The following is a 57,671-nucleotide window of genomic DNA, read 5'->3' as shown; positions in this document are numbered from 1 at the left end:
GGCGTAGGTTGCCACCCACGGAGAAAGGTAAGGGCAGGTGGTAGACGTTTACCCCCGCGTGGGTGAACGGAAGATGAACACCGCGCTGGAAATGTCCGTTTACGGGGTGCGCGCGTACGCGACGTCGACGTGGTAATTCACGAACCCGAGCTTGGTGTACGTGTGCACGGCGGCGGTGTTGTCCGCCTCGACGTACAGCATGATCTGGCTCAGTTCGCGGCTGCGCAGGTAATGCAGGCCCGCCAGGGTCAGCACTCGGCCGAGACCACGGCCCTGGGACTCCGGATCGATGCCGACGACGTACACCTCACCGATGGCCGGCTCGCTCGCTTCGGCGGCGTGCACTTTCGTCCAGTGAAATCCCAGCAGGTGGTCGCTGCCCTCCTCGAACGCCAGGAAGAGACCCGCCGGATCGAACCACGGTTCGTCGCGGCGCGAGGCGATGTCGCGATCGGTCCAGCCACCCTGCTCGGGATGCCATGAGAACGCCGCATTGTTCACTCGCAGCAGCTCGGCGTCGTCCTGATGGCCTCGGTAGGTCCGCAACGTAATACCATCCGGCACAACAACATCGGGGAGATCAGGAGTGGCCGATGCCCGACGCATCTGCAGCAACTCCCGAACCACCGTCAGCTCGAGACGAGCTGCAACGGACTGCGCCGCGGCGATGTTGCCGTGCGCCCAGATTCGCGCCTCGGACCCGATATCGAGTGCGCGAGAAACCAATTCGCGACCGATGCCGAGACCGCGGGAAGCCGGATCGACCACCGCCTCGGCCATCCCGTCGGCGATTCCGGCGTAGCCGACGACTCGATCACCTTCGGTGGCGACGAGCCGAACGACGTTCTCGCCCGCGTCGACCGCCTTCACTGCCTGCTCCGACAGGGGCGCGGTACCGTCGGCTTCCGTTGCGCGAGAAAGGATCCCATGAATCTCGCCGGAAACGCGAGGAGACGGTGCGTCGCCGTCGATGGGATGGACGCCGAACGCAGTATCCGAACTCATCTACGAGAGAGTACTCTCCTGCTCGAACTCGAAATCCGCATCGCCGGAATCCCCGCCCGCGCCGTCCGATGCCGCTGGGCCGCCTTTGCTGTTCCGCGCGGGCCGGACCGCCTTGTATCCGACGTTGCGCACGGTGCCGATCAGCGATTCGTACTCGGTACCGAGCTTGGCACGCAGGCGTCGAACATGGACGTCCACGGTGCGTGTGCCACCGAAGAAGTCGTAGCCCCACACTTCCTGCAGCAGTTGGGCGCGAGTGAACACGCGGCCCGCGTGCTGAGCCAGATACTTCAGCAGCTCGAATTCCTTGTAGGTCAGGTCGAGCGGACGACCACGCAGGCGCGCGGTGTAGGTGCCCTCGTCGATGATCAGCTCGCCGAGCGTGATCTTGCCCGAAGTCTCCGGGCTCGCGACGCCGCCGCTACGCCCGACGAGCAGCCGCAGGCGCGCGTCCAGTTCTGCCGGCCCGGTACCGGGAAGCAGGATGTCGTCCAGGCCCCAATCGGAGTTGACGGCTACCAGCCCGCCCTCGGTGAGGACTGCGACGACGGGGATGGCCGAGCCGGTACTTCCCAACAGTCGACACAACCCGCGTGCTGCAGCCAGATCGGTGCGGGCGTCCACGAGAGCGATATCGGCCGAACCCGCTTCGAGTAGCGAGGAGACCTCGGTGGGCACCGGGCGCACGTGATGCGCCAGAAGAGCAAGGGATGGAAGAACGCCCTCCGGATTGGGGTCGGAGGTCAGTAGTAGGAGCTCCACTGCGTCTCCGTTCTTGCTGCTGGCCGGTCCAGCCCGAGCTGGATTGGAGTGTTCGTCAAGGACACAGACTAGCTTGTCCGTACAACTGGCCGAAGCGGGCAGTGCGGCACCCGTCGGTCACAATGGACGCGTGCGCACACTTCTCATCGGACTCGTCAGCCTGCTGGCCCTTGCGCTCGTCGTGGATTTCGGCGCGGCGGCGTACTCCGAGTACCGGGTCTCACGCGCGATTCGTGCGGGTGGCGAACTCAATTCGGACCCCCAGGTGATCGTGCACGGCTTCCCGTTCTTGACGCAGGCAGCGGACGGCCGCTACCAGAACATCGAGATCAGGGCTCAGGACGTCCCCACCGAGTACGTCGGCTCGACGACGATCGAGGCCAACCTCCGCGGCGTACACATCGCCCTGTCCGACCTGATCGACAACAACGTTCGGGCCATTCCGGTCGACGAACTCGACGGCCGTGTCCGCATCGAGGCGACGGACCTCGGGCGGTTCCTCGGCATCGTCGACCTGCAGGTTTCTGCGCCGCCGGCCGACAAGTCCGACGGCACGGGCGGCTCCGGCGGCTCGGGCAAGACGACCACCGGAGGCGTCGTGCTGACCGGAACGGTGCCGGTCGGCCCACTGCAAACGACGGTGAGCGTCGAAGCCGATCTGCTGCTCGAGGGAGACAGCGTCGCCATCGTGGCATCGGACTTCTACTTCGGTCCGGAGGGTCGGGCGGATTTCACGATTCCCGACTTCGCCAAGCCGACGGTGCTCGGGTTGTTCACCAAGACCATCGAGAGTCAGAACCTGCCCTTCGGACTGCTGCCGACCGACGTGTACGCGGAAGGGTCGCAGATCGTCATCGAGGGTTCGGGCGACAACGTGACGATCGACCTGAACGAGATCGAGAAGCCGTGATTGGAATCACAGTTCTGGTGGTCGTGGCGGTCCTTGCCGTGGCTACCGGTTTCTACCTCCGGAGCCGATCCGGCACCGTGCGCGCGGTACGAGAGACCGACTCCGACTCCGACGCTGTACGTCCTCTCCTGCTGGAGGCAGGCGTCACGACCGACACCGCGACCGTGCTGCACTTCTCGGCGGACTGGTGCGGACCCTGTGCCGCCGTCCGTCGCGTCGTAGGCCAAGTACTCGACGACCGCGGTGGGGCCCGCGAAGTAGAGCTCGACATCGATGCCCATCCGGTCCTCGCTCGCGAGCTGGGGGTGCTGTCGCTGCCCACCACGTTCGTGCTCGACACCGACTTGCGTCGGCGCTCGAGAATCGCGGGGGTTCCCTCCGCGGCGGCTCTGCGGTCGGCGCTCGACGCCCTGTGACCACCTACGCTCGGGTGGGCGGTTCGATGCGCCGCTGGTAGCAGGTAGGATGCTCTTCGTGTTCTCCCGCCACGAGCTGATGCTCACCAGTCGACGCACGGTTGATCTGTGCCGACTGGGCGGTTGTTGCTGTCGCTGCTGCTGATTTCCTTCTGCCGCCACGCCCATGCGTGATGTCGGCCCCTCGACAGGAATCCACGTCCGAGCACTGCCCATGTAGCGTGCCCCGGCCCCGCACAGGAGTACTTCTCGATGTCGACACCCGACACCCACACCGTCTCCCCCACGCTCGACCAGGTCGACGTCCGTGGCCCCCGCTTCGCAGCGTGGATCACCACCGCCGTTCTGGTCGTCGTGATTCTCCTGACCACGTTCTCGGTCCCCGCAGCGGCAATCCTGCTCGGGCTACAGGCGATCGTGTTCGGAATCGGAGCCGTCCGCGGACCCAAGCACAGTCCCTACGGCACGATCTACGCGACGTTCGTCGCTCCGCGGCTCTCCCCGACCAGCGAACGCGAGCCGGTGGCTCCGTTGAAGTTCGCTCAGTTGGTGGGATTCGTGTTCGCCGCCGTCGGAGTTCTCGGCTTCGCCCTCGGCGCTCCCGTCGTCGGCACCGTGGCCGCAGGCTTCGCCCTGTTCGCGGCGTTTCTCAACGCCGCGTTCGCGGTCTGCCTCGGGTGCATGATCTACCCGCTCGCGGCGCGAGTGCGCAGCACCTCCTGAACTGGGTCGTTTCGCAGGCTCCACACCTGTCCTGACACCCCTTCTTCCGATCCGTACAAGAAAGACCGAAAGGAACACCATGGCTCGCTCCGACGTCCTGGTCTCTGCCGACTGGGCCGAGCAGAACCTGAACGCACCGAAGATCGTCTTCGTCGAGGTCGACGAAGACGCCAGCGCCTACGACGGCGGACACATCGAAGGTGCAGTCAAGCTCGACTGGCGCAAGGACCTGCAGGACCCGGTTCGCCGCGACTTCCTGGGCCAGGAGCAGTTCTCGGACCTGTTGTCGGCGAAGGGCATCAGCAACGACGACACCGTCGTCCTGTACGGCGGAAACAACAACTGGTTCGCCGCCTACGCCTACTGGTACTTCAAGCTCTACGGCCACAAGGACGTCAAGCTCATCGACGGCGGACGCAAGAAGTGGGAACTCGACGGACGCGCGCTGTCGAAGGACGTCGTCAGCCGGGAAACCACTCAGTACCGAGCCGAGGCTCCCGACCTGTCGATTCGTGCATTCCGCGACGAGGTCATCGACGCCATCGGCAACAAGAACCTGATCGACGTGCGCTCGCCCGACGAGTTCTCGGGCAAGATCCTCGCCCCGGCTCACCTGCCGCAGGAACAGGCTCAGCAGCGTGGCCACGTTCCGTCCGCGATCAACATTCCGTGGAGCACCACCGCCAACGAGGACGGCACATTCAAGTCCGACGATGCGCTCGAAGAGCTGTACAAGGCCAAGGGCTACGACGACGAGAAGGCCACCATCGCCTACTGCCGCATCGGTGAGCGTTCGAGCCACACCTGGTTCGTCCTCAAGGAGCTTCTGGGCAAGGAAGACGTCAAGAACTACGACGGCAGCTGGGTCGAGTACGGCTCCCTCGTCGGAGCACCCATCGAGTTGGAGGTTCACTGATATGTGTGGAGCACCCGTACAGGGCCAGACCATCCCCGCAGGCGTCGACGTCGAAAAGGAAACGGTCATCACCGGCCGCGTTCTCGCCGGCGACGGTGAGCCGGTAGCGGGAGCGTTCGTGCGTCTGCTCGACGGCACCGGCGAATTCACCGCCGAGGTCGTCGCGTCGGGCACCGGGGACTTCCGCTTCTTCGCCGCTCCCGGCCAGTGGACGCTGCGTGCACTGTCGGCATCGGGCAACGGCGACACCGTCATCGCTCCCGAAGGCGCAGGCGTGCACTCTGCCGACGTCACCGTCGGAGTCTGACTTCGCAGCACCGCCAGAAACGAAGAACCCCGCACCTGCTCGGCAGGTGCGGGGTTCTTTTTCGTCCTCTAGCCGGTCGCGGGCACCGGCTCCGGAACCGTGGAGTACTGCGGCGGGAACAATCCCTCCGGGACCGGAATGCCCTGGGACTCGAGGAAGGCACCGAGGTCACTGACTCGGGTCTGCGTACCCGGCTCGGGCAGCAGCCGCGGCTCCGGCGCAGGCGCGGGCGTCTCGGTCATGGGAGCCTCGGGCGTGGCCGGATCGACCGGAGCGGGTGCGTTGTTCTTCTCGCGTTCGGTACGAGCGAGATCGGTCACCCACGCGACCATCTTCTCGCTTTCCCACTCGACACCGTCGTTGGGGTCGTTGTACCAGTAGGACAGGTGCTGCAGGAAGCCGAGCGCCAGGTAGGGGCCCAGGACCACGTCGACGATGCCCTTGTTGTTGTCCACCAGACCTTCGCCTTCGGCGCGCAACTTCGCCTCCACGGTCTCCGCGCCCGGTCCGAGTGCCCAGTTCAGATCGGCGAAAAGCTGGTCGGGGGACAGCGCTGCGACAGCCTCTGCGTCGTTCACCTGGTATCGCCGGTCGGACACCTTGACCAGAACCTGCAACAAAGTCTCGTCCGATTCGAGCCAGGACTTGTTAGTGGCGATGTCGATGATCGCGCGGGTGGCGATGGTAGCGACCGTCCGGCCGAAATCGGACACGGTCTGCACCGGATTCAGCAGCGTCAACCGCATCTGTCCCAGTACGCCGAGCGCCAATTGCAGCAGCTCGATCTTGTCCGGTGCATCGCACGCCAGATCCCAGGGCCGACACGACCAGGTGACCTTGTCGGTCATGGTGCCGTAGTCGCGGGGCGACTGATCCATGAAACCGCCGAGAGACTCACCGACCTCGTCGCCGAAGTTCGGCACCCCGGCCGGGCGGTACGGCGACCCGACCATGATGACGCCGACGACGTCGTCGGACGTGACGAGCGCGTTGGGATCACGGTGTCCGAGGTCGACCGAGATCCGATCGAGAACTTCCCCGCCGACGCTGTACCCGAGCAGCGCGAACTTGGTCTTCTCGCCGCACTTGGTCTTGTACTCGTTCATCAACCGGTTGGTCGACGCGATGCCGTCGTCGATCGATTCCTGGTACGTCGCCACGTCGTCGAGCACGTCGAAGCCGTAGGTGGAGGTGTACGGAACGTAGAGCCAGCCGACGGTCCCGGGGCTGTCCGCGTTCGCCTCACCGACCGGAACCGTGACGTTGCCGACCCAATTCGACGCGATCGTCTGCGCCTCTTCGTTCAGCGGATTGCGATCTGCGGCGGAGTCGGTGGCTCCGGACACCGCCAACAGCAGTACATCCGGGCAGTCCTGCGCGTAGTTGTTCGGATCGATGTTCGGGCCCTGAGACGAACCGAAGTCGGCAGACCCGGAATCCGACGAACCGGAATCGGACGAGCCCGAATCCGGGGCGGCCAGCGCGGCGGCGGGTGCTGCGAGCGCCAGCGTCAGTGCGACGACCGCCGATCGAAGCACCACGGAACCGAACGACGATGTCAGGACACGCTTACGACGCAGCATTTCTGCAGAGACCTCCCCAGCCTTCACGACAACACAGTGAACAACGTCGGAAATTCGCCCACGGGCGTCCGACGTCCCCCGAAGAAGGTACCTGTTGTTCGGGATTTCTCCACCAGTACGAGTGACCCAGCGCACTTTCCGAGCCGAAGTCGGTTAGATGTCACCAAAGACACACGTCGGATTCGGGCCACTGTTCTCAGTGGGAAACCATGCGGGTTAAACTCGCACTCGTGGTCATCTTCTTCGAGTTGTTGCTGGTGCTTGCGGCAATAGCCATCATCGCGTTCTCGCTCTACGTCGTCTACCGACTGGTCAACGACGAGTCGTGACGGATCCGGTTGCGGGGCAACCCGGCAGTGCTGACGAGGGCAGGGCCGACGAGAGACGCGACGTCCCCGCCACCAGTGGTGACGAAGCGATAGCAGCGGCCGAACAGAAGTTCGCCGAGGCATCGTCTCGGAACATCCCGGTACTGCCCGATATCCCTCATCCCGACGACACCGCCAACCTGCGGCTCGGTCCCGACCTGGATCCGTCGATGCTGGCGCTGTTGCCTCTCGTCGGCGTCTGGCGCGGTGAAGGCGAAGGGCACGACCCCGAACTGGGAACCGACTACCCCTTCGGACAGCAGATCGTCATCACCCACGACGGCGGCAGCTACTTGAGCTGGGAATCGCGCTCGTGGCGGCTCGACTCCGATGGCAACTACGCTCACCCCGACCTCCGCGAAACCGGATTCTGGCGCGTCAGCGGTGGCCACGGACTCAAAGGTTCCGAGAACGAAGAGGTCATCGAACTTCTGTTGACCCACAGCACCGGTGTGGTCGAACTCTATTACGGACACGCACTCACCAAGTCCTCGTGGGAACTCGCCACCGACGTCGTCATCCGCAGCACCTCGGGTGCGCTGGTCGGCGGAGCGCGCCGCCTGTACGGAATCGTCGAGGGCGGAGATCTGGCGTACGTCGAGGAACGCGTTGTCGCCGACGGCCCACTCGCACCGCGGTTGTCCGCACGGTTGTCGCGCTACATCGGCTGATTTCATTTCTTCTCGTTGCATGCGAACGGCCCTCGAGCCATACCTGATTTCAGGTCCCGACCGGACAGGTCGGGGGCTCGAGGGCCGGGTAGCTGCCTGGGATTCGCTTGCCGCTCGCGCGGTCTTCGCAGTGAATCCGTCAGCGATAGCGGCTAGCTGACAGCCACCTCACGCGTCCTAGAGTTCATCAACTTCAGACCACCTCCTCTCTCGTGTACTTCCAACGTACGCCCGAGATTCCGAGTCGGCAAAGTGTTTTTTCTTCGTGTCTGCGCCGAGGTCGATCACCTGGTCGGCGTCGGTGTTCTCCGGCAGTTGATGGGTGACGACCACCACGGTTCGGTCGGCACCGAACAGGCCGCAGTCGGTGGTGAGCAGCTCCCGCAGTATCCGCATCCCGGAGACTCTGTCGAGATGTTCGGTCGGCTCGTCGAGCAGCACGATCGGTGCACTGCTGAGCAGAGCGCGCGCGAGCAGCAGCCTGCGTCGCTCTCCCCCGGACACCGCGTGTGCGCCGCCCACGAGGGGCGTGTGGACACCGAGGGGCAGCGCGTCGAGCCACGATCCGAGGCCCACTTTCCGCAGTGCCTCCGACGCTTCCTGCTCGTTCACGTCCCCGCGTACCACCCGCAGATTCTCCAGAATCGACGTATCGAACAGATGCGCATCCTCGGCGAACAGTGCTGCGTCCGAGCCGTATTCCTCGGCAAGTGCGCGCAACATCGTCGATTTTCCCGATCCACTGGGGCCGATGAGAGCGCTTCGCGCATGTGCACGGAAGTTCGTAGCAGGGGTCGAAGTTCTGCTCACATGCAGCGGCGGAGCCTCCAACATCGCCATGATTCGAGTGGCTGCGATTCTGCCGCGCATCAGGGCGATTGCCGCTCCGGGGAGTGCCGCGGTCGCCTCGAAGGCAGCCAGCGGAACCAACACGATGATCGCCAGTGCCATCGGCGTCATACCGCCGGCGGTACCTCCGTCCGGTCCGTACAGCCCGATCCCGACGAGCAACGACCCGATCACCGACGCTCCGATCGACAGCGGCCCAGCGGCATCGGCAAGGGCCGACGGACGGGCGGCGCGATCCCGGGCAACCACCGAATCCTCTGCTGCGCTTCGCGCTTCGGCCAGTGTTGCGTCGAGTCGCCCGGCGACCCGTAGTTCCGCAGCGTGGTCGAGTGCCCGGACGGCCGACTCCGCGAACCGTGCGTCGGCGTCGGCACCGGACTCTTCCGCGATCCTTGCCGACCGCGCCGCCAGCACCGGTGCCCCCACTCCGGCGGTCAGCAACGCCACCGCCAGGATCGACGCGGCAGCAGGCGAGATGCCGGCGAGAAGGCCCACCGCCGCGAACATCATCACGACGCTGACGCAGATGGGCACGACGGCCCGCACGACGACGTCTCCGAGCACGTCCACGTCCGCTCCGGTGCGAGCGAGAACGTCACCGCGCCGAAGATGAAGCGCCCCGTTTCCGTTCGCCAACCTCTCGTAGATTCCGGTGCGAGCTGCCGTCGTACCACGCAGTGCCGCATCGTGAGTGGACAGTCGTTCCAGATATCGGAACACGCCCCGCGAAATGCCCAGCGCCCGCACGGCTACCACTGCGACGGACAGATCCAGTACTGGTGGCATCTGCCAAGCTCGGGTGATCAGCCAGGCCGACAACGCGGCCAGGGCCAGCGCACTCCCGAGCGTTGCTACTCCGGCAGCCACAGCCACCGCCACCCGTCGCGGAGAGAGCTCCAACAACGCCAGCGCCCGACGCAGATCAGACATGATCGACCCTCGAGTGCAGGGTCGCCTTGCTGCGTACCTCCACGACACGGTCGGCGGCCTGCAACACCGACCGACGATGACCGACCATCACGACGGTCACTCCGCGGTCGGCCGCGGCTCGAACAGCCTGCAGCACCGTCGTTTCGCGCGCCGAATCGAGGTGTGCGGTCGGCTCGTCCAGCACCATGACCGGCGCACTGGAGACGAAAGTCCTGGCGAGCGCGAGGCGCTGCAGTTCGCCGAGCGACAGCCCTACGCCGCCCTGACCGACGCGGGTGTCCCAGCCGGCCGGATGATCTCGAAGCACCTCGTCGAATCCGGCCGAACGGCACGCCGCGTCCAAGGCAGCCGGCTCGGGCACTCCGTGCAGGGTGACGTTCTCGTACAGCGTGCCGGGCAACAACACCGGCCGCTGCGGGAGCCAGGCAACCTGCGCCCACCACTGGTCGAGGTCGAGGTCGGTCACCGGAACTCCCCCTATTCTCACCGCGCCGCTCGACGGCGTTGTCAGACCCAGAATTGCCTGCAGCGCAGTCGATTTACCCGCTCCGTTCGCTCCGGTCAACACCGTGACGGTGCCCGCTCGACACACTGCACTGAGCTCTGCCGGAGCCTTGCCGTCTCTACTCGTGACGGTGAGCCCGTCGAGTTCTATGTCCGACGCCGAGGCGTCGACCGTTCGACCACCACTCGGCCGAACCGTCTGGCGATCCAACACTCGGAATGCTCGGCTCGCGGCCTCGACGCCGTCCTCGGCCGCGTGGAACTGGGTGCCCACGGACCGCAGTGGGAAGTACACCTCGGGTGCCAGGATCAATGCGACGATGCCTGCCTCGAGTGTCATCTCCCCGAATACCAGCCGCAGTCCGATGCCGACGGCCACCAATGCGACACACAGGGTCGCGAGCAGTTCGAGAACCATCGACGACAGGAAGGCAACCTTCAACGCGCGCATCGTCGTTCGCCGATGCGCATCACCCAGTGCTCGGATACGGGCTGCGGGCCCGTGTTCGCGCCCCAGCGCCCGCAGTGTCGGCAGACCGGCCAACAGGTCGAGCAACTGTGTCGACAGCCGGGTCATCGTGGTGAGCGTCGCAGCTGCTCGACCCTTGGTCAGCAGTCCGATCAGGATCATGAACACCGGGATCAGCGGCAGGGTCACCGCGATGATCACCGCCGACGTTACGTCCTCGGTGAGGATGACGATCAGGACCAGCGGGGTGACGACGACGGCCAGCACCAGCGCCGGTACGTAACTGATCAGGTATGCCCGCAATCCGCCGATGGCGCGAGTCACGACTACGGCCAGCTCTTCACGTTCGGCGTCGAGCTCGCGAGGCTCGAAACTGGTTGCCGTAGTGAGCACTTCGAGCTCCAGCTCGGCCACTACCCGCGATGCCGACCGGTGCGCGTATCGAGACTGAGCTCCGGTCGCCAGCACGCGGATTACCGTCGCACCTGCCAGCACCATCAGTTCCGTCGTCCAGGCGGACAACGACCTGGCCGTCGGGTCGGTGATCACACCGGCCAGAACGCGGCCGATGGCAAGTGCACTCACGATGATGCACAGGGTGACGACGGTAGATAGCCCGACCGTCGCAACGAGGTAACCGCGCGCGGAGCGCGAGTACTTCCACAGTCTGGGATCGACCGGTGCCCGTGAGCGAGCGGGTGCGCTCACCGTTTCACCGTCAGTCCGATCGAGTCCGGTATCTGGGCGCTCGAAATGCGTTGCCGGAAGACCCAGTACGTCCAGGCCTGGTAGCCGATGACGACGGGAGCAGCGAAGGCCGCGGCCCACGTCATCACCTTCAGCGTGTACGGACTGGACGACGCGTTCGCGATGGTGAGATCGAAGGCGGCGTCCGTGCTGGAGGGCATGACATTGGGGAACAGGGAGGCGAACAGCAGCACAACGACGGCGACGATGGCGATGCTGGTGAAGACGAAGGCCCAGCCTTCGCGTACTTTCGCCGTCAGCGCGACGACGAGCAGCAGCGCCACTGCGGCCACCGCGACGAGTGCCCAGGTCCAGGTCTTCCCGTACGCGAGTTGTGTCCACAGTGCGAAGGCTCCACCGACGAGCACGGCCGGAACCGAAAGCCACGTCGCCATTTTCACCGAGTCCTCGTGTACATCGCCGGAGGTCTTGAGCGCGATGAACACGGCACCGTGCAGTGCGAACACCACGGCCATCGTTACTCCGCCGAGCAGTGCGTACGGGTTGAGGAGGTCGAAGAACCCTGCGGTGACCTTCTTGTTCTCGTCGATCGCGACTCCGCGCACGATGTTGGCGAATGCGACGCCCCACAGCACCGCCGGAACCCACGAACCGATGCCGATTCCGATGTCGCAGCGTCGACGCCACACCGGGTCGTCGATCTTTCCGCGCCACTCGATGGCGCAGATACGCAGGATCAGTGCCACCAGGATCAACAGCAGCGGCAGGTAGAAGCCCGAGAACAGCGTCGCGTACCACTCCGGAAACGCTGCGAACAAGGCACCGCCCGCGGTGATGAGCCAGACTTCGTTGCCGTCCCAGACCGGACCGATCGTGTTCAGGACGGCCCGCCTGCGCTTCTCCCCCGTTGCTGCGTCCGGGTGCCTACCGAGGATGGGCATGAGCATGCCGACACCGAAGTCGAAGCCTTCGAGCACGAAGTAGCCGACGAAGAAGAAGGCAATGATGAGGAACCAGAATTCGGGCAGTGACATAGCTATCCCCTAGTACGCGAACGAGAGCTGTTTCGGCTCTTCGTCTTCCGAATCCGGCGGGTCGACGTGCGGGTGCGCGTCGTGGTCGAGAGGTCCTTCGATGACGTAGCGCCGAAGCAGGTAGAACCAGACAGCTCCGAGAGCGGCGTACAGCAGCGTGAACGTCACCAGCGACGCGAGAACGAGCCCGACGGGATGGTCGGAGACGCCCTGGTCGACGGTGAGGCGGATCTGGTCGACTCCGGAGAGATTGGGCGCGACAACCCATGGCTGACGGCCCATTTCGGTGAAGATCCAACCGGCACTGTTGGCCAGGAACGGCGTCGGAATGGCCAGCAGAGACAGCCACGAGAACCACTTCTGGTCGGGAATCCGGCCACCTCGGGTGACCCACAATCCCGCGATGGCGAGCAGGGCCGAGCCTGCAGCCAGACCGATCATCATCCGGAATGCCCAGTACGTGACGAACAGGTTGGGCTTGTAGTTGCCTGGGCCGAACTGCTGCTCGTACTGATCCTGGAGTTGGTTGACGCCCTGCACGGTGGCACCGAAGTCGTTCTCCGCCAGGAACGACGTGAGGCCGGGAATCGAGATGAGGTGCACCACGGATTCGCAGTTGTTGTGGGTACCCACGGTCAGGAGCGAGAAGCTGGCTCCGGTTTCCGTGTCACACAACGATTCTGCAGATGCCATCTTCATCGGCTGCTGCTCGAACATGAGCTTGCCCTGAATGTCCCCGGTGATGGCGAGCGCGCCGCCTGCGACGATCATGACGATGAAGGACATGCGCGCGGCCGATCGGAACATCGAGCGCGAATCGGTGGCCGGGAGCGCAGCCTGCGGAGTGACCCCATTATCGGAGAGCGCAGCCTGCGGAGTGACCCCAGTAGCCGGTTTGTCCAGCTTGTTCTTTCGCGCCTCGCGCACCATCCACCAACCGGAGATGCCGGCGACGAAGGTTGCGGCGGTGAGGAATGCACCTGCTACGGCGTGCGGGAATGCCGCCAGCGCAGTGTTGTTGGTGAGCAGAGCCCAGATATCGGTGAGCTCGGCGCGGCCGGTCTCCTCGTTGTAGATCGCGCCGACGGGATGCTGCATCCAGGAGTTGGCTGCGATGATGAAGAAGGCAGAGGCGTTCACGCCGATGGCGACGAGCCAAATAGTCGCCAGGTGAACGAGTTTGGGGAGCCGACTCCAACCGAAGATCCACAGCCCGAGGAACGTGGACTCGAGGAAGAAGGCCAGCAATCCCTCGAGCGCGAGTGGCGCGCCGAACACGTCACCGACGAAGCGCGAGTACTCGCTCCAGTTCATCCCGAACTGGAATTCCTGGACGATTCCGGTCGCGACGCCGAGCGCGAAGTTGATGAGGAACAGCTTGCCGAAGAACTTGGTCAGCCGATACCAGGAGTCCTTGCCGGTGATCACCCACATGGTCTGCATGGCGGCCACCAGCGGCGCGAGGCCGATGGTGAGAGGTACGAGAATGAAGTGGTAAACGGTGGTGATACCGAACTGCCACCGCGAGACATCCAACGCGTCCATCGATACTCCGAACTCTTCCACCCGAGCTGTGACGGGCAACACCGCAGGTCAGGGCATTGGCCCGCGACTGATTCGAATGTACTACTACGAGTAGTAGTAGGGAAGAGTCTTTCGGCAGGGTCGTTCGGCACCTATGGCGTAGCGGCGACGTCCACGGCTCGATCGACCATCTCGGACACCTGTTCGCCGCTGCCGGGACGGCCGAGAACGACACCGTTCATCTTCGTGACCCGCGCCGCGAGGGTCACACTGGAGACCAGCCAAACGCTGTCTGCCGCAATGAGATCCGCCGGGTAAAGATGTCCACGTTCGCAGGTCCACCCGGAGGCCTCGGCCACCTCGAACAGACCCGCGACGGTGGTTCCGGCCAGGATGCCCTGCTCCACCGACGGTGTGACCAGTGTCTTACCGCGCGCAAGCACCACCGTCGAACGGGGTCCTTCCAGTACCCGCCCCTCGCTGCTCAAGTAGATGACGTCGTCGGCCCCCTGGGCGGACGCGTGCCGCAGCGCCGCCATGTTCGTTGCGTACGACAGCGTTTTCGCTCCGGCGAGCTGCCAGGGCGCTGTCGACGAAAATTCGACCGAATAACCTCGATCGAGCGTGATCACCGACACCCCGTTCGCACGTGCTGTCCGCACCCGCTCGGGAAGGGGCCCCACCGTCACGAACGCCGTCGGCTCCCCGCCGCTCTCGCGTCCCCTACTGAGCACCAACCGGAGAACGGCCTCGTTCGCCGAGTCCTCGGACCACAGACCGACGGACGTGTCGATCACCGTTCGCCACTCGTTCAGATCGGGAGCAGGCAAGTCCAGTGCCGCCGCCGACGCCGCCAGACGAGCCAGGTGCAACTCCACTGCGCAGGCTGCGCCGCCCCGTACGAGCAATGTCTCGAACACACCGTCGCCGCGTACGGCAGCCAGGTCGTCGGCGAACAACAACGGCTGTCCGGCGTCGTGCACTCGGCCGTCCAACGTCACCACTACCGAATCGGCCATGGCCGTCACTGTAGAGCCAGCCGGTCAGTCGGCTCGATCTGCCTGCGCCATCACGTCGCGGTACTCGTCGAGGTCGATGTCCTCGGCGACTACCGTCTTGGTTCCGTTGTAGACGTCACGGTCGATCTCGTCGTCGGCGTTGGCCACCAACATCGCGACGAACGTGTCTCCGTTGACGTTGAGGAAGGTGCGGAAGATTCCGGCGAACCAGTCGACGGCGATCAACAGGCCGACTGCCTCGAACGGCAGGTCCAAGGACGTTGCGAGGAACATCGCGATCACCGGGAACCCACCCGGCACCGTGATCGTGCCCATGTTCAGCAGGATCGCCAGTCCCATCCCGAGGGCAATCTGGCCGACAGTGAGTTCGACATCGCCGGCCTGCGCGAGAAACATCACGACGATCATGTAGTTCAGGACGGCACCGTACGAGCCCATGGTCAGCCCGATCGAGAGCGTGAAGTTCGCGACCTTCTGACTGACGCCCACCTTCTCCACGGTGTTCTTCAGAACGGTCGGGAACGTGACGGCAGAACTCGTGGTCGTGACCGCAATCGCCGTCTGCTCGGTGAGCTTGTTCGGCAGGCTCCTGGGATCCAGTCGGGTTCGTACGGTCACCACGACCACGAACAGCGCAAAGAGAATCAGGACGCCGAGCAGGGTGGTGCCCAAATAACTCAAGGCCGTCGAGACGACGGAGAACCCGACATCCCCGGCGAGAGCTGCGAGCAGACAGAAGACACCGACCGGAGCGATGGTCATGACCAGGCGAATCATGGTCAGAACGATCTGCTGAATCTGGTCCATGAACGTCAGCACTCGGTCGTCGCCGGTCTTGGTGATGTGGCTGCGCAACGCGATCCCGAACAGCAACGAGAACACGATGATCGGCACCATCGTCGCTGTGGACATCGCGCTGAAGACATTGGTCGAGACGAAATTCAGCAGGGTGTCCTGCCAGCCGAGCGCCTCGCTCGCGCTTTCCTCGAGGCTCGGGTCCAGTTGTTGGGTGAACTCCATGCCCGCACCGGGACGGATGAGAGTACTGAGCACCCACGCCAGTACTGCTGCCACGAACGAGAAACCGATCATCCACTTGAACGTGCGCACCGCGATCTTGCCGGTGCCGGTTCCGGACATGGACCCCGTTGCCACGATCACCGACGCCATGACCAGCGGCACGATCGACATCTGAATCAGGCGGATGAACAGATCGCCGACGAACTTCAGGTTCGCGGCCCAGTCACCGACGATCAGTCCGAACACGATTCCGCCGATTGCGGCCAAGCCGATCTGCGCTGCGGGGTGTCTCAAAGCTTTCACGGATCGAAACCTAGACAGGGCACGGCGCCCCCTGATATCGGACGCGTTGCGCGTAGGTAAAACGTCAGGCTCCTACTATGGACTGGTGTCCGATTCCGTGACGATCAGTCCAAGTCCTCTTCTCACTCTTCCCGGTGCGGTTCCATCCCCGGACGACAGCGTCGACACCGGGGTGGCCTGGCACTACGGCAATCCGTTCGGCGAACAACGCGACGCCGTCAGCGGGGCCGCCGTCATCGATCGATCCCATCGCTTCGTTCTCGCCATCAGCGGAGACGAACGCCTGAGCTGGTTGAACACGATCTCGAGCCAGCTCGTCTCGAACCTGTCCGATGGCAGCTCGGCCGAGAATTTGAGCCTGGACGTCAACGGCCGCATCGAGCACCACTTCGTTCAGACCGACTTGGACGGCGTCACCTACATCGATACCGAACGCACCGCAGGCCCCGATCTGCTGTCGTTTCTGAAGAAGATGGTGTTCTGGGCGAAGGCCGAACCCCGCGAGGCCGACGAATTGGCCGTTCTCACCGTCCTCGGGACCGACGCGGCCTCGGTGCTCGGCAAGGCCGGCGTGCCGGTACCGAGCGAGATCTACGGTGCGACGGCGATCGACGGCAGCGGCTTCTGCAGGCGAATGCCGTGGCCCGGCCAGAACTCGTACGACGTGGTGATCCCCCGCGCACAGCTCACCGAGTGGTTCCTCCGACTCCGCGACGCGGGTGCCGCGCCGGCCGGAACCTGGACGTTCGACGCGTTGCGGGTGGAATCGCTGCGTCCGCGGGTGGGCGTCGACACGGACGAGAAGACCATTCCGCACGAGGTTCGCTGGATCGGCAGTGCCGCCGAGTTCGGTGCCGTGCACCTGGAGAAGGGCTGCTACCGCGGCCAGGAAACCGTCTCGCGTGTCCACAACCTGGGTCGACCACCGCGGCACCTGGTGCTGCTGCACCTGGACGGGTCCGCGGACGGTCGGCCCAGCACCGGTGATCCGGTCACCGCAGGCGGACGATCGGTGGGCCGTCTGGGCACCGTCATCGATCACTTCGAGCTCGGCCCGATCGCGCTGGGTCTGCTCAAGAGAACGATTCCGGTGGACACTGCCCTCGAAGCGGGTCCGTGTGCGGCGTCGATCGATCCCGATTCGATCCCGTCGTACGACGACGTTCAGGCCGGCCGCGCGGCCGTCGACCGCCTTCGCGGCCGGTGACCGGGACCGTTCTCGCGGTCTGCGTCGTGCATGCCGATGTTCCGTTCGGACGTCGCGGCGTCGTGGACAGCGGCATCGACAAGCGGCCGGTCGACGGTCCGGTGGATGTGCACGAGCTGGGTATCGGCGGGGACCACTGCCGGGACACCAAGTTCCACGGCGGTCTCGATCAGGCCGTGTACGCCTACGACGAGGCCGAGGCGCAGTACTGGGCCGACGAGCTGGGAGTGCCGGTTCCGCCGGGTCGATTCGGCGAGAACCTCCGCACCGACGGTGTCCCGGTGACCGACGCGGTGATCGGGTCCAGGTGGCGCGTCGGAACGGTCACCTTGGAGGTGACGATCGCCCGTAAGCCCTGTGCGACGTTCGCGCGGTGGATGGACGAGCCCAGATGGATTCGTCGCTTCGCGGATCGCGGTGATGTGGGCGCGTACTTCCGGGTCGTCGAGCCAGGCGTGTTCCGCAGCGGTGACGCCGTGGCCGTGGAGTCGGTCCCGCGGCACGGGGTGACGGTTCGCGACCTGTTCCGAGGTACCGACGCGACCGCGATGGCCACTCTGCTCGACGAGCCCGATTTGGCACCGAAGGTGTACCGCGACGCGGCCGCGGCGTTGAAATCCTCGCGAAGGCCATGACGCGCAGCACGTAGTTCTCGTGTCGCAACACGAAGATAGTTTGCCTGTGCACGGATATCTGCAGGTACAGGCAGCGCGGACCCGTGCCCCGGGCGTGTCGCGCCGGAGTGCCCACCACCGACACGTGGCACCGTATGCGCATCGCGGCGATTCGCGCGCTAGAGTGTGTGCCAGGAAGAAATACCAACTCTAACGGGGCCGCCAAATTTCCCCAGGCCGCCCCGCAAGTCCGCGAGGGGGCACCGCCATGGGCCGAGGCAGGGCTAAGGCAAAGCAGACAAAGGTCGCTCGTGAGCTCAAGTACAGCTCGCCGACAACGGACTTGGAGAGTCTGCAGAAAGAACTCTCCGGTGGTTCGTCCAACTCCCATCGTGGCATCCACTCTGACTCGGATGTGCATTCCCGAGTCGAGGAAGACGAGTACGAGGACTGGCGACGCTAGTACTGTGCACTGAACGACTGAGGGGGAGCCGCTGAGCGGCTCCCCCTCACTTGTTCGTCCGGTGCTCGGGCGATCAGAACCCTGCCGTTCAGAACCGCGGGTGGTTGCCCAGCAGCATTGCACGCTCGGCAGCGATGTCCTTACCGGTGGCCTTCTTCACCGTGCCCAGAGTCCAGCAGTCGATGTGACGTGCGGTCAGCACGGCCAGCGCGCGGTCGACATCCTCGGGAGCGACGATCGCGACCATGCCGACGCCCATGTTGAACGTCTGCTCCATCTCGGCTCGCTCGACGCGTCCGCGCTGAGCGATGAGCGAGAAGATCGGGGCCGGACTCCACGTGGTGCGGTCGAGTTCGGCCACCAGTCCCTCTGGCATGACGCGGGAGAGGTTGTTGGCGAGTCCGCCGCCGGTGACGTGGCAGAACGTGCGCACGTCGGTCTCGGCTGCGAGCGCGAGGCAGTCCTTGGCGTAGATCTTGGTCGGCTCGAGCAATTCCTCGCCCAGAGTGCGACCGAACTCCTCGACGTGGCCGCCGAGGTCCATGTGATTGATCTCGAGCAGCACCTTGCGAGCCAACGAGTAGCCGTTGGAGTGCAGACCGGACGATCCCATGCCGATGACGACGTCACCGGGACGCACCCGCTCGGGTCCCAGGATCGAATCCGCTTCCACGACGCCGATGCCCGTGGCCGAGAGGTCGTAGTCGCCGTCGGCCATCAACCCCGGGTGTTCGGCCGTCTCGCCGCCGAGCAACGCACAGCCGGCGATGATGCAGCCCTCGGCGATGCCCTTGACCAGCTCTGCGACCTGCTCGGGAACGACACGGCCCACGGCGATGTAGTCCTGCAGGAACAGCGGCTCGGCTCCACAGACGACGAGATCGTCGACGACCATCGCCACCAGGTCGAGGCCGAGCGTGTCGTGCTTACCGAGGGCCTGCGCCACGGCCACCTTGGTGCCGACGCCGTCGGTCGAGGCGGCCAGGACCGGCTCACGGTAGTCGCCCTTGAGCGCGAAGAGACCGGCGAAACCGCCGAGACCGCCCATCACCTCGGGCCTACTGGCCTTCTTGGCGAGCGGCGCGAACAGCTGCACTGCTCGGTCTCCTGCGGCGATGTCGACCCCGGCCGCCGCGTAGGAGGCACCGCCCGAGTGAGTTGCGCTCGTGGGTTGGGATTCCTCGGTCATTCGGCTCCAGCCTGTGTACTAGTTCATGTCGGCGCCCGGTTCGGCGCGGCCCCAACGGTACCGGAGTGCCCGGTCAGGAGAAGAACTCACGTGTGCAGGCGCTTGCCCGGAATCGCGGCCAACAGCTTCTTCGTGTAGTCCGCCTCCGGGGATCGCAGAATCTTCCACGGGGTTCCCTCTTCGACGATTCCCCCGTTGCGCAGCACCACCACACGATGCGCGACGCGGTCCACCACGGCGAGATCGTGGCTGATGAACAGGCACGCGAAGCCGAATTCCTGCTGTAGCGCCTCGAACAGGTCCAACACTGCTGCCTGCACCGACACGTCGAGCGCACTGGTCGGCTCGTCCGCCACCACCAGATCCGGACCCAGCACCAGTGCGCGCGCCAGGCTGACGCGCTGCCGCTGTCCACCGGACAACTCGTGCGGGTACCGCTTGTCGGTGCCGGACGGCAGTTGCACGGCGTCGAGAAGCTCGGTCGTTCTGGCTGCGATCGCGTCCTTGGACCCGTACTTGTGCACGATCATCGGCTCGGCGATGCACTGTCCGACGGTCAGTCGCGGGTTCAGCGACGCCGACGGATCCTGGAATACGAAGCCGAAGCGCTTACGCAGGGGCTTGAGCTTGCGTTCGCTGACCCCGGCAATGTTCTGTCCCATCACCGTCACGCTGCCGCTGGTGGGCTTCTGCAATGCCGCAACACATCTACCGATGGTCGACTTGCCCGAGCCGGATTCACCCACCAGACCCAGGGTTTCGCCCCGGTGGATGGTGAGTGAGACGTCGTCGACCGCACGGAACGCCGGGGAGCCGACCCCACCGGAGAACTGCACCATCAGCCGGGACACGTCGAGTACCGGTTCGCCCGAGGTGTCGACGGTCTTGTCCGACTCCACCGCAGCAAGAGTCGGCACGGCGGCCAGTAGCTTCTTGGTGTAGTCGTCGGCGGGGGCGTCGAACAGCTGCGCCACCGGCGCTTCCTCGACGACGCGACCGTTCTGCATGACGACGACGCGGTCAGCCAGATCGGATACGACGCCCATGCTGTGAGTGATCAGCACGATGGCGCAGCCCAACCGATCCTTGAGATCGCGGAGCAGTTCGAGGATCTCGGCCTGCACCGTGACGTCGAGGGCCGTTGTCGGCTCGTCGGCGATGATGACCTTCGCCTCGCACGAGATGGCGATCGCGATCATGACGCGTTGCTTCTGCCCACCCGAGAGCTCGTGCGGGTAGTACGAGAAGCGCTGCTCGGGATTGGGCAGACCCACCATCGTCAGCAACTCGACGGCCCGCGCCTCGGCGTCCTTCGCCGACATCCGTTTACCGTCGTCCGGAGTGTGGGCCCGGAGTGCTTCGACGATCTGATACCCGATGGTGAACAGCGGATCGAGAGCGCTGCCCGGTTCCTGGAACACCATCGAGATCTTGTTGCCGCGCAACTGCGCCCACGCCTTGTTGCTCAGCGTGGTCACGTCCTGGCCGCCGAGCACCACGTGTCCTTCGACGCGTGCGGTGTCGGGCAGCAGACCGATGGCGGATCGGACGCTGACGGATTTGCCCGAGCCGGACTCCCCCACCACAGCCAGTACCTCGCCGGGATACACCTCGAACGAGACCTCGGTGACGGCGTCGACTTCGCCGGCATCGGTCAGAAATGTGACGGACAACGACTGCACCGACAGTGCGGACTCTCGTGGAGTCACAACGCTCGATGTCATACCTTCACCGCCTTCTTCAACTTCTTGCGGGTGCGCAGCAGCGGATTGAGTGTCTCGCTTGCACTTTCACCCACCATGGTCAGACCGAGTACCACCAGCACGATGCCGAGGCCCGGGAACACCGACGTCCACCAGATGCCGTTGGAGATGTCGGGCAGGGCCTTGTTGATGTCGTAGCCCCATTCCGAGGCGGAGGTGGGTTCGATGCCGAACCCGAGGAAACCGAGTCCGGCAAGGGTCAGGATGGCCTCGGCCCCGTTGAGGGTGATGATGACCGGCAGCGTCTGCACCACGTTGGCGAGGATGTGCCGGAACAGGATTCGCGGTGTGCCGGCCCCGGTGACCCGTGCGGCATCGACGTACGGTTCGGTTTTGACCGCCACCGTGGCGTTGCGGACCACCCGGAAGTACTGCGGTACGAAGATGGCCGTGATGGCGATGGCTGCGGACGCGATGCCACCGAAGCTCGACGACTGTCCACCCGCCACGACGATCGAGATGACCACCGCGAGAAGCAGAGACGGGAATGCGTACATCGCGTCCATGAACAGCACGAGCACGCGGTCGAACCAGCGCCCGATGTAACCCGAGGCGAGCCCGAGAGGAACGCCGATGATCAGCGAGAGAATCAACGACGACGCGATCACCATCAATGCCGTTCTGGCACCGTAGATCACCCGCGAGAACACGTCCTCGCCGCGGACCGAGGTACCGAACCAGTGCTCGGCGGACGGCGCCGCTTGGCGAGCGAAATCCAGCCCGGCATCGCTGGTCTGCGAGAACCCGTACGGCGCGAGAAGCGGCGCGAACACCGCCGCGATGACGAACCCCACCATCAGGGCCAAGCCGACGATCAACGTGACGCGTTGCAATCCCGAGGTGGACTTGACGAACGCGACGCCGGGAAATCCTCGACGGTGTGGACGGGTGGGAGGTACGTCGGACAGCACGACTTCGGTGCTCATCAGAACCTCACTCTCGGGTCGATGAGGGCAACGATCGCGTCGGTGACGAAGCTGACGACGGCGACCACCACGGCCAGGAACGTCACGATGCCTTGCACCGCAACGAAATCGCGTGCCTGCAGGTACCGGGCGAGTTCGTACCCCAGCCCCTGCCACTCGAAGGTGGTTTCGGTGAGCACCGCGCCGCCGAGCAGCACGGCGATCTGCAGGCCGATGACGGTGACGATGGGGATCATCGCGTTGCGGAACGCATGTCTTCTCGTCACCGTTCCTTCGCTCAACCCGCGAGCCCGAGCGGCATCGACGAACGGTGCCTGCAACGTCTGAATGAGGTTGACGCGCACCAGCCGCAGGAATACGCCGGCCGTCAACAGTCCCAGCGCGAGAGCAGGCAGCACTGCGTGCTCGAGCACGTCGAGGGTGTAGCCCGTGTCGCCGTACAGGAACGAATCGACGATCAGAATGTTGGTCTTGGGCGCGACGTTCTGCAGTGCCAGTTCCACATTGGTACTGGCTCGTCCCGCCACCGGTAGCCAGCCGAGCTTGACTGCGAACAACAGCTTGAGCAGCATTCCGACGAAGAACACCGGGGCCGCGTACGCCAGGATCGCGAAGATCCGCAACGAGGCGTCGCCGAATCGGTCGCGGTGGGTGGCGGCGAAGAAGCCGAGCGGAATACCGACGGCGAAGGCGACCAGCAACGCCCAGAAGGCCAATTCGAGAGTGGCTGCGCCATTGACGAGCAGGACGTCGCTGATTGCGCGATTGTCGGTGGCGGAGCGGCCGAAATCGCCGCGCAGCAGGCCGGTCAGGTACTCCCAGTACTGCGTGAGGATCGGCCGGTCGTAGCCGGCCTCGGCCTTGCGCTGGGCGATCTGCTCGGCAGGGAGGCGGCCACCGAGGGCCGCCGTGATCGGATCACCGATCACCCGCATCAAAAAGAAGACGACGGTGACGAGAATCCAGGCAGTCGGAATGATCAGCAGAAATCTGACCCCGAGATAACGGGCGAGCGCGCCGTACCGTGACGGCGCGCTCGCCTGCTGTGCTTGCTTCTCGCCCGCTACCGCCGTGCTGTCGGTAGTGGGCACGCCGTCAGCTCTTGGCGAGCGTGACGAACCGGAACTTGAACGAGGCGTCGAGCGTCTCGTCCACGCCGCTGATCGCATCGGTGGCGACGGCGATCTGCTTGCCCTCCAACAACGGAAGAGTGGGCAGGTAGTTCGTGGCGAGCTCGGTCTGAATCTGTCCGATGATCTGCATCCGCGCGTTCTCGTCGGCCGTCGTGCGCTCGAGGTCGAGCAGTGACGTGATGGCCGGGCTCTCGAAGTGCGACTGCAGGAAGTTGTCCGGCGCGAAGAACGGCGTCAGGTAGTTGTCTGCGTCGGGGTAGTCCGGGAACCAACCCAGCTGGTACACCGGGTAGGCGTCGGCGACGCGTTCCTTGGTGTACGTGCTCCACTCGGTGGACTGCAGGTTCACGTTGAACAGGCCCGTCGCATCGAGCTGGCTCTTGATCGCGGCGTATTCCTCGCTCGACGACGAACCGTAGTGGTCCGGGTTGTACTGCAGGTTGAGCTGCACCGGGGTGGCAACGCCTGCGGCAGAAAGGAATCCGGCTGCCTCGTCGCGGTTGGGCGTGGTGCCGTAGACATCTCCGTACGCGGTGTTCGCACCGGCCAAGCCGGTGGGGACGACGGAGTACAGCGGGGTGTACGTGCCCTTGTAGACACCGTCGGACAGTGCCTGACGATCGACCGAGGCCGCAATTGCCTTGCGTACGGCCAACTTCTGATCGGGGGTGTCGCCGGGCATCGTGTTCATGTTGAAGACCATGTAGCGCGATTCGCCGCCGGGTCCCTCGTGCACCGTCAGACCGTCCACGCTGCCGAGAGATTCGACGTCCGTCGGCGTCAACGAGCGCCACGCGACGTCGATGGCCTTGTTCTGCACGTCGAGCTTGAGGTTGTCGGAGCTGGTGTAGTACTTGGTGTTGATCGACGACGTCTTCGGCGTGCCGAGGATGCCCTTGTAGTCACCGTTCGCGGTGAAGCTGACGAGGGAGTTCTTGGCGTAGCTCGAGATCGAGTACGGGCCGGCGAACGGGGTGCCGGCCACGATGGCGTCGTCGTCGAGAACCTTGTCCGCCGGGAACACCGTCTGGTCGACGATCGGACCTGCCGGTGTTGCCAGGATCTGCGGGAACGTCTGATCGTTCGCTGCCTTCAGCGTGAACTCGACGGTCTTCTCGTCCGGCGTCGCGATGCTGTCGAGATTGGTCAGCAGCGACGCAGGCCCGTTGGGGTCGTTGATCGCGACGATCCGGTCGAACGAGTACTTCACGCTCTCGCTCGTCAGCGGGTTGCCGTTCGCGAACTTCAGATCGTCCTTCAGGGTGCACGTGTAGACGGTCGGTTCGGAGAAATCGCAGCTCTCGGCGGCGTCGGGCTCGAGCTCGGAGCTGCCGGGAGCGAAGTTCATCAGGAACGGGTATGTCTGGTTCATCACCATGAACGAGCCGTTGTCGTACGAGCCCGCCGGATCGAGCGAGGTCACCTGGTCGGTGGTGCCGACGGTGATCGTGTCTCCGCCGCCGCCGCCGTCACCGGATCCGCCGGCGTCGGTGCGACCGGAGCCGCATGCTGCGGCCGTCAACGCGAGTACCGACAGTGCTGCCACTGCAGCGGTCTTCTTGCCGTGCTTGCGCACAGCTGTCCTTGATGCCGCGCTGTAGCGCTGCATGCGTCCGTCGTCGGGCGACAGGGTCATCTGAGCCTCTATCCAAATCGGTGTGTCCTATGTAACTCGGGACAGTACCGATGGACTGTTTCCAATATGTGGCATTGAGAAAACCCTGCTGTTCCCTATCGGCAAACCGCAGGTCAAGGCCTACTGAGAGCGCTCACATTCGCGTCGTTGGCCACCGGCTGGCCGGCTGCCGACGCCAGCAGACCCTCGAGAACGTGCTTGCCGAGCGCATTGTCGGCGGGCAGATCGATCGGGTACTTGCCGGTGAAACATGCTGCACACAACCGCGATTCGGGCTGCTCCGACGCCGCGATCATGCCGTCGATGGAGATGTACCCCAGCGAATCGGCACCGATGGCCTGGCGGACGCCTTCGAGAATCCCGTCCTCGGAGTCGACGCCGTTGGCGATCAACTCTGCGGGAGAAGCGAAGTCGATGCCGTAGAAGCATGGCCACCGTACCGGCGGGGACGCGATGCGGACGTGAATTTCGAGCGCACCGGCTTCTCGCAGCATCCTGATCAGCGCACGCTGGGTATTGCCGCGGACGATCGAATCGTCCACCACCACCAGCCTTTTGCCCCGAATGACCTCTTTGAGTGGATTCAGTTTGAGCCGAATGCCGAGCTGACGAATGGTCTGCGACGGCTGAATGAACGTGCGGCCCACGTAGGCGTTCTTCATCAGCCCCTGGCCGTAGGGAATTCCGGACCCCTGAGCAAAACCGACCGCGGCGGGAGTTCCGCTCTCGGGCACCGGAATCACCAGATCACCCTCGGCCGGATGCTCCTTGGCGAGCCGTCGTCCGATCTCGACGCGGGTCGAGTGCACCGAACGGCCACCGATCACGCTGTCGGGCCGCGCGAGGTAGACGTACTCGAACACGCATCCCTTGGGCTCGGGGGCGGCGAAACGCGACGACCGGACGCCGTCGGCATCGATCGCGAGCAGCTCGCCGGGCTCGATGTCTCGAACGAACGCAGCACCGACGATGTCGAGCGCAGCCGTTTCACTGGCCACCACCCAGCCACGATCGAGGCGGCCGAGGCACAGCGGGCGAACACCGTGCGGATCACGGGCGGCGTAGAGGGTGTGCTCGTCCATGAACGTCAAGCAGAACGCGCCTTTGAGCTGCGGCAGCAGTTCCATCGCAGCCTGCTCGATGGTGCAATCGGCGGCCTTGTGCGCCAGCAGCGCCGTGACGACGTCGGAATCGGAGGTGCCGTTGCCCTGCAACCGATCGTTGATCAGCCCTGCATCACGTGCCTTGGTAGCGAGCTCGGCAAAGTTCACGAGATTTCCGTTGTGACCGAGCGCAATTCCGGTGCCCGCAGTGGTGGTACGGAAGATCGGCTGCGCATTCTCCCACGTCACCGACCCGCTGGTGGAATACCGGCAGTGCCCGATGGCGACGTGCCCGGGCATCGCCCCGAGCGTCTGCTCGTCGAACACCTGACTGACGAGGCCGAGATCCTTGAACACCAATACCTGGGAACCGTCGGACACTGCGATTCCGGCAGCTTCCTGGCCGCGGTGCTGCAGCGCGTAGAGGCCGTAATACGAGAGCTTGGCCACATCCTCGCCCGGTGCCCATACTCCGAACACTCCGCACTCTTCGCGCGGCTCGTTCTCCGGTTCGTCGAGGGGTTTGCTTAGCAGAAGATTCGGACTGTCGACCGACAAATCGGCGTTGGTCACGGGCATTGCTCCCTTGGGGGACGGGGCGGGGGGGCCGTGCCTGAGTCTACGGGCACACGGCCGGAGTCAACGCATCGTGTGGACGGGAGATTCCCACCAGGTGAACGAGTGTCCGATTCGCTTCCGTCACCTGATGGACAGCAGCGGCAGCCAGCGACCTACTTCGGCTGCTCTGCTGCCGGACGCATCGATGGAACCGTCGGCGAGAGCCTCGTCGAAATCGCGGGTTCCGGTGACCACCTGCAACCACGTCAGAGCATCGGTTTCGACGACATTGGGCGGAGTTCCCCGAGTATGCCGAGGCCCGACGATGCACTGCACCGCAACGAACGGCGGTACCCGCACCTCCACCGAGGATCCGGGCGCATTCTGGCCGAGAGTTCTGGCGGTGGTGCGTACCGCCGCGGCGATCTGTGCGCGAGCCGGTTTGTCCGCCTCACCCTTGATCCACTCCGCCACGGCCAGTACCGCGTCGCGCACCTCGGCGGGACTGACTTCCTTGTGCGGTGGCACTGCTACCGACCCCTCTCGTTCGCAGCGAGACGCGCCAGCACAGCGCCGCTCGCGTTGAGGAAATAGTGCAGCAGTGCCGGGGCGAGCACGCTCCCACTGCGGGCCCTGAGCCAGGAGAAGACAACGCCGGCCGAGGTCGTCGCCAGTACCGTCCCGACCACGGTGTCTCCGGCAGCGCGGGCCGGGTGAATGTGCCACAGGCCGAAGAAGATCGGCGACAGGGTGGGCGACGCAGCGTCGAGGACACCGCGGAACAGCAACTCCTCGGTGAGCACCGTTCCCACGGGAATGCGAAACAGCACCCACTCGGCCAGCTCGTCATCGGACGGCCGGACCCGGCGGCGCAGCGCCGGAACTGCCGCGACGACGGCAGATCCGAGAACAGGAACGGCCGACGCCGCCGCGCCCCACTTCAGTCCGGCAGCAGCGTTGCGCAGACCGAGCTCGTTCGCGCTCGTTCGGGACAGTGCAGCCACACCCACTGCGAACGAGGCATTGGCCACCGCCCGCGCACGGGCATCGAGACCGAGCGCCGGGAGGAGGTAGGTACTCCACACCGTGGTCGCGAGTCCGGTTGCCAGCGCGGCTTTCACTTCTCGGGACCGTCTCGCCCGGCGAATTGCTCCATGACTCCGCGCACTCGTTCGGTGTCGCGATCGGTCCAGCCCTCGGGCGCGGCAACGGCGACCCAGCCGTCGAGCACCAGGGTTCCGTAGTTGTGGCCGTGTCCGTCGGGGACGCCCGCAGCGTTGGTCAGGTCGGCTGCCACCTGCCAGAACGTGACGACCGGGAACCAGCGCATGCTGGGCAGTCGGTCCGGCCCCGGTGGTTCGGACAGCCAGTCGGGACGCTCGAACAGCAGATCGGGCGACCACCAGACCACCGGATCCGACGCGTGCTGGACGTAGAGGATCCGTGGTGCGTACCAGGGTTGGTCCTCCGGCGGGATGCCCGACGAGTTGTCGGCGAAGCGCACCGTCAGACCCTCTGAGTAGACCGGCCGGACCTCGGGACTTCCCGGGTCGCGTCGGCTGACGAACTGACTCCAGATGCGGTTGTTGTTCGGCGGTCCGACCCACAGGACTCCATCGGTGGTGGCCCTGATGTCCGCCAAGCCGTCGAAGGCACCCTCGCCCGCCTGGGTACCGAGGCTCTCGCCGTAGACGTAGAACTTGGGGCGCGTGGCCTCCGGCTCCTGCAGCCAGCGATCGTGCACCTTGTCGATGAGCGCTTTGCCGGCCTGAGCCGCTTTGTCGCCCTCGGCGATGAACGAGATCCAGCTGGGCAGATACGAATACTGCGATGCGACGGTGGCGACATCGCCGTCGAACATGAGCTCTTCCGCTTCGATGGCGGTGGGATTGACCCAACCGGTGCCCGTGGTCGGAACGACGATGAGGGCTTTGCGCTGGAAGGCCCCGGTGCGTTCGAGTTCGGCCACCACGATGTCGAGCCGTTCGTCCTGGGTCTCCGCGGTTTCCAATCCCGCGTATGCCCTGATGGGCTCGAGGCTCGGACGGCCCGTGGCTCGTTCCATCTCGTCGGCGCGCAGACCGCTGGAGACGAAGTTACGACCCTCGAAACCCAGGGTGTCCCAGGGAGCCAACGAGTCCGGGCTGCCGGATCGCTCGTCGGCGACGGGTTGTTCTGCCCCGTCCCGAGTTTCGTCGTTCTGCAGACTGAATGCCGAATTGGTGACCGCCGAGACCGCACGCAGCAGCACGCCCTGAACCAGAGCGACGGACAACACGACGAGAACGACGACCCCGAGTGCGTTGGCCACTTCGCGGGGCATCTTCACGACGCGGTTGATCTGACGGGCGAGCAGCCGAACGAGGTCGCGCAACACCCGCGACAACGAAATCAGCAGCGCCGCAATGGCAATGCTGAGCGCACCGGTGCGCAGGTAACCCGTTGTGGTGGTGCCCTCGGCGTCCATCAACGCGGCGAGCTCGCGCTGCCACTGCGCCGAGATCGCCAGCATGACCATCGATGCGGCGACGGCCAGGACGGGTACCGCAACCTTGACGGCGAGTTCGACCTTGCGGGGCAACGGCCACCACGACCGCGAGGCGAGCCACCATCGAGCGACTGCCCATCCGACAGCTACGCCGAACGCGTAACCGATGGCCGCGTTGATTCCGCCGATGATGCCCTGGAACAGCCATCCACGCGGGAGCAGGGACGGCGTGAGCGACCAGCAGAAGAACAACGCGCTGAAGGCGATTCCGGTGAAGTCGAGGCGCAACAGGCCCCACGCCCACATGACGAACGGATGCTTGTCGGGTGAGGGAACCGAGAATTCCAGGTTCGGCAGGTGGTACCGATGATGCTGATCCTGCTCGAGTTCGGCGTCGACTTCTCTGTCGTGCCGCTTCGATGCCTGCTCCCCGACCGATGTCTGTCCCCCCACCTCGGTCAGCCGAAAAGTCTGGGGAGAGTGCTTTCGAACGTCTCACGCAGTTCCGCCATCGGGACGGAGAACTGCCCTTGCACCTCGATCGAATCCGAACCTTCGTCGACAACGCCGATGCGCGTCCACGGCAGACTGCGGGCGGTGCACATACCGGTGAAACGGGTCTCTTCCGTGCGCGGAACTGCGACCAGTACACGACCCGACGACTCCGAGAACAGCGTGACGAACGGATCGGCACCCTCGGGAACGATGATGCGGCAACCGGTTTCACCAGCCAGGGCCGCTTCGACCACGGCCTGCGCAAGACCACCCTCGGACAGGTCGTGAGCCGCCGAGACCAGTCCGTCGCGCGAGGACGACAGCAGAATGTCGGCCAGCAATTGCTCGCGAGCAAGATCGACCTTGGGCGGGACGCCGCCGAGGTGATCGTGTTCGACCTGCGACCAGATGGATCCGTCGAATTCGTCGTGGGTCTCACCCAGCAGGATCAGCGTCTCGCCGGGCTCGAGTCCGAGGCCGGTCGGGATACGGCGATGCACGTCGTCGATCACGCCGAGTACACCGACCACCGGCGTCGGCAGGATCGGCTCGGCACCGGTCTGGTTGTAGAAGCTGACGTTGCCTCCGGTGACCGGAATGCCGAGGGTGACACAGCCGTCGGCCAGCCCGCGGACGGCTTGCTGGAACTGCCACATGACGCCCGGATCCTCGGGCGAGCCGAAGTTCAGGCAGTTGGTGACGGCCTTGGGCGTCGCACCGGTGACCGCGACGTTGCGGAACGCCTCGGCGAGCGCGAGCTGCGCACCCTGGTAGGGATCGAGTGCGGTGTAGCGACCCGACGCGTCGGTGGCCAAAGCGATTCCACGCCCGGTCTTTTCGTCGATTCGGATCACGCCGGCATCGGCGTTCTCAGCCAGGACGGTGTTGCCGCGCACGTAGCGGTCGTACTGCTCGGTGATGAATCGACGGCTGCACAACTGCGGCGAGCCGATCATCTTCAGCAGCGTCGCCCGCAGTTCGTCCCCGGTTTCCGGGCGCTGCAGCGACGCTGTGGTGTTCGCGATCAGCGCGTCCTGGGTGTCCGGACGCTGGACCGGGCGGTTGTACACCGGTCCTTCGTGCGCGACGGTCTTCGGCGGAACATCGACGACGGTGTCGCCGTGCCAGGTGATCTGCAGATGCTCACCGTCGGTGACCTCACCGATGACGGTGGCCAGCACGTCCCATTTCTTGCAGACGGCCATGAACGCGTCGACGTTCTCGGGCGTCACCACGGCGCACATACGCTCCTGGGATTCGCTCGACAGCACCTCCGCGGGCGTCATGCCGGTGGCGCGCATCGGCACCTTCTCCAGCTCGATGTGCATGCCGCCACTACCCGCCGAGGCGAGTTCGGAAGTAGCACAGGACAATCCAGCACCGCCGAGGTCTTGGATGCCGACTACCAACTTGTTCGAGTACAGCTCGAGGCAGGCTTCGATGAGCACCTTCTCGGTGAACGGATCGCCCACCTGCACGGCAGGCAATTTCTTTCTGCCGCCACCGGTCTCGTCACCGTCGAAGGTCTCCGACGCGAGCACGGACACGCCACCGATGCCGTCGAGACCGGTTCGGGCACCGAACAGAATGATCTTGTTACCCAGACCCGACGCGAAGGCCAGGTGCATGTCCTCGACGCGCATGACGCCGGCGCACAGGGCGTTGAGCAGAGGATTACCGGCGTAGGAGGCGTCGAACACCGTCTCGCCGCCGATGTTCGGTAGGCCAAGGGAGTTTCCGTACCCGCCGACGCCTGCGACGATGCCGCTCAGGACACGGCGCGTGTCGGGTGCATCGGCAGCACCGAAACGCAGCTGGTCCATGACGGCGATCGGGCGCGCACCCATGGCCATGATGTCGCGGACGATGCCGCCGACACCCGTTGCGGCGCCCTGATAGGGCTCGACGTACGACGGGTGATTGTGGCTCTCGACCTTGAACGTGACGGCCCAACCGTCACCGACGTCGACGACGCCCGCGTTCTCTCCGATGCCGGCGAGCATCGGCTTGCGCATCTCGTCGGTGGTGGTCTCGCCGAAGTACTTCAGGTGCACCTTGGAGGACTTGTACGAGCAGTGCTCGCTCCACATGACGGAGTACATCGCCAGTTCGGCATCGGTGGGCCGACGGCCGAGAATTTCCTTGATGCGGACGTATTCGTCGTCCTTGAGTCCGAGTTCCTTGTACGGCTGCGCAACGTCGGGGGTGGCGACGGCGTTGGAGACAGTGTCTGTGGGTACAGAGCTAGCGGACACGAGGAATAGGTCCCTTCGATGGAGCGAAATGCCAGGGGAAGTCTATAAGGTGCTGCCGACATGTACGGCATCGGACGGTTCGGCCTCGTGCGAACATCACCTGATGGACATCGCACTGACCGAGGACGATCTGGACGAAACGGGCGTCATCGACCCGTCGATGGTGGCCAAGGGAGTCGACGTTCCGCCGAAAGCCGTCGTCTGTTTCTTCTCCGAGGTGATCGAGAGCATCTGCGCGAAGGGCGACGCCCGAGTCGTCTCGATCATGCGCTCCGAGCACGGCGAACATCCCGTCTACGAGATCGAACGAGGCGGACAGAAGCTCGCCGTCTTCCATCCCGGCGTCGGAGCGCCACTGGCCGCACTGTTCCTCGAAGAAGCCATAGCTATGGGCTGCACACAGTTCGTGGCCGTCGGCGGCGCGGGAGCACTCTCCGACGACCTCGGCATGGGACACGTCATGGTGGTCGACAGCGCCCTTCGCGACGAGGGCACCTCGTTCCACTACCTGCCGCCGGGACGGGTGGTCGACGCCGATCCGGCAGGCGTGGCCGTGCTGCAGTCCGTACTGACCGACGCTGGAGTCGACTTCGTCACCGGCCGATCCTGGACGACGGATGCGCTCTACCGGGAGACCCGTGCCCGCGTTTCCCGCCGTGTCGAGGAGGGCTGCCGAACCGTCGACATGGAAGCCTCGGCCTTCTGCGCCGTTGCCCAGTTCCGCGGGGTGCGATTCGCGCAACTGCTGTACGCGGGCGATTCCCTGGCCGCCGACTGGGATCACCGCGGTTGGACCAAGGCGACAACAGTGCGCGAACAGTTGTTCTGGCTTGCGGCGGATGCGTGCCTGCAACTCGATCCGGTCTAGGTTTTCGGCCCACCCCCCGGATCTCGCAAACGCGCTCGCGTTTGCCAGACGCGAGCCGAATAGCCCCGGAATCGGGCACGAAACTCCGCGCACCTGACGAATGCGCGCGCGTTTGCGATTGCCGAACGATGATCACGAGCTCCGCGGTCCAAGGCGCACCGACATTCGACGTCCGCCCCCCGGATCTGGCAAACGCTCGCGTTTGCCAGACGCGAGCCGAATTGCCCCGGAATCGGGCACGAAACTCTGCGCACCTGACGAATGCGCGCGCGTTTGCGACGGACTGAACGGGCTCAGGCAGGGGCGAGGAAGGCCGCCAGCGCGTCGGCGTAGGACTTCACGTCGGCGGCTCCCATCAACTCTCGCGACGAGTGCATGGCCAACTGCGCTGCGCCGACGTCCACTGTCGACAACCCCGTGCGTGACGCGGTGATCGGCCCGATGGTCGATCCGCAAGGCAGGTCCGCACGATGTACGTAGCGCTGCAACGGAACTCCGGCCTGATCGCAGGCGAGTGCGAATGCACCTGCACCCGCGGAATCCGTTGCATAGCGGAGGTTCTGGTTGACTTTGAGCACCGGTCCCCCGCCGAGCTCGATGCGATGTGCCGGCTCGTGCCGGTCCGGGTAATTGGGGTGCGTCGCGTGCGCCATATCGCCTGAGGCACAGATGGATCCGGCCATCGTGCGCAGGAACTCCTCCCGGCCACCGCCGCGTCCGAGCACGATGCGCTCGAGCACGGTGTTCAGCAGATCCGAGAACGCACCGCGATCCGACATGCTGCCGACTTCCTCGTGATCGAACAGGGCCAGCACGGGCGTGACATCGGTCGGATTATCCACTGCTGCAAGCAAAGCCTGGGTCCCGGCGTAACAGGTACCCTGATTGTCCAGACGCGGCGCACTGACCAGCTCGGACTCGACGCCCACGATGGCGCTGGGTGCGAGGTCGTGGGTCATCAGTTCCCAACCCAGAACCGAATGCGGGTCGACGCCTTCTCTCTCGGCGACGTAGGCGATGAAAGACTTCGGCGAATTACCCACGCCCCAAATGGCATTGACGTGCCGTTGCGGGTCCAGAGTGACACCCTTGCGGTCCTCGGACAGGTGGATCGCCAGCTGCGGGACTCGCAGAATCGGCTCGTCCACCTTGACGAGCACTTCGCGCGCAGCGTTGCCGTCACGCACACTCAGCCGGCCGGAGATACCAAGATCGCGGTCGAGCCAGGAGTTGAGCCACGCGCCGCCGTACGGTTCGAGACCCACCATCTGCCAGCCTGCGGATTGCAGATCGGGATGCTGCTTCACGCGGAGGTTCGGGCTGTCGGTGTGCCCGCCGACGATGCGGAACGGGCCCTCAGGAGTGGAGCCTGCGGAACGACCCGAATTGCCCGTCTCGGTACTCCAGGCGACGAGTGAACCTCCGCGGATCAGGTAGTAGCGACCTGGTTCGGTCGGCCAGGCGTCGATCTCGTCGAGCTGGACGAAACCGGCCTCCTCGAGCTGCACCGAAACCGTGTTGCAGACGTGGAATGGCGACGGCGACACGTCGACGAAGTTGCAGAGACCGGTTGCAGAAGCGTTGGACGACATGGGAACCATTGTGGCAGCCACCGCGTCGAACGCATCAAGAGCACACACCGACTCGGGGGAACACCATGAAATTTCAGTCCTTGCCGAACTACGGCGCAGTTCACGCAACGACATTCGCGATCGTGCGGATGAAGACGATCGAAGCATTCCGAAAGCGCGGGGTGGTGGTTCACCGCAAGGATGCAACAACATTGGCGGCGGGATCAGGCCCGCACTTTCCACTGGAGAACCTCTTCGCCCGATGCTCGGGGGCAAGCAGATCGGCGTGGGACAGCATCATCGACGGCCATGTCGACGTCATGATCGAGGTGATGCGCGAAGCCGACCCGACGTTCATCACCTCGTTGCCGGACGACGAGTTCCACTCGAGGTTGCGCGAGCGCATCGTCCCACCGTCCGCACTCGAAGCAATGGCGGAATACGACTACTCGGTCCCGCTGCTCGACGCACCGGACGCACCCAGACGTGTACTGAACCTATCGTCTCCTAATCGAGCGCTGACGCTCGCCGATCGGCATCTCGTCGGCCGAGACATGAACGCCGCCTGGGCTGCCGGCCGAAGAAACACCGCAGCGCTGAAGTTCGAGGACGGCCGAATCCTCAGCAGAAACAGCATCGACATCGAGGTCCTCAGCGGCGATTCGATCTACCTCGCGTCGAAGGTTGCCGACATGACCACGCTGATCTCCACACACCTCGGCGAGTGTCTGTACGGCGTATTGTTTGTCGTTCCCAATGCCTACGAGTTCATTTTTCACCGGCCGCGCAACGCCGATGTGGCGCTCGCGGCCGCAGCCGAGCTCGCCGATCTGGCAGATATGTTCACTCGTGACACGCCGAGCCCACTGTCGCGCTCGGTGTTCTTCTGGCGAGACGGCGAGTACTGCGACGTATCGCACGGGCCAACGGGCATCTTCGCCTCAACCTTGACGGAGTTGCGAGCGCGCGCGGCCTGACCGCGATCACGTGCCGGTAGACCCGCTATTCGGGCGGCGGGGTGGTCGGCCGTCCCGCTGCGGCGTCGCGAATCCAGTCGGGTACGGGTTGATGATCGCGTTCGGCCATGGTGATGTATGCGCGGGCAGCGGCAGCGGCGACCGTCGGCCGTGGTGCTTTGATGTTGCGTGCGTCGGTACTGGTCATCGCGGGTCCTCCTGCTCGCTCTCACCGTCAGTGTCCTCGGTTTCGTGCGGTTGTGCCAGTGCGCGACGTGCAGATCGGCCCGCCACGGCCAGCAGCACCTTGCGTTCGGCGCTGGTGATGAGCGGGGAGTCGGTGACCGTCGCAAAGACGTCCCAGCCGAGCTCCGCTTCATCATCACTGTCGCTGACGGTGTGGTCGAGGCACCAGGCGATCCGCTGCCAGGCCTGGGCCCGTTTATCGGCAACGGTGCGCTGACGAATGGTGAGAGCGACTCCGACGACGGCGAGTACACCGACCACGAGAGTCACCCATGCCTGAGCCGGCATTCGGCGCTCAGTGCGAACCGGACACGCAGAACACGTTGCCGTCGGGGTCGCTCAGCGTCACCCAGCGAAAGTCGCCCATGGCGTGTTGCGCAACCTCGCTTGCACCGGCTTCGACCAGGCGCGCAACCTCACCGTCGAGGTTCGCGGTCGTCATGTCGAGGTGGATACGGTTCTTTCCGGGAGTCGGGTCGTCGATCTTCTGAAACGCCAATCGATACGGTGTCGCAGCGAGTTCGACGACGTAGAACCAGCCGTCGTTCTCCTCTACGATCGACCCATCGACCTGCGCCGCCCACCAGCGTGCGAGCGGTCCCGGATCGGTGGTGTCGAACGTGATCATGCCCAGCGTCAGTGTCATGGCGGCACAGTAGCCGCGGCCACCGACATGAAACTCAGGCGTTGACGATCGTGTCCAGTGCCGAATAGAAGATGCCCAGGCCGTCGTCGCTCGGCCCGGTCAGCGGCTCGGTGGCGTGTTCGGGGTGCGGCATCAGACCGACGACCCGACCGTTGGCCGAGGAGATGCCGGCGATCCCCCGCTGCGATCCGTTCGGGTTGGTACCGCTGTAGCGGAACACGACGCGACCCTCGCCCTCGAGCTCGTCGAGCACGTTCTGCGGTGCTTGGAATCTTCCCTCGGCATTCTTGACCGGGATCAGAATCTCGGCACCGGGCTCGTATCGCGACGACCACGCGGTGTCGGTGTTCTCCACTGCCAGCCATTGATCACGGCAGACGAAGTGCAGGCCTTCGTTGCGGGTGAGCGCACCGGGTAGCAGCCCCACCTCGCAGAGCACCTGAAAGCCGTTGCAGATCCCGAGAACCGGCATACCGCCCTCGGCTGCCTTCACGACGGACTCCATCACGGGAGCGAAGCGTGCGATTGCGCCGGCCCGCAGGTAGTCGCCGTAGGAGAATCCGCCGGGGACGACGATGGCGTCGACGTTCTTCAGGTCGGCGTCGGCGTGCCACAGGCTGACGGCTTCTCCGCCGGCGAGGGTGACTGCGCGGGAGGCGTCGACGTCGTCGAGGGTCCCGGGGAAGGTGATGACTCCGATACGGGCGCTCATGCGGCGGGCTCTACCGACACACGAGTGACCGTCCAGTCTTCGATGACCGTGTTTGCCAGCAGTGATTCTGCGATCTTCTCCAGCTCGGCGTCGTCCACGGAGTCGTCGACCTCGAGCTCGAAACGCTTGCCCTGTCGCACGTCGGATACACCGGAGATACCCAGACGGCCCAGCGCGCCCGCGATCGCTTGACCCTGCGGATCGAGAATCTCGGCCTTGGGCATGACATCGACAACGACTCGGGCCACGAAAGCGCTCCTTGAAATACGTACAGCAAGACAGTTACCGGCAGGTGGGAGTCTACGCAGCCCTGGCGGGAGGCGCGAAACCGCGCTTACTGTGGAGTCCATGCAGCTGACACACTTCGGACATTCCTGCGTTCTCGTCGAACTCAACGGCACCACCGTGCTGTTCGATCCCGGCACGTTCTCCCACGGGTTCGAGGGCATCACCGGACTCGATGCCATCCTCGTCACCCATCAGCACCCGGATCACGTCGATTTGCAACGACTTCCGGCGCTTCTCGAAGCGAATCCGCGAGCGGCACTGCATGCCGATCCGATGACCGCGGGCCAACTGGGCGAGCGGTGGACTGCAGCTCCCGCAGGCGATGCATTCACCGTCGGCGGCATCACGGTCACCGGGGTCGGCGGCACCCACGCCGTCATCCATCCGGAACTGCCGGAGATCGACAACACCGGCTACCTGCTCGGTACTCCCGAGAACCCGGGCCAGCTGTTCCATCCCGGTGACTCACTGTTCGTTCCCGAGCAGCAGGTCGACGTACTCGCTCTTCCCGCGGCCGCACCGTGGTCCAAGCTGTCCGAGACCGTCGAGTTCCTGCGCGCGGTGGCTCCGAAGATGGCGTTCCCCATTCATCAGGCAGTGATTGCCGACCAGGCGACCGGCGCGTACTACGGCCGCTTCAAGGACATGTCCGACGCCGAATTCCGCGAGCTGACCAAGGAATCGGCCGTCTCGATCTAACCGATGACCTCGGGCGGAAGGGTGCCGATCATGGTCACTTGCGTTCCGTCCCACTGGTAGTCGATCGTGGCGGGTCCGCCGGTCGGGTTCGCATTCGCGTCACCGGCGAGTGGCCAGCGGTAGTTGACTGTGATCGTGTCGGCGGACTGGGCCGCCACCGACGTGAACCCGTACGGCTCCAGCGTCGCGGTGCCGAGGTAGTCGGTGTTGTCAAAGAAGAGCAGATGTGTCGGCGAGCTCACCGTTGCCCCGGACGGGAGCGCTTCGACCCAGGTGAACGACGCACACGGGTCGCCCATCCGCGTCGCGACCCACGGTGAATCGGCGAAGACCAGCGGCAGCGAGTTCACGGCTTCGGTCACCGAGCTGGACGACATGTCGAGGCAGGTCACAGGCTCGGTCGCGTCGGGAATGGAGTTGTTCTCGGGAAGCTCTTCGGTGTTCCAATCGATCGGCCCGCTCGGCTCCGCATCCCCTGTGTCGACTGTCGGCCGGCTCGCCTCGGCCTCAGCTTGCGGCTGGTTGGCCTGGGGCAGGACGCTTGCCGGGGGCACAGTAGTCGGCGCAGTAGTGGGCGGCGCTGCGACCGGACCGTCCGAGTTGCCGCACGCGACTAGGGCGAACGCACTGAGGGTGACGAGTAGAAGTCGTTTCATGTAGACCGCCTGGTTCGTATTGTCCGACGCCAGGTATGTCCACTCGCAAACATGTTCCGTTACATCACATTTCGATCAAGGGTCCGTTACCTTCGCAGCGATCTGCATTCTTCGCACCACTACGCGCACTTTTTGCGACCTTCCCGCGGATACTGCGGCACAGTGGAGCACCAGCTGCATACTGGAGCGCGGGTCATTCAGGCCAGCCGATGTCGAGCCGAACCAATTCACGAATTGCCGACTCGTCGACCGTGTCGAGTCCGTCGAGGAACGCAACGGCGAATGATCCCGGCCGCGAGGTCGACCGGGCCGCGATCTCCGACGCCGCCGCGACATGCGCGTGCGCGGCGACGGCACCGATCAGCGCGTTCGGAGCAACCGAACAGTAGGCAGCCGTCAGCGCACCGAGCGCACACCCGGTAGCCGTAACCCGTTGCAGCAGTGCGCTTCCGCCGCCCACCTTCACCATGCCGCCGGGGCCGAGGATGTGATCGGTCTCCCCCGATGCGGCTACCACGTCGGCTCGATCGAGCAGCGAGCGCGCCGCATCAACCGAATCTTCGGCTCGCGCAGACGAATCCACCCCTCTCGATGCGCCCCGAGCACCTGCCAGACCCATAACCTCGGACGCGTTCGCGCGAATGACACTGGGCCGGTTGACAAGTAGCTCGACGGCCACCTGCGTTCGCCACGGCAGACCGCCCGCCCCTACCGGATCGAGTACCCATGGCTTACCCGCGTCCCTCGCAGCGGCCGACGCCAGCCGAGAACTCTCCACCTGCGCTGCCGTCGGGGTCCCCAGGTTGACGAGAACCGCGTCGGCGATACCCGCGAAACCGGCTGCTTCTTCGGGGTTGTCGACCATCGCCGGAGCGGCACCCGCGGCTAACAGCGCATTCGCCACGAACTGAACCGACACGGTGTTGGTCAGGCACTGCACCAGCGGATTGCGTTCACGCATGTGTCGATGTGCGGCAACGATATCGTCCAGGGTCACAGTCGAGGCACTCATTGTTGCGAGTCTACGACCGCGATCACCCCATTCGCGTCAGTAGACCACCCCACCCCCTTCGGATCAATGCGCCTTTCTTGCAATCTGAGTGACTGAAATCCACATTGATCCCAATTGGAGGTACAGAGCAAGCCGGGGGCGGTGCGGGGCGGGAGCGGCGGGTTGGACGGGGCGCTAGGCCACGCGGGCTTTGGTGCGCGGGATCCATTCGTACACGCCGGCTTCGGCTCCGTGGTGGAGGGATAGGTCGATGGCATCGAGGATTGCCTGTCGCGGCCCCGGTCGTCCGAGTTGCTTGGCACTGATGGCCAGGCGCACCACTCCCTCGCGTCGGGCGGTGCGACCCGCGCCGAGTACCAGTGCCTTGAACCACCAGGGTTCGGCTTTGAATCCTTCACCGATTCCCCAGACTCGCGAACGAAGGACGCCGTCGCGGTCGAGGTCGTGAATCCCGTTCAGCGCAGCTAGCATTCGGAATCCTGCATCAGGTAGAGCTTCGACGGCACCGGGTGAGGCGATCCAGCGCGGAGCAGCGAAGATTCGGGTGCGCAGTCCGGTCTGTTCCATCACGCGGTCCGCGGCCATCAGGCGCAGTCGAGCTTCGTGACGTGGCAGAGCGGCGAACTCGGAGCGTCGACGCTTCGTGGCGGCCTGGTCGTATCCGTGCAGAACGATCGCGTCGCCGCCGTCGCGTCGCGCCCGCAACCACTCCTGGGTGGGCACGTCCGCGGCAAGGCGGTATTTGTCTTTCAGTCGCGGTGCGACGAGCAGCGACAGCGGGACGCCGCGCCCGTCCAGGATCCGCGAGAACTCGGCGGCATGCTCGTAGGTGTCGTTCTTGATTCCGCTCACCGACACGATCAGGCGTCCAGACATGACTCGAGCCTCGCACACCAGCGTGAACGAGGCTCGACGTCGATGCAGACAGAAGCTAAACGGCGATCGTTTCCTTCGGGAGGATCTTGTCGATCGCGGCGAGCACCTCGGGAGCGTCCGGCTCGGTGCGCGGACGGAAGCGATCGGTGACGACGCCGTCGGGCGAGATCAGGAACTTCTCGAAGTTCCACTGAACGTCTCCGGCCTTGCCTTCGGCGTCCTCGGTCTTGGTCAGTTCGGCGTACAGCGGGTGCTGGTTGTCACCGTTGACGTCGACCTTCTCGGTCATCGCGAACGTGACGCCGTACGTGGTGGAGCAGAAAGTTTCGATTTCTTCGGCGGTGCCGGGCTCCTGGCCACCGAACTGGTTGCACGGCACTCCGACGACCGAGAGGCCACGGGCCGAGTATTCGTTGGCGAGCTTCTCGAGCTTCTCGTACTGCGGGGTCAGTCCACACTTGGAGGCGACATTGACCACGAGGACGGCCCTTCCGGCGTACTCGTCGAGCGAGGTGGGCGCACCACCCAGCGTGTTGATGCCGATGTTCTGAACTTCAGTCATCACCCGAACTTACCTGTGAGTACCGACAGAATGGAACCGACGTACAAAAGCAAGTACGACCCCGCTGGTGGCGGGGTCGTACTTGCGTTCTTCCGAACCGGGCGACGGGGGGATGCGCGTCGCCCGGCAGGCCCTACGCCTTGGCGGCGTGCTTTTCGATGACGACCTGCTTGTCTGCGGGCTGGTCATCCTCGGGGAGGTGGTCGTCGACCATAGTTGCTTCGTCGAACGGATGCTGGCCGTCCAGCGTTTCCTTGACGCGTCCGGCATCGAGGGTCTTGGTCCAAGTGCCCACGAGCAGGGTCGCCACCGCGTTGCCGGAGAAGTTGGTCAGTGCGCGGGCCTCGGACATGAATCGGTCGATTCCGACGATGAGACCGACGCCGTCCAGCAACTCGGGACGGTGGCTCTGCAGCCCGCCGGCCAAGGTGGCCAAGCCGGCACCGGACACTCCGGCCGCACCCTTCGAGGCGATGATCATGAACAGCAGCAGGGAGAACTGCTCACCGATCGAGAGCGGCATGTTCATGGCGTCGGCGATGAAGATCGAGGCCATCGTCAGGTAGATCGCGGTGCCGTCGAGATTGAACGAGTATCCGGTGGGGACAACGATGCCGACGGTGGTGCGCTCGACTCCGACGTGCTCCATCTTGGCGATCAAACGCGGCAGGGCCGACTCGGAGGAGCTGGTTGCGACAATGAGCAGGTACTCCCGGCCCAGGTACTTCGCCAGCTTGAAGATGGAGAATCCGGTGACGAATCGCAGAATCAGACCCAGGAACCCGAAGACGAAGATGATGCAGGTGATGTAGAAGGCCAGCATCAGCGTGCCGAGCTGGATGACTGCGTCGAACCCGGTCTTGCCGACGACACCAGCGATGGCACCGAAGGCACCGATCGGGGCAAGCCACAGGATCATGGTGAGGATGCGGAAGACAAGCTTCTGCACTGCACCGATGCCTTTGAGGATGCCTTCGCCCTGCTTGCCCATGGCCTGCAGCGCGAAGCCGACCAGGATGGCGACGAAGAGAGTCTGCAGCACGCTACCCGCGGTCAGCGAGGACAACAGTGTGTCCGGGATGATTCCGGCGATGAAGTCCATGGTGCCGCCGGCACCCTCCGCGTCCTCGGCATACTCGGCGCCACCACCAGGAACAATGTTGAGTCCCTCGCCGGGCTGGATGAGGTTGCCGACAACCATGCCAATTCCGAGTGCGATGGTCGACATCGCGATGAAGTAGGCCAGAGCCAGGCCGCCGACGCGACCGACGCTGGCCGCTGCACGAACCGATCCGATACCGAGGACGATGGTGCAGAAGATGACCGGGCTGATCATCATCTTGATCAGGCTGACGAACAGCGTGCCGAGAACCGCCAGCTCGACGCCGAAGTCCTTCCAGATCAGGCCTACGACGACACCGGCGATCACCGCGATGATGACCGCAATGTAGAGCCAGTGAGTCTTGTCGCGCTTCTTCTTGGGCTCGGTGGGCGGGATCTCGTGCCGCTCGCCATCGATGATTGTCATGAATGTTCCTTCTGGGTTCCGGTGAAGCGCGAGTCGAACTGCTGACTTCGTGATTACTGGGAGTGGAGTGAGGTGCATCACCCCTGCTGAGAGATGATGTTGCTGCACGCAGTGACTGGAGTCACCTATACGTTCATTCTGTTCACATCGATGTTTCTTGCGCGAAAGGAAAGTGGTGTCCTCGAAACGGCCGCTGAGCGTCGCCGGCCAGGTGCTGGTGCTGCAGCTCGTAGTCATGGCGGTCGTCGTGTTCGCCGGCGGCATCCTGACGGTGCTCAACGAGCGCTCCAACAGCGACGACGCGACCCGACGCGAAGTCACGGCGATCGCCGTGAGCATCGCCAACGAACCGTCGACGCCGCTGGCCATCGAATCCGACGATCCGACCTCGCGTCTGCAGCCGGAGACGGAGAAGATCAGGCAGGTCACCGGCGTCGACTTCATCGTTGTCATGGCTCCGGATCGCACTCGTTTCACCCACACCACCGTCGACCTGATCGGTAAGCCCTTCAGCGGCAACATCGACCGAGCACTGCAGGGCGAGACCTTCACCGAGACCTACGTCGGGTCCCTCGGCCCCTCGATCCGGTCGGTCACCCCGGTCACCGATTCGTCCGGCGAGATCGTCGGCCTCGTCTCCGCCGGTGTCACTCGCCAGAAGATCAGCGACCAGTTCTTTCAGGGGCTACCGCTCATCATCGGGGTCGTGCTCGCCGCCTTCGTCGTCGCGGCTGTGGGATCGACCTTGCTCAGCCGCCGGCTCCGGCGTCAGACACTGGGCATGGCACCGGCGGAGCTGCGCACCATGTACGAGCATCACGACGCCGTCTTGCATTCGATCGGTGAAGGGCTGTTGGTGTTCGGCCGCGGCGACGACGCAGAGCTGGTCAACGACGAGGCTCGACGCCTCCTCGATCTGCCGGAAGGGCCGGTCTCGTTCACCTCGTTGCCGGAGTCGATGCAGCAGATGGACACGGGCATCGTGCGCGGGGAACTGCATCTGACGAAAGATCGTGTGCTGGTTGTCAATCAGGATCCGGTGATGTGGGAGGGGCGACGTCTGGGGAATGTGCTGACGATTCGCGATCAGACCGAATTGCGCTCGTTGATGGGTGAGCTCGACTCGGTGCGTAGTTTCGCGGAGTCGCTGCGTTCGCAGGCTCACGAATCGGCGAACAGGCTGCACACGGTCATCACGATGGTCGAACTCGGTCGGCCCGAGGAAGCCGTGGAGTTCGCGACGGCCGATTTGGAGCTGTCGCAAACTCTCATCGACCGACTGATGAACGCCGTCGGCGAACCGGCACTCGCGGCACTGCTGCTGGGCAAGGTCAGTCAGGCCGCCGAGCAGGGCGTCGAACTGACGATCACCGACGACACAGCGATGGAACACGAGGGGGTCCTCAGTGCGCGTGAATTGGTCACGCTGGTAGGCAATCTGATAGACAATGCCATCGATGCCTCGAAAGAATCCGACCAACCGTGGGTCGAAGTGACGGTCCGCGATGCCGACGGTGAACTCGTCGTCCGCGTGGCGGACAGCGGTCCCGGCATGCCGCCGGAGACATTGAAAGCTGCTCTGCGACGGGGATACTCGACCAAATCCGGCTCCCGCGGGCTCGGCCTCGCGCTCGTGACACAGGTGATCACGCGGCACAACGGCACGTTGACGTCGGAAGTGACGTACGGCTCGGTGCTGGTTGCAACCATCCCGGGATCCCCGTCGTGATCAAGGTACTGATCGTCGACGACGAACCGTTGATCGCCGAGGCCCACAAGACGTACGTCGAGCGCACCCCGGGCTTCGAGGTGGCCGGGGTAGCGCACACAGGCGCTGCTGCCATGAGATTCGCGAGTACCGAATCCGTCGATCTGGTGCTGCTCGATATCGGATTGCCCGACGCGAGTGGCATCGACGTGGCAGCGGCGCTCGGCGGCCTGCGCCCGAGCCCCGACGTCATCGCCATCACCTCCGAGCGCGATCTGTCGGTGGTGCGTTCGGCGGTGGCGCACGGCATCGTGCTGTATCTGCTCAAGCCGTTCACGTTCGCTGCATTCCGCGACAAGCTCGAGCGCTACCGCGAATTCCACGATGCGTTACCCGCGGGCGAGAACGCGTCCAGTCAACGCGACATCGACCGCGCCATGGCACACCTGCGCACGGCCGACGAACGCGTCTCGACTCCCAAAGGCATTGCCCCGCAGACGATGGACGGCATCACCGCCAGCGTCAAGGAGTCGACCGACGGCCTCAACGCATCCGAGGCCGCCAAGGTCGTCGGAGTCTCCCGAGTGACGGCGTGGCGCTACCTCGAGCGTCTGGCTGACGACGGCCTGGTCACCCGGCACACCGAATACGGCAAGGCCGGGCGACCGCAGGTCCGCTACGTGTGGCGTTAGAGCGGCTCCGCCGCTTGTGAGCGGAAATTCGTAGCAGGCTACGAATTTCTATGCACGTGCGCCGGAGGCGCTCACAATCCACGCGTACTCGAAGGCCGCTTCCTTCCACTTCTCGTAGCGTCCGCTCACACCGCCGTGGCCGGCGCTCATTTCGGTCTTGAGCAGCAGGTCCGAGTCACCGGTCTTCGTGGCACGAAGGGCCGCAACCCATTTGGCGGGCTCGACGTACAGGACGCGGGTGTCGTTGATGGACGTGATCGCCAGGATCGACGGGTAGTCCTTGGCATCGACGTTTTCGTAGGGGCTGTACGACTTCATGTACTCGTACACCTCCTTGTCCGCCAACGGGTTTCCCCATTCGTCCCATTCGATGACCGTCAGCGGCAGCGACGGGTCGAGGATGGAGGTGAGCGGATCCACGAACGGAACGTTGGCGAGGATGCCGTTGAACAGCTCGGGTGCCAAATTGGCCACCGCACCCATCAGCAGACCACCTGCGCTACCGCCGTCGGCGACCAGATGCTTCGGTGAGGTGCGACCGGTGTCGATGAGATGCTGCGCCGCAGCGATGAAGTCGGTGAAGGTGTTCTTCTTCTTCAGCGTCTTGCCCTGGTCGTACCAGTGCCTCCCCATCTCGCCGCCGCCGCGCACGTGTGCGACGACGAAGACGATGCCGCGGTCGAGCAGAGACAGGCGCGCCACGGAGAACGACGGGTCCATCGACGCCTCGTACGATCCGTAGCCGTACAGCAATGTGGGAGCCGGCCCTTCAGGGACGTCCTTGCGAGCGATCACCGACAGCGGAACCTGCGTGCCGTCCGGCGCGGTAGCCCAATCACGATGCTGCACATAGTCACCGGCGTCGAACTTGCCGAGAACCGGCTGCGATTTACGGAGCAGCAGTTCACCGCTGGCGATGTCGAGGTCGTAGACCTGACCGGGGGTGATGAACGAGGTGTAGACCATCCGCAGCAGAGGCTGGTCCCACTCGGGGTTCGAGCCGGCTCCGACCGAATACAGCTCCTCGTCGAACTCGAGCTCGCGGTATTCGCCGTATCCCTCGTCGGTCAGCGGCCAGATCGCCATGCGGGTCAATGCTTCTCGCCGGTAGGTGAAGATCAGGTGACCGGCGAAGGCGTCGATGTCCTCGACTCGGACGTCGCCCTGATGCGGCACCAGGATGCGCTGATCCAAAGGATCGCTCACCGGGGCTTCGGCGAGCAGGAAGTTCTCGGCCTTCTCGCCCTCGGTGCCCCAGCCGTTCACCGAGCCGTTGTGGGTGATGAGGAAGCGATCCTCACCGGCCACGACGGCGTGTTCGATGCTGTACTCGATGCCGTCCGTGCGCGGGAGTACGACGCGGAACTCACCCTCGGGATCGGTGGATTCGAGAACGAGGCACTCGGAGGTGATCTTGGAACCGACCCAGATCATCAGGTACTTCTCGCTGCGGGTGGACCCGAACCCGACCCAGTAGCTTTCGTCGGGCTCGTGGAAGACCTTGACGTCTCCGGTCTTACCGAGGGTGTGTCGCCAGACGGTGTCGGGACGCCAGGATTCGTCGACCGTCAGGTAGAAGACGTGGGTGGCGTCGGCGGTCCAGGTGGCTCCAGGCGCGACGTTCTCGATGGTGTCGGCGAGCAGTTCTCCGGTTTCGAGGTTCTTGAAGCGCAGCGTGTACCGCTCGTCGCCCTCGGTGTCGGTCGAGTACGCCAGCAACGTGCCGTCGAGGCTGATCGAGAACGCACCGAGGGAGAAGAAGTCGTGACCCTCCGCCTCGAGATTGGCGTCGAGCAGGATCTGCTCGCCGGGGACGTCCACGTCGGACGACAGCGTCGGCGGTGTCCAGTCGTCGGCAGAGTCGACGGGGCAACGGCATTGGAGGCCGTACGACTTTCCTTCGACGGTGCGCGAGTAGTACCACCACTGGCCCATGCGCGTCGGAACGGACAGGTCGGTCTCCTGGGTGCGCGATTTGATCTCGTCGAAGATCTTGCCGCGCAACGACTCCAGACCGGCCGTCTGCTGCTCGGTGTACGCATTCTCGGCCTCGAGGTAGGCGATCACCTCGGGGTCTTCCTTCGCGCGCAACCACTCGTAGTTGTCGATGAACGTATCGCCGTGATGAGTGCGCTCGAGCGGCACCTTCTTGGCGATGGGAGGGGTGATCGTCATGGCGTGACCCAATCGTCGAAGTTCAGACCCGAGATGCGCTCGTAGGCCTCGATGTAACGGCTGCGAGTTGCGGCGACGATGTCGTCCGGCAACGGTGGTGGTGGGGTGTCGGATTTGCGGTCCCAACCGGATTCGCCGGTCAACCAGTCGCGGACGAACTGCTTGTCGAAACTCGGCTGGACGCGACCTTCCTCGTACGAATCAGCGGGCCAGTATCGGGACGAGTCGGGAGTGAGCACCTCGTCGGCGAGAACGAGATTGCCGTCGGCGTCGGTCCCGAACTCGAACTTGGTGTCCGCGAGAATGATTCCGCGTTCCAGAGCGAAGTTCGCGGCGCGCGAGTAGATCTCGATGGTGTCCTCGCGCAGCTTGAAGGCAAGTTCGGCACCGACCTGCTCGACGGCCTGGTCGAAGGTGATGTTCTCGTCGTGCTCGCCGAGTTCTGCTTTGGCGGCGGGTGTGAAGATGACCTCGTCGAGTTTGCTCGATTCGATCAGACCGGGTCGCAGTTGGACGCCGCACACCGCTCCGGTCGCGTTGTAATCGGTCAGACCGGAGCCGGTGAGATAGCCACGCGCGACGCATTCGATCGGCACCATGCTCAGCTTCTTCACCACCAGGGCGCGGCCGAGCAGTTCGGCGGGAATGCGCTCGTCGAGCGGATCGCCGGCCAGATGGTTCACGCCGCCGAGTTCTTCGAAGAAGAAGACACTCATCGCCGTCAGTACCCGCCCCTTGTCCGGGATCGGCGTGTCGAGGATGTGGTCGTACGCCGAGATGCGGTCGCTCGCGACGAGCAGCAGATGCGCGTCGTCGATGGTGTAGAGATCGCGGACCTTGCCGCCGGCCAGATGCTCGTAGCTACTCAATGATGGTCGCACGGTGTTCAACACTATCTGGGCCGGTGGCGGCGGGGGTGCCGGTAGGCATCAGACTGATAGCCGTGGCAACGAACAACACGACCTCGGATGTCGGATTCCGCTCCGAACGCGGACCGATACTGGTTGCGTTGATGCTCAGCACGTCTCTGGTCGCTCTCGACGCGACCATCATCGCCACGGCGGTGCTGTCCATCGTCGACGACTTGGGCGGGTTCACGCAGTTTCCGTGGCTGTTCTCCATCTATCTTCTGGCGCAGGCCGTATCGGTGCCGCTGTACGGCAAACTGGCCGACCTGTTCGGCCGCAAGAAGATCATGCTGTTCGGCATCGCGGTGTTTCTGCTCGGCTCGGTCCTGTGTGGCCTGGCCTGGAGCATGCCCGCCCTGATCGCCTTTCGGGCAGTCCAGGGTCTCGGTGCGGGCGCCGTGCAGCCGATGGGCATCACGATCGCGGGTGACATCTACACCCTCGCCGAGCGCGCCAAGGTGCAGGGCTACCTCGCCAGCGTGTGGGCGATCTCCTCGGTGCTCGGTCCTGCGCTGGGCGGGATCTTTTCCGAGTTCTTGTCCTGGCGCTGGATCTTCTTCGTCAACATTCCGCTGTGCGCGCTGGCCGCGGTGATGCTGTGGCGCAAATTCGACGAGGGAGCCGTGGAGCGCACCAAGCCGAAGATCGACTACCTCGGTGCCGGGCTGCTGACTGTCGGCGCAGCGATGGTGCTGCTCGGCCTGCTCGAGGGCGGCCAGTCCTGGGCCTGGAATTCGCCGATCAGCCTGGTGATCTTCGTCGTGGGCTTCGTACTGCTTGCGGTGTTCGCGTGGGTGGAGTCCCGCGCCGAGGAGCCCATCCTGCCGCTGTGGGTGTTCACGCGTCGGGTCCTGGTGGTCAGCAGCTTCATCTCGCTGCTCGTCGGTGCGTTGATCCTCGGACTCACCTCATACGTGCCGACGTTCGTACAGGGCGTTCTGGGTACCGGCGCGATCGTCGCCGGCTTCTCGCTGTCCACCCTGACCCTCGGCTGGCCGATCGCGGCGTCACAGTCCGGACGGGTGTATCTGCGCTTCGGCTTCCGCACCACGGCGCTCATCGGTGCCTCCATCGCGGTCGTCGGAGCGGCATTCGCCACCGGCCTCGGTGCCGGTTCACAGGTGTGGCAGGTGGGCGCGGTGTGCTTCGTGATCGGCCTCGGGATGGGCCTGATCGCCAGCCCCACCCTCATTGCCGCCCAGTCGAGCGTCGAATGGTCCGAGCGCGGCGTCGCCACCTCGACCAACATGTTCGCCCGGTCCATCGGCAGCGCAGTCGGGGTCGCAATCTTCGGTGCCATCGTCAATTCGCGCGTCTCCGGCGATCCGAGCCCCGAACAACTGTCCGACGCCATCCATCCGGTCTTTCTGGGTGTCCTGGCGGCGGCCGCGGTGATGGCTGTCGCGGCACTGTTCATGCCCAAGCGAGCAGCGGAACCGACCCGATAGCCCTCAACTCACCTGACGCGGAAACCAGTGCACCGGAGACGTGACGGAGACGTCCACGACACTGCCGGGGGCGAATCGATCGGAGGTGCGGGCGATGCACCGAAGTCGCAGCCCGGTATCGCGGTGCCGCAGAGTCACCGAAGACTCTGGGCCGGTGAAGAACTCGTGCTCGACGACGAATGCACCGCCACCCCGATCCGAGACCGACAACTGTTCCGGGCGGAGCAGAACCTGCCCGGTTCCACTCGCGCGGGTGATGGTGTCGATTCGTCCGAGAATCGTCTCGGCATAGCCGCCGTGGCCCACCGCATCGACGAAGTACGCGTCGCCGACGAAGCGCGCCACGGCGGGCGTGGCAGGCCGCTCGTACACCTGGCGCGGCGTGTCGATCTGGGCGCAGCGTCCGCCCAGCAGTACAGCGACACGATCGGCCGTGCCGAGCGCTTCGGCCCGGTCATGGGTGACGAGGATCGACGCGGTCTTGCTGGCCTGCAACAACTCTCGCACGTCCTGCCTGATCGAGGTGCGCAGACCTGCATCGAGAGCGGCGAACGGCTCGTCCATCAGGACCACCGACGGAGCCGGAGCCAGCGCACGTGCCAACGCGATGCGCTGCTGCTGACCACCCGAGAGTTCGCTGGGCTGGACACCACCCGCGTCGGGCAATCCAACGAGCTCGAGCATCTCGTCGACGCGTCGCATCCGCTCCGCTCGGCCGGACAGGTACGGCCGCAGAAACCCTGTGCGCAAACCGAATTCGATGTTTCGACGCACGGTCAGGTGCGGGAACAGGCCGCCTTCCTGCGGCATCAGGCCTATCCCCCGCTTCTCCGGGGGTACCTGGACACGTCCGGCAACGGAGAGGTCCCGCCCGTCGGAGGTGATGCGACCCGCGTCGATACGGTGCAGCCCCGCGATCGATCGAAGCAGAGTCGTCTTGCCGCAGCCGGAGGGGCCGAGCACGGCCAGCATCTCACCGTCGCCCAGGTCGAGATCGATGCCGTGTAGCACCGTCGTACTGCCATAGGAGGCAACAAGACCGGAGACCACCGTACTCATGGCGATGCCACCCTCTTCCGTGTCGTGCGCCCCAGCGCCCGCGTCAGAACGATCGTCGGAACCACGGAGATCACGATCAGCGCCACGGCGTAGGGAGCCGCCTCGCCGTATCGGAACGCCTCGGTGGTGGACCACAGAGTGGTTGCGAGGGTGTCGACTCCGCGCGGTCGCAGCATCAGGGTCGCCGGCAGTTCCTTGGCGACGGTGAGGAACACCAGTGCGGCCCCGGCAGCGATGCCCGGTGCTGCGACGGGAATGGTCACCCGAAGGTCGGTACGCACACGTCCGGCACCGAGCGTGCGCGAAACGTCCTCGAGAACAACAGGAGTGGCGTCGACGACGGCCCTGGTGCTGCCGACGGCCAACGGCAGGAACAGCACCACGTAGGCCAGCACCAGCAGTACTGCGGTCTGGTAGAACGACGGTAGGAACCTGATTCCGAGAAACACCGTGGCAAGTCCGACGGTGATGCCCGGGAGACCGTGCGCGATGTACGTGGACAACTCGGCGGTGCGGGCACCCCTGGAGGTGGATCGGGCCGCGAACAGCGCGACCGGCAGCGCGAGCACAGCCACCACCAGGGCAGCGGTCGCCGAGTACTGGACGGTCTTGGCCGTGACAGCCAGCACATCCGACCAGTCGACGGTGAAGCGCAGCGATCGAGTGAGCCACCGGGCCAGAGCCAGAATCGGTACCAGAACCGAAACACTCAGGGCAGCAACGACAACGGCCAGAGCAGGCAGGCGCCACCGGCCCAGAACCACAGGCTCGGCCATCCGGTCGGTGCCCGATCCCACGCGCGCCGTGGCGCCGCGTCGAGCACGCCGTTCGAGAAGGGTCAACACCAACGCACCCACCACGAGCACCAGGCCGAGGACCGCCGCCGCGGTGCGGTCGAGTCCGCCGCGGTACGCACTGTAGATGCCGAGAGTGAAGGCGTCGTATCGCATCAGAGCCACCGCCCCGAAGTCACTGATGGTGTACAGCGACACCAGAAGTGCACCTGCCGCCGCGGCCGGAACGACGCGACGGCACTCGACGGTCAATGCGGTGCGCACAGCCCCGCGGCCGAGGGTGCGCGAGACCTCGGCCAACGACGGGTCCGCGGTGGCGAACGCCGCGAACACCGGCAACATCACCAGCGGGAAGCAGGACACGGTGAGCACCAGCGCAGCGCCGGAAAATCCAGCAAGGGAGGGAAATTCGGCAATCCACAGATACCCGGACACATACGACGGGATGGCCAACGGTGCCGCGAGGATCATCGCGAAGGTGCGTCGACCCGGCAGATCGGTCCGTACGGTCAACCAGGCCAGCAGCGTCCCCACCACGACGGAAGCAACCACCACGGTGAGCGCGAGTGTGGCTGTCCGGACGACGAGATCGAGGGTGCGTTGCCGCAGGAGCAGTCGCAGTACTTTCTCGGTACCACCGTCGAACGCTCGAACGAACAGGTACAGCAAGGGTGTCAGCGTCAGCGCTCCCACGCACAACGCGGTCGTCCCGAGAACGGGACGACCGCCGAAGTGGCACCGCCGAAGCGGCTGGAGTGCAGACACGAACACCGACTAGATGATTCCGACGTCGGTGAGCAGGGTCTGGGTCTCCTCGAGGGACGAGAGCCGGCCCAGATCGAGATCGGTGGAGCCCAAGTCGGACAGCGGCGGCAGGTCGTAATCCGAGGTGACTCCGTCGATGACGGGGTACTCGGCGGTCTCGTTCGCGAAGTACGTCTGCGATTCGGTAGAGAGCAGCTCGCGGACGAAGTCGAATGCAGCCTCCTGGTTGTCCGACGCAGCCAGCACACCGGCACCGGCGACATTGATCAGCGCGCCGGGGTCACCGGGCTCGAAGTAGTGCAGCTCGACGGGAGCGTCGGCGCCGTTCTCGTCCTTGAACGGGTACCAGTAGTAGTGGTTGAGCAGGCCGGTAGCGACCTGTCCGTCGTTGACGGCAGTCAGCAGCGGGCCGTTGCCCTCGAACGCGACGGGCTCGTTGGCGACGAATCCTTCGAGCCAGGTGCGAGCACCGTCCTCACCCCGCTGCACGCGCAGAGCCGTGACGAAGGCCTGGAACGACGCGTTGGTCGGTGCGTAGCCGATCTGTCCGCGCCAACGGGGGTCGAGCAGTCCGTCGATGCCGGTGGGTAGGTCTGCTGCCTGCACCGAGTCGGAGTTGTAGGCCAGCACGCGGGCCCGTGCGGAGGTGGCGACCCAGGTGCCGTCGGTGCCACGGTACTGCTCGGGGACGAGCGAGAGGATGTCCTCGGGCAGCGGCGCGAGTGCGCCCGCCTCGTCGAGAGCGCCGAGGGCACCTGCATCCTGTCCGTAGAACACGTCGGCCGGCGTCGCGTCGCCCTCTTCGAGGATCTTCGCGGCCTGGGCGTTGGTGTTGCCCGAATAGTCGACCTCGATACCGCCGCCGATGCGCTCGATCAGCGGGTCGACGAGTTCTTCACCGCGGCCGGAGTACACCACCAGCGCGGTATCGGCGGTGGCGGACTCGGACGTGGACGAGGCCTCGTCGGTGGAGCCCGAGCTGCACGCAGTGAGACCGAGGACGAGGGTTGCGCTGCACGAGAGCAGGGCCAAACGACGGACTGTGAACACTGGACTCCTGACGAAAAGGATGAACCGGACAATCCGAGAAGGTACACCACCAAGGTGAGGCTCAGCTACTTTCCCCTCGGGATTGAACGGCCACCCGCCTGGGCATTACCGCCTTCATGACTTCGCGTGTGCTCGTCACCGGTGCCAGCATCGCCGGACCCACCGTGGCTTTCTGGCTCGACAAGGCCGGTTACGACGTCACCGTCGTCGAACGCGCTCCGCACCTGCGGCACGGCGGCCAGAACATCGACGTCCGCGGATCGGGTCGCGAGGTGCTGCGGCGGATGGGCATGGACGCGACGTTGCTCGCCAACGGCACCACCGAGAAGGGCACCCGATTCGTCGACGAGAACGACACCACCATCGCCGCCTTCCCTGCCGGCGACGGCTCCCACGACGGGCCGACGGCGGAGTTGGAGATTCTGCGCGGCGAGTTCGCTCGGATTCTCGTCGAATCAGCCGGTCCACGAACCGAATACAGGTACGGCGATCGCGTCGTCGGCGTGGCTCAGGATGCCGACGGCGTGGATGTCACGTTCGCGTCGGACGCAGCGGAGAGGTTCGATCTCGTGCTGTTCGCCGACGGAATCCGTTCCAGCAGCAGAGAACTGGCGTTTCCTGCCGAGGCGAAGACCACACCGGTCGGTCTGTACACCGCCTACGGGGTGTTGCCGAAGGGACCGAGCGACGACGGCTGGTGGCGTTGGTGCAACGCACCCGGATCCAGAGTCGCCAACCTTCGCCCGGACAACCTCGGCACGACGCGTTTCAGCCTGTCCTGGGTGTCCGACGACGGCGGGTACGAAGGCGCGTCCATCGAGCGGGTGATTGCCGCCTTGCGAGCGAAGTTCGCCGACGTCGGCTGGGAAGTGCCCCGAATTCTCGACTCGCTCGGACCGGATTCGGAACTCTACGTCGACTACCTCGCGCAGGTGAAGGCTCCACGCTGGTCGAACGGCAGAATCGGGATGCTCGGCGACGCCGCCTGGTGCGCAACACCGTTGAGCGGCATGGGCACCACACTGTCGGTCACCGGTGCCTACGTTCTCGCCGGCGAACTCGCCCGGGCGAGCGATCATCGCGCCGGATTCGAGGCCTTCGAGACGCGGATGCGGCCGTTCGTCGAGCAGGCTCAGAAGCTTCCGCCCGGCGTGCCTCGCGTTGCGCATCCCAAAACTGCTGTGGGAGTTGCTGCTTTCCGTAGCGTGCTGCGCCTCGCCGGATCGAAGCCGGTGCAGGCCGTCACCAGCAAGTTCCTCGGTCCCGACGCGGCGACGCTGGAAATGCCGAACTACGAATTCAGCAGCTAGAGCCCTACTCGCTCGAGGAGCGCATCGAATGCCTCACTGGCTTCCTGTTCGGTGCGGCCGGATTCGATGACGCCGTTGTATACCGCCAGTGCTTCCTCCTGGTACTGCTTGTACTTCTCGAGCCACTTCTCGGAATCTGCCCGCCAATATCCGATGATGTCGAAATGCGCTATGTCGTAACCCAGATCCTTACGGAAGTACTTCCGCACCCGACGCGAGGACGACGCCTCACCGGCGAACCACACGTAGCCGCGTCCTTCGGGTAGCGGGTACGCCAACGCGGCATCGTCGAGAACGCTTGCGCTGTCTCCGTTTCCGGTCCCCACACGCCAATCGAACGTGACGTCGGCCGAGGTTTCGAAGGATTGAATATCGCCGCGCTCGAGCACCTCGACAATGGCGTGAGCCTTCGCCCCGGACGGCAATTGTTCGACGAGCCGGCCGAGTGCGGGCAACCCGGTCATGTCGGCGACCAGCAGCAGCCATTCGACGTCGGCGGGAGGTGAATACCAGGATCGTGGACGCGTGAACAGCACCGTCTGCCCCGGGGCGGCCTGCTGCGCCCACGTGGCCGCGACGCCGCCCTCGTGTGCGAAGAAGTCGATGGTCAATTCACCGCGCGCCTCGTCGAGGCGCCGAATGGTGTAGTTGCGACCCTCCGGTGCGTCGTCCAGACCGTGGAACCACCAGACACCGTCGACCTCGGTCATCGGCGGCGGCTTCATCTCCCCGGCCCGAGGAAAATAGACGCCGACACACTCGTCGGGCACCCCGAGGGTGCGGTAGCCCGCCACATGCTCGCCGCCGAACGTCACGCGCACCATGTGCACCGTGAGCTGCTCCACCGCAACGACGTCGGCGTAGTAGAAGCCACTCGGTCGTTCACTCATCTTCGTCCTCGATACATATCTCGTCGTTTCTTCCGAGAACCCTCAGGCTAACCCCGGTAAGCATGTCCGCCGAACTCGGCGATGGTCGAGCCCCAACCCAGCGATCCGAAACGGGGCGGCTCAAATCCCGACCCGACGACCAACTCCCGCACTTCCGCTGCACTGCGACGACCCGAGCCGTACAGACACAGCCGCAACAGGTCGTCCTCCGTGTCATGATCATCGGCGGTGTCGGGATCGAGCAGGTCGGTGATCAGCACCACTCGCCGCCCCGAATTTCCCAGTGCCTCGAGCAGCACTCGGGCATCGGCGTCGGGGTGAGAATCGAGCACGTCGGCCGCGATCACCAGATCGACAGGCTCGGCCAACGGAACAAATTCACTGGCGTCGATGCGTTCGACCAGGTCCCGACGCGACGGAGCCACATCAGCTGCCGTCCGATCGCCCTGAGCGGGGAGTCCGACGAGACGTAGCGTCAGGTCGGGGTGCATGCGCGCCAGCGTATCCGCGTACACACCACCGCCCTCGCCGTAGATCGCGACGGTCCGAATTCCCTCCAGGTCGACTGCATCGGGCAGCGCGGGCGCTCGATACACGGCACCGAACGCTGTTTCTTCGTGAAAGTCAGCAGCGAACCCGTCCTCGCTCATCTTGTCGACGAAGCCGTGCTGCCGCGCCGGCGCCCCGCTCCGTACGGTGTCGAGAAGGCCGAGGAACGCCATGTCCAGTCGTGAATGAATCCTGTCGAAATTCAACGACTGAGTGACGAAGGCGTCCGGGTCGCTGAGGAGCGCACCCATCTCGGAGAGTCCGAAACGAGTGCCGTCGGTGGTCAACAGTCCCATCAGAACCAGATGCCGCAGTAGCTTGGCGGTGGCACCGGGATGCGTCGAACATCGAGCTGCGATGTCCGACGGCGTGCCTGCCCCGCCGTCGATCGCGGCGAAGATACCGACGGTGACGGCGGTACGAATGGCGAACGGCGGCAACAACTCCGACAACTCATGCAATTGGACATCGGGATCCGACTCCGCCGATGATCCGACGGCTGCGATCTCGCGTCGCTTCCAGTACCCGGCGATCTCGACGAATTGCTTCGCAATGTCCTTGTCCACCTTCGCCCAGCGACGCAGCGGTTTGATCGTCGACGCCTCCCCCGCCACCCACAGGTAGGGCTGTCCGGGACGCCACTGCGCACGCTGCACCGTCTCCACCAAGCGTGACTCGCCGCCACTGTCGGTCCGACAGAGCCAGGTGATATCCACCGGCGCAGCGCTTGTCAGCTCTTGCCGGTGTGCGTGCTCGGAAACCTCGATGACCACCGTGGCAGGTAGATCAGCGGGCAACTTCTCCAGACAGTGCGCGATTGCGGGCAACGCAGTCTCGTCGCCGGCGATCAACATCCAGTCGACGCCGACGGGCAGTCCGGCCGAATGCTTGGGTCCGGCAACGAGAATTTTCTCGCCGGGCTGGACCGTCTTGGCCCAGTCGGCTGCCAGTCCACCCTCATGAGCCGCGAAGTCGAGAGCCATCTCCCGGCGCTCGTCATCGAAACGACGCACCGTGTAGGTCCGGCCGTACGGGAACGATCCCGGTGGCCAGTCGACCGTTCCGTCACCCGCGTTCTCGGGCACCGGAAACGGCAGCTTCCCGGTAATCGGATCCACCGGAAGGACTTTGACGTCGTCATCGAATCCGGTGCTACGCACCGGTGGCAGCTCGACGCCGTCACGCACATGCGCATCCATCGACGGACCGCCCACGACGACGCGCCGCATCCCGGGCGTCACGTCTTCCACGGCCAGTACGTCGAGTTCCCGCATACAGATCGGAAAAACTCGAACCTCGCGCACGGTCCCCGCCATCGAGGGCTCTCCTTCGGTTTCGTATAGATCTCGATTACACCGCGAACATCCGCTGGACGATGTCCAGCGTGCCCATCACACCGTCGTAATCCGGGCGGTAGCTCGTGGCCGGAAGCTCGTATACCCTGCCCGATGCGAAGGCAGGAAGACTGGAGTACGCCGAGTCTCGTTGCAGCTCGGACAGACTCCGACCCGCCACCGGAACTACGAACATCACGGGAGCACTGGCGATCGGCGCGAGTAATTCGGGGCTGACCACGAACGAATCACCCGAGCCGTACAGCTCCGGGTTGTTCGCTTTGGTGATGACGTCATCGGGCTCGAATCCGACCGACTCGAGCAACGTCGGCAATGCCGCGGTCTGCGGAATGAACGAGGGCTCGTTCGTGCTCAACGAGAGCAGGTACGACACCGGCGAGCCGGGAACAGCGATCGAATCCTTCACCTCGGAAACCCTGTTTTCGTAGGCCGTCATCAGTGCCTCGACCTTGTCGGATTCACCGGCGGCCTCGGCGACCTCCTCGAGCTCGCCCTGC

General features: G+C 64.8%; 54 protein-coding genes (1 of these 54 running past the window's edge). 16 read left to right on the top strand and 38 right to left on the bottom strand.

Annotated elements, in window-relative coordinates; translation table 11 throughout:
* Positions 1 to 99: 99 nt before the first annotated feature.
* Both mshD and ASG84_RS07570 read right to left on the bottom strand, forming a co-directional pair.
* The gene (gene mshD, locus ASG84_RS07575) at positions 100 to 1,005 is read right to left on the bottom strand and encodes a mycothiol synthase (RefSeq protein ID WP_057476384.1); all 906 of its coding nucleotides are present in this window, start codon (positions 1,003 to 1,005) and stop codon (positions 100 to 102) included.
* Positions 1,006 to 1,767, bottom strand: a complete 762-nt coding sequence (locus tag ASG84_RS07570; protein WP_057476383.1) for a winged helix-turn-helix transcriptional regulator — start codon at positions 1,765 to 1,767, stop codon at positions 1,006 to 1,008. It abuts the gene before it with no gap.
* A 130-nt stretch (positions 1,768 to 1,897) separates the two neighbouring features.
* Here ASG84_RS07570 and ASG84_RS07565 point away from each other — a divergent pair, with 130 nt between their 5' ends.
* From ASG84_RS07565 to ASG84_RS07545, 5 genes are all read left to right on the top strand, one after another.
* The gene (locus tag ASG84_RS07565) at positions 1,898 to 2,677 is read left to right on the top strand and encodes an LmeA family phospholipid-binding protein (protein WP_057476414.1); all 780 of its coding nucleotides are present in this window, start codon (positions 1,898 to 1,900) and stop codon (positions 2,675 to 2,677) included.
* Positions 2,674 to 3,093, top strand: a complete 420-nt coding sequence (locus tag ASG84_RS07560) for a thioredoxin family protein (RefSeq protein WP_057476382.1) — start codon at positions 2,674 to 2,676, stop codon at positions 3,091 to 3,093. Before ASG84_RS07565 ends, ASG84_RS07560 begins: the two co-directional genes overlap by 4 nt.
* Before the next feature lie 252 nt (positions 3,094 to 3,345).
* Positions 3,346 to 3,816 (top strand): DUF4395 domain-containing protein, encoded by a 471-nt coding sequence (locus ASG84_RS07555; protein ID WP_057476381.1) that lies wholly within the window; start codon positions 3,346 to 3,348, stop codon positions 3,814 to 3,816.
* A 79-nt stretch (positions 3,817 to 3,895) separates the two neighbouring features.
* Positions 3,896 to 4,732 (top strand): sulfurtransferase, encoded by an 837-nt coding sequence (locus ASG84_RS07550; protein ID WP_057476380.1) that lies wholly within the window; start codon positions 3,896 to 3,898, stop codon positions 4,730 to 4,732.
* 1 nt (position 4,733) lies between these two features.
* Complete coding sequence (locus tag ASG84_RS07545; RefSeq protein ID WP_032376387.1) at positions 4,734 to 5,039, top strand: DUF1416 domain-containing protein; 306 nt, start codon at positions 4,734 to 4,736, stop codon at positions 5,037 to 5,039.
* A gap of 68 nt (positions 5,040 to 5,107) precedes the next feature.
* Here the strand turns inward: ASG84_RS07545 and ASG84_RS07540 are convergent, their stop codons facing one another.
* Positions 5,108 to 6,649, bottom strand: a complete 1,542-nt coding sequence (locus ASG84_RS07540) for a cutinase family protein (RefSeq protein WP_235581576.1) — start codon at positions 6,647 to 6,649, stop codon at positions 5,108 to 5,110.
* 391 nt (positions 6,650 to 7,040) lie between these two features.
* Between ASG84_RS07540 and ASG84_RS07535 the strand changes: the two genes are divergently transcribed.
* On the top strand, positions 7,041 to 7,661 hold the full coding sequence (locus ASG84_RS07535) for an FABP family protein (protein ID WP_057476413.1): 621 nt from the start codon (positions 7,041 to 7,043) through the stop codon (positions 7,659 to 7,661).
* Positions 7,662 to 7,838: 177 nt separating this feature from the next.
* On the opposite strand, the gene ASG84_RS07530 is transcribed toward ASG84_RS07535, so the two are convergent.
* The 6 genes from ASG84_RS07530 to ASG84_RS07505 all read right to left on the bottom strand — a co-directional run bounded on the left by ASG84_RS07530 (position 7,839) and on the right by ASG84_RS07505 (position 16,021).
* Entirely contained in the window at positions 7,839 to 9,440 is a 1,602-nt protein-coding gene (locus ASG84_RS07530) for an ATP-binding cassette domain-containing protein (RefSeq protein WP_082520844.1), read from the bottom strand.
* Positions 9,433 to 11,121, bottom strand: a complete 1,689-nt coding sequence (gene cydD / locus ASG84_RS07525) for a thiol reductant ABC exporter subunit CydD (protein WP_057476378.1) — start codon at positions 11,119 to 11,121, stop codon at positions 9,433 to 9,435. Before cydD ends, ASG84_RS07530 begins: the two co-directional genes overlap by 8 nt.
* Positions 11,118 to 12,155 carry a cytochrome d ubiquinol oxidase subunit II gene (gene cydB / locus ASG84_RS07520; RefSeq protein ID WP_057476377.1) on the bottom strand — a complete coding sequence of 346 codons (1,038 nt, stop codon included), beginning with the start codon at positions 12,153 to 12,155 and terminating at the stop codon, positions 11,118 to 11,120. The genes cydD and cydB overlap by 4 nt, the downstream gene beginning before the upstream one ends.
* A 9-nt stretch (positions 12,156 to 12,164) precedes the next feature.
* Complete coding sequence (locus ASG84_RS07515) at positions 12,165 to 13,700, bottom strand: cytochrome ubiquinol oxidase subunit I (protein ID WP_057476411.1); 1,536 nt, start codon at positions 13,698 to 13,700, stop codon at positions 12,165 to 12,167.
* 131 nt (positions 13,701 to 13,831) lie between these two features.
* The gene (locus ASG84_RS07510) at positions 13,832 to 14,698 is read right to left on the bottom strand and encodes an aminodeoxychorismate lyase (protein WP_057476376.1); all 867 of its coding nucleotides are present in this window, start codon (positions 14,696 to 14,698) and stop codon (positions 13,832 to 13,834) included.
* A gap of 24 nt (positions 14,699 to 14,722) precedes the next feature.
* Positions 14,723 to 16,021, bottom strand: coding sequence for a dicarboxylate/amino acid:cation symporter (locus ASG84_RS07505; protein WP_057476375.1), 1,299 nt, complete (start codon positions 16,019 to 16,021; stop codon positions 14,723 to 14,725).
* Positions 16,022 to 16,106: 85 nt separating this feature from the next.
* On the opposite strand from ASG84_RS07505, the gene ygfZ reads away from it, so the two are divergent.
* The 3 genes from ygfZ (at position 16,107) to ASG84_RS26865 (ending at position 18,305) form a co-directional block, all read left to right on the top strand.
* Positions 16,107 to 17,228, top strand: coding sequence for a CAF17-like 4Fe-4S cluster assembly/insertion protein YgfZ (ygfZ, locus tag ASG84_RS07500; protein WP_057476374.1), 1,122 nt, complete (start codon positions 16,107 to 16,109; stop codon positions 17,226 to 17,228).
* Positions 17,225 to 17,863 carry an MOSC domain-containing protein gene (locus tag ASG84_RS07495; RefSeq protein ID WP_057476373.1) on the top strand — a complete coding sequence of 213 codons (639 nt, stop codon included), beginning with the start codon at positions 17,225 to 17,227 and terminating at the stop codon, positions 17,861 to 17,863. Before ygfZ ends, ASG84_RS07495 begins: the two co-directional genes overlap by 4 nt.
* Positions 17,864 to 18,110: 247 nt before the next feature.
* Complete coding sequence (locus ASG84_RS26865) at positions 18,111 to 18,305, top strand: DUF3073 domain-containing protein (protein WP_008719426.1); 195 nt, start codon at positions 18,111 to 18,113, stop codon at positions 18,303 to 18,305.
* Positions 18,306 to 18,393: 88 nt separating this feature from the next.
* On the opposite strand, the gene purM is transcribed toward ASG84_RS26865, so the two are convergent.
* From purM to purL, 10 genes are all read right to left on the bottom strand, one after another.
* Positions 18,394 to 19,494, bottom strand: coding sequence for a phosphoribosylformylglycinamidine cyclo-ligase (gene purM, locus ASG84_RS07490; RefSeq protein WP_057476372.1), 1,101 nt, complete (start codon positions 19,492 to 19,494; stop codon positions 18,394 to 18,396).
* A gap of 86 nt (positions 19,495 to 19,580) precedes the next feature.
* Positions 19,581 to 21,218, bottom strand: coding sequence for an ABC transporter ATP-binding protein (locus ASG84_RS07485; RefSeq protein WP_057476371.1), 1,638 nt, complete (start codon positions 21,216 to 21,218; stop codon positions 19,581 to 19,583).
* Complete coding sequence (locus ASG84_RS07480) at positions 21,215 to 22,183, bottom strand: ABC transporter permease (protein ID WP_057476370.1); 969 nt, start codon at positions 22,181 to 22,183, stop codon at positions 21,215 to 21,217. Before ASG84_RS07480 ends, ASG84_RS07485 begins: the two co-directional genes overlap by 4 nt.
* Positions 22,183 to 23,169: an ABC transporter permease gene (locus ASG84_RS07475; RefSeq protein ID WP_057476410.1), complete on the bottom strand. Its 987-nt coding sequence runs from the start codon at positions 23,167 to 23,169 to the stop codon at positions 22,183 to 22,185. Before ASG84_RS07475 ends, ASG84_RS07480 begins: the two co-directional genes overlap by 1 nt.
* Positions 23,170 to 23,278: 109 nt before the next feature.
* Entirely contained in the window at positions 23,279 to 24,925 is a 1,647-nt protein-coding gene (locus ASG84_RS07470) for an ABC transporter substrate-binding protein (protein ID WP_057476409.1), read from the bottom strand.
* Between the two features lie 140 nt (positions 24,926 to 25,065).
* Positions 25,066 to 26,628: an amidophosphoribosyltransferase gene (purF, locus tag ASG84_RS07465; protein WP_057476408.1), complete on the bottom strand. Its 1,563-nt coding sequence runs from the start codon at positions 26,626 to 26,628 to the stop codon at positions 25,066 to 25,068.
* Positions 26,629 to 26,754: 126 nt separating this feature from the next.
* On the bottom strand, positions 26,755 to 27,141 hold the full coding sequence (locus tag ASG84_RS07460) for a sterol carrier family protein (RefSeq protein WP_057476369.1): 387 nt from the start codon (positions 27,139 to 27,141) through the stop codon (positions 26,755 to 26,757).
* Between the two features lie 2 nt (positions 27,142 to 27,143).
* Positions 27,144 to 27,734 carry a CPBP family intramembrane glutamic endopeptidase gene (locus ASG84_RS07455; protein WP_057476368.1) on the bottom strand — a complete coding sequence of 197 codons (591 nt, stop codon included), beginning with the start codon at positions 27,732 to 27,734 and terminating at the stop codon, positions 27,144 to 27,146.
* Entirely contained in the window at positions 27,731 to 29,458 is a 1,728-nt protein-coding gene (locus ASG84_RS07450; RefSeq protein ID WP_156399420.1) for an alpha/beta hydrolase, read from the bottom strand. Before ASG84_RS07450 ends, ASG84_RS07455 begins: the two co-directional genes overlap by 4 nt.
* A gap of 101 nt (positions 29,459 to 29,559) precedes the next feature.
* Entirely contained in the window at positions 29,560 to 31,851 is a 2,292-nt protein-coding gene (purL, locus tag ASG84_RS07445; RefSeq protein WP_057476366.1) for a phosphoribosylformylglycinamidine synthase subunit PurL, read from the bottom strand.
* A gap of 103 nt (positions 31,852 to 31,954) precedes the next feature.
* Here purL and ASG84_RS07440 point away from each other — a divergent pair, with 103 nt between their 5' ends.
* Positions 31,955 to 32,719, top strand: a complete 765-nt coding sequence (locus ASG84_RS07440; RefSeq protein WP_235581574.1) for a nucleoside phosphorylase — start codon at positions 31,955 to 31,957, stop codon at positions 32,717 to 32,719.
* Positions 32,720 to 33,012: 293 nt separating this feature from the next.
* On the opposite strand, the gene ASG84_RS07435 is transcribed toward ASG84_RS07440, so the two are convergent.
* The gene (locus ASG84_RS07435; protein ID WP_057476365.1) at positions 33,013 to 34,320 is read right to left on the bottom strand and encodes a M18 family aminopeptidase; all 1,308 of its coding nucleotides are present in this window, start codon (positions 34,318 to 34,320) and stop codon (positions 33,013 to 33,015) included.
* 56 nt (positions 34,321 to 34,376) lie between these two features.
* Here ASG84_RS07435 and ASG84_RS07430 point away from each other — a divergent pair, with 56 nt between their 5' ends.
* Positions 34,377 to 35,267, top strand: a complete 891-nt coding sequence (locus ASG84_RS07430) for a hypothetical protein (RefSeq protein WP_057476364.1) — start codon at positions 34,377 to 34,379, stop codon at positions 35,265 to 35,267.
* Positions 35,268 to 35,292: 25 nt separating this feature from the next.
* Here ASG84_RS07430 and ASG84_RS27370 read toward each other — a convergent pair whose 3' ends face one another.
* From ASG84_RS27370 to purS, 5 genes are read right to left on the bottom strand one after another with little or no spacing between them, the layout of a single operon-like run.
* Positions 35,293 to 35,454, bottom strand: coding sequence for a hypothetical protein (locus tag ASG84_RS27370; RefSeq protein WP_156399415.1), 162 nt, complete (start codon positions 35,452 to 35,454; stop codon positions 35,293 to 35,295).
* Entirely contained in the window at positions 35,451 to 35,780 is a 330-nt protein-coding gene (locus ASG84_RS07425; RefSeq protein WP_057476363.1) for a hypothetical protein, read from the bottom strand. The genes ASG84_RS27370 and ASG84_RS07425 overlap by 4 nt, the downstream gene beginning before the upstream one ends.
* A 7-nt stretch (positions 35,781 to 35,787) precedes the next feature.
* Entirely contained in the window at positions 35,788 to 36,138 is a 351-nt protein-coding gene (locus tag ASG84_RS07420) for a VOC family protein (protein WP_057476362.1), read from the bottom strand.
* Between the two features lie 34 nt (positions 36,139 to 36,172).
* The gene (gene purQ, locus ASG84_RS07415) at positions 36,173 to 36,850 is read right to left on the bottom strand and encodes a phosphoribosylformylglycinamidine synthase subunit PurQ (RefSeq protein WP_032376368.1); all 678 of its coding nucleotides are present in this window, start codon (positions 36,848 to 36,850) and stop codon (positions 36,173 to 36,175) included.
* On the bottom strand, positions 36,847 to 37,098 hold the full coding sequence (purS, locus tag ASG84_RS07410; protein WP_032376367.1) for a phosphoribosylformylglycinamidine synthase subunit PurS: 252 nt from the start codon (positions 37,096 to 37,098) through the stop codon (positions 36,847 to 36,849). The genes purQ and purS overlap by 4 nt, the downstream gene beginning before the upstream one ends.
* Positions 37,099 to 37,198: 100 nt before the next feature.
* On the opposite strand from purS, the gene ASG84_RS07405 reads away from it, so the two are divergent.
* A complete protein-coding gene (locus ASG84_RS07405; RefSeq protein WP_057476361.1) occupies positions 37,199 to 37,837 on the top strand; it encodes an MBL fold metallo-hydrolase in 639 nt (212 codons plus the stop codon).
* Here the strand turns inward: ASG84_RS07405 and ASG84_RS07400 are convergent.
* The 5 genes from ASG84_RS07400 to ASG84_RS07380 all read right to left on the bottom strand — a co-directional run bounded on the left by ASG84_RS07400 (position 37,834) and on the right by ASG84_RS07380 (position 42,471).
* Positions 37,834 to 38,493, bottom strand: a complete 660-nt coding sequence (locus ASG84_RS07400) for an LppP/LprE family lipoprotein (RefSeq protein WP_057476360.1) — start codon at positions 38,491 to 38,493, stop codon at positions 37,834 to 37,836. The two genes, ASG84_RS07405 and ASG84_RS07400, sit on opposite strands and share 4 nt — an antisense overlap.
* 193 nt (positions 38,494 to 38,686) lie before the next feature.
* Positions 38,687 to 39,505, bottom strand: coding sequence for a hydroxyethylthiazole kinase (gene thiM, locus ASG84_RS07395; RefSeq protein WP_057476359.1), 819 nt, complete (start codon positions 39,503 to 39,505; stop codon positions 38,687 to 38,689).
* Positions 39,506 to 39,679: 174 nt separating this feature from the next.
* Positions 39,680 to 40,381, bottom strand: coding sequence for a DUF2334 domain-containing protein (locus tag ASG84_RS07390; RefSeq protein ID WP_057476406.1), 702 nt, complete (start codon positions 40,379 to 40,381; stop codon positions 39,680 to 39,682).
* Between the two features lie 55 nt (positions 40,382 to 40,436).
* Positions 40,437 to 40,946, bottom strand: coding sequence for a glutathione peroxidase (locus ASG84_RS07385; RefSeq protein WP_420030309.1), 510 nt, complete (start codon positions 40,944 to 40,946; stop codon positions 40,437 to 40,439).
* A gap of 130 nt (positions 40,947 to 41,076) precedes the next feature.
* Positions 41,077 to 42,471, bottom strand: a complete 1,395-nt coding sequence (locus tag ASG84_RS07380) for a cation:dicarboxylate symporter family transporter (protein WP_057476357.1) — start codon at positions 42,469 to 42,471, stop codon at positions 41,077 to 41,079.
* Positions 42,472 to 42,706: 235 nt separating this feature from the next.
* Here ASG84_RS07380 and ASG84_RS07375 point away from each other — a divergent pair, with 235 nt between their 5' ends.
* On the top strand, positions 42,707 to 44,200 hold the full coding sequence (locus ASG84_RS07375) for a sensor histidine kinase (RefSeq protein ID WP_235581580.1): 1,494 nt from the start codon (positions 42,707 to 42,709) through the stop codon (positions 44,198 to 44,200).
* On the top strand, positions 44,197 to 44,871 hold the full coding sequence (locus ASG84_RS07370; RefSeq protein WP_057476356.1) for a response regulator: 675 nt from the start codon (positions 44,197 to 44,199) through the stop codon (positions 44,869 to 44,871). Before ASG84_RS07375 ends, ASG84_RS07370 begins: the two co-directional genes overlap by 4 nt.
* A 48-nt stretch (positions 44,872 to 44,919) precedes the next feature.
* Here the strand turns inward: ASG84_RS07370 and ASG84_RS07365 are convergent, their stop codons facing one another.
* Together ASG84_RS07365 and ASG84_RS07360 are read right to left on the bottom strand one after the other, a co-directional pair.
* Positions 44,920 to 47,046, bottom strand: a complete 2,127-nt coding sequence (locus tag ASG84_RS07365) for a S9 family peptidase (RefSeq protein ID WP_057476355.1) — start codon at positions 47,044 to 47,046, stop codon at positions 44,920 to 44,922.
* Positions 47,043 to 47,927, bottom strand: coding sequence for a phosphoribosylaminoimidazolesuccinocarboxamide synthase (locus ASG84_RS07360; protein ID WP_057476404.1), 885 nt, complete (start codon positions 47,925 to 47,927; stop codon positions 47,043 to 47,045). Before ASG84_RS07360 ends, ASG84_RS07365 begins: the two co-directional genes overlap by 4 nt.
* Positions 47,928 to 47,989: 62 nt before the next feature.
* On the opposite strand from ASG84_RS07360, the gene ASG84_RS07355 reads away from it, so the two are divergent.
* Entirely contained in the window at positions 47,990 to 49,402 is a 1,413-nt protein-coding gene (locus ASG84_RS07355) for an MDR family MFS transporter (RefSeq protein ID WP_057476354.1), read from the top strand.
* 3 nt (positions 49,403 to 49,405) lie between these two features.
* Here the strand turns inward: ASG84_RS07355 and ASG84_RS07350 are convergent, their stop codons facing one another.
* From ASG84_RS07350 to ASG84_RS07340, 3 genes are read right to left on the bottom strand one after another with little or no spacing between them, the layout of a single operon-like run.
* Positions 49,406 to 50,461 carry an ABC transporter ATP-binding protein gene (locus ASG84_RS07350; protein ID WP_057476353.1) on the bottom strand — a complete coding sequence of 352 codons (1,056 nt, stop codon included), beginning with the start codon at positions 50,459 to 50,461 and terminating at the stop codon, positions 49,406 to 49,408.
* The gene (locus ASG84_RS07345) at positions 50,458 to 52,020 is read right to left on the bottom strand and encodes an ABC transporter permease (RefSeq protein ID WP_235581573.1); all 1,563 of its coding nucleotides are present in this window, start codon (positions 52,018 to 52,020) and stop codon (positions 50,458 to 50,460) included. Before ASG84_RS07345 ends, ASG84_RS07350 begins: the two co-directional genes overlap by 4 nt.
* Positions 52,021 to 52,029: 9 nt before the next feature.
* Entirely contained in the window at positions 52,030 to 53,070 is a 1,041-nt protein-coding gene (locus tag ASG84_RS07340; RefSeq protein ID WP_057476352.1) for an iron ABC transporter substrate-binding protein, read from the bottom strand.
* 116 nt (positions 53,071 to 53,186) lie between these two features.
* Here ASG84_RS07340 and ASG84_RS07335 point away from each other — a divergent pair, with 116 nt between their 5' ends.
* Positions 53,187 to 54,380: an FAD-dependent monooxygenase gene (locus ASG84_RS07335; RefSeq protein ID WP_057476351.1), complete on the top strand. Its 1,194-nt coding sequence runs from the start codon at positions 53,187 to 53,189 to the stop codon at positions 54,378 to 54,380.
* On the opposite strand, the gene ASG84_RS07330 is transcribed toward ASG84_RS07335, so the two are convergent.
* The 3 genes in view from ASG84_RS07330 to ASG84_RS07320 are tightly spaced (at most 47 nt apart) and all read right to left on the bottom strand, a layout consistent with a single transcriptional unit that may run on beyond the window.
* Positions 54,377 to 55,270 carry a siderophore-interacting protein gene (locus ASG84_RS07330; RefSeq protein WP_057476350.1) on the bottom strand — a complete coding sequence of 298 codons (894 nt, stop codon included), beginning with the start codon at positions 55,268 to 55,270 and terminating at the stop codon, positions 54,377 to 54,379. The two genes, ASG84_RS07335 and ASG84_RS07330, sit on opposite strands and share 4 nt — an antisense overlap.
* Before the next feature lie 47 nt (positions 55,271 to 55,317).
* Positions 55,318 to 57,135: a siderophore-interacting protein gene (locus ASG84_RS07325; protein ID WP_057476349.1), complete on the bottom strand. Its 1,818-nt coding sequence runs from the start codon at positions 57,133 to 57,135 to the stop codon at positions 55,318 to 55,320.
* A gap of 34 nt (positions 57,136 to 57,169) precedes the next feature.
* Positions 57,170 to 57,671 carry the end of an ABC transporter substrate-binding protein gene (locus ASG84_RS07320; RefSeq protein ID WP_057476348.1) on the bottom strand. The gene runs 539 nt beyond the window's last position, so 502 of the gene's 1,041 nt are visible here — the last part of the coding sequence; the start codon falls outside the window, past its right edge — the gene reads right to left on this strand; its stop codon occupies positions 57,170 to 57,172.

Source organism: Rhodococcus sp. Leaf278, assembly GCF_001426085.1.
Classification (GTDB): Bacteria; Actinomycetota; Actinomycetes; order Mycobacteriales; family Mycobacteriaceae; genus Rhodococcoides.
Note: the sequence above shows the minus strand (reverse complement) of the source record. Positions and strands in the feature narration are given on the sequence as shown.

What these genes read in the sequence shown, in the direction of transcription:
- mshD (WP_057476384.1), bottom strand. Translation starts at nt 1,005, where the DNA reads ATGAGTTCGGATACTGCGTTCGGCGTCCATCCCATCGACGGCGACGCA.
- ASG84_RS07555 (WP_057476381.1), top strand. Translation starts at nt 3,346, where the DNA reads ATGTCGACACCCGACACCCACACCGTCTCCCCCACGCTCGACCAGGTC.
- ASG84_RS07550 (WP_057476380.1), top strand. Translation starts at nt 3,896, where the DNA reads ATGGCTCGCTCCGACGTCCTGGTCTCTGCCGACTGGGCCGAGCAGAAC.
- ASG84_RS07545 (WP_032376387.1), top strand. Translation starts at nt 4,734, where the DNA reads ATGTGTGGAGCACCCGTACAGGGCCAGACCATCCCCGCAGGCGTCGAC.
- ASG84_RS07530 (WP_082520844.1), bottom strand. Translation starts at nt 9,440, where the DNA reads ATGTCTGATCTGCGTCGGGCGCTGGCGTTGTTGGAGCTCTCTCCGCGA.
- cydB (WP_057476377.1), bottom strand. Translation starts at nt 12,155, where the DNA reads ATGTCACTGCCCGAATTCTGGTTCCTCATCATTGCCTTCTTCTTCGTC.
- ASG84_RS07515 (WP_057476411.1), bottom strand. Translation starts at nt 13,700, where the DNA reads ATGGACGCGTTGGATGTCTCGCGGTGGCAGTTCGGTATCACCACCGTT.
- ASG84_RS07510 (WP_057476376.1), bottom strand. Translation starts at nt 14,698, where the DNA reads ATGGCCGATTCGGTAGTGGTGACGTTGGACGGCCGAGTGCACGACGCC.
- ASG84_RS26865 (WP_008719426.1), top strand. Translation starts at nt 18,111, where the DNA reads ATGGGCCGAGGCAGGGCTAAGGCAAAGCAGACAAAGGTCGCTCGTGAG.
- purM (WP_057476372.1), bottom strand. Translation starts at nt 19,494, where the DNA reads ATGACCGAGGAATCCCAACCCACGAGCGCAACTCACTCGGGCGGTGCC.
- ASG84_RS07485 (WP_057476371.1), bottom strand. Translation starts at nt 21,218, where the DNA reads ATGACATCGAGCGTTGTGACTCCACGAGAGTCCGCACTGTCGGTGCAG.
- ASG84_RS07480 (WP_057476370.1), bottom strand. Translation starts at nt 22,183, where the DNA reads ATGAGCACCGAAGTCGTGCTGTCCGACGTACCTCCCACCCGTCCACAC.
- ASG84_RS07470 (WP_057476409.1), bottom strand. Translation starts at nt 24,925, where the DNA reads ATGCAGCGCTACAGCGCGGCATCAAGGACAGCTGTGCGCAAGCACGGC.
- ASG84_RS07440 (WP_235581574.1), top strand. Translation starts at nt 31,955, where the DNA reads ATGGACATCGCACTGACCGAGGACGATCTGGACGAAACGGGCGTCATC.
- ASG84_RS07435 (WP_057476365.1), bottom strand. Translation starts at nt 34,320, where the DNA reads ATGGTTCCCATGTCGTCCAACGCTTCTGCAACCGGTCTCTGCAACTTC.
- ASG84_RS07430 (WP_057476364.1), top strand. Translation starts at nt 34,377, where the DNA reads ATGAAATTTCAGTCCTTGCCGAACTACGGCGCAGTTCACGCAACGACA.
- ASG84_RS27370 (WP_156399415.1), bottom strand. Translation starts at nt 35,454, where the DNA reads ATGACCAGTACCGACGCACGCAACATCAAAGCACCACGGCCGACGGTC.
- ASG84_RS07425 (WP_057476363.1), bottom strand. Translation starts at nt 35,780, where the DNA reads ATGCCGGCTCAGGCATGGGTGACTCTCGTGGTCGGTGTACTCGCCGTC.
- ASG84_RS07420 (WP_057476362.1), bottom strand. Translation starts at nt 36,138, where the DNA reads ATGACACTGACGCTGGGCATGATCACGTTCGACACCACCGATCCGGGA.
- purQ (WP_032376368.1), bottom strand. Translation starts at nt 36,850, where the DNA reads ATGAGCGCCCGTATCGGAGTCATCACCTTCCCCGGGACCCTCGACGAC.
- ASG84_RS07405 (WP_057476361.1), top strand. Translation starts at nt 37,199, where the DNA reads ATGCAGCTGACACACTTCGGACATTCCTGCGTTCTCGTCGAACTCAAC.
- ASG84_RS07400 (WP_057476360.1), bottom strand. Translation starts at nt 38,493, where the DNA reads ATGAAACGACTTCTACTCGTCACCCTCAGTGCGTTCGCCCTAGTCGCG.
- thiM (WP_057476359.1), bottom strand. Translation starts at nt 39,505, where the DNA reads ATGAGTGCCTCGACTGTGACCCTGGACGATATCGTTGCCGCACATCGA.
- ASG84_RS07390 (WP_057476406.1), bottom strand. Translation starts at nt 40,381, where the DNA reads ATGTCTGGACGCCTGATCGTGTCGGTGAGCGGAATCAAGAACGACACC.
- ASG84_RS07380 (WP_057476357.1), bottom strand. Translation starts at nt 42,471, where the DNA reads ATGACAATCATCGATGGCGAGCGGCACGAGATCCCGCCCACCGAGCCC.
- ASG84_RS07375 (WP_235581580.1), top strand. Translation starts at nt 42,707, where the DNA reads ATGGCGGTCGTCGTGTTCGCCGGCGGCATCCTGACGGTGCTCAACGAG.
- ASG84_RS07365 (WP_057476355.1), bottom strand. Translation starts at nt 47,046, where the DNA reads ATGACGATCACCCCTCCCATCGCCAAGAAGGTGCCGCTCGAGCGCACT.
- ASG84_RS07350 (WP_057476353.1), bottom strand. Translation starts at nt 50,461, where the DNA reads ATGAGTACGGTGGTCTCCGGTCTTGTTGCCTCCTATGGCAGTACGACG.
- ASG84_RS07335 (WP_057476351.1), top strand. Translation starts at nt 53,187, where the DNA reads ATGACTTCGCGTGTGCTCGTCACCGGTGCCAGCATCGCCGGACCCACC.
- ASG84_RS07330 (WP_057476350.1), bottom strand. Translation starts at nt 55,270, where the DNA reads ATGAGTGAACGACCGAGTGGCTTCTACTACGCCGACGTCGTTGCGGTG.
- ASG84_RS07325 (WP_057476349.1), bottom strand. Translation starts at nt 57,135, where the DNA reads ATGGCGGGGACCGTGCGCGAGGTTCGAGTTTTTCCGATCTGTATGCGG.